The sequence below is a fragment of the Streptomyces globisporus C-1027 genome (assembly GCF_000261345.2).
Taxonomy (GTDB): domain Bacteria; phylum Actinomycetota; class Actinomycetes; order Streptomycetales; family Streptomycetaceae; genus Streptomyces; species Streptomyces pakalii.
Window position 1 is genome coordinate 4,054,299 of record NZ_CP013738.1, and the last position, 55,762, is coordinate 4,110,060.

54 protein-coding genes, 3 tRNA genes and 2 pseudogenes (2 of these 59 only partly in view) are annotated in these 55,762 nt (G+C 69.9%); 40 read left to right on the forward strand and 19 right to left on the reverse strand.

Annotated features, from left to right (window positions below):
* Together WQO_RS17595 and WQO_RS17600 are read right to left on the reverse strand one after the other, a co-directional pair.
* Nucleotides 1-626: the 5' portion of a YcnI family copper-binding membrane protein gene (locus WQO_RS17595; protein WP_010060516.1), read on the reverse strand. Its footprint begins 124 nt before the window's first position; the window shows 626 of its 750 coding nt (coding positions 1-626); it begins with the start codon at nucleotides 624-626; its stop codon lies off the left edge, out of view.
* Between the two features lie 150 nt (nucleotides 627-776).
* On the reverse strand, nucleotides 777-1,646 hold the full coding sequence (locus WQO_RS17600) for a hypothetical protein (protein ID WP_010060517.1): 870 nt from the start codon (nucleotides 1,644-1,646) through the stop codon (nucleotides 777-779).
* A 293-nt stretch (nucleotides 1,647-1,939) separates the two neighbouring features.
* Between WQO_RS17600 and WQO_RS17605 the strand changes: the two genes are divergently transcribed.
* Complete coding sequence (locus WQO_RS17605) at nucleotides 1,940-2,434, forward strand: ATP-binding protein (protein WP_029182274.1); 495 nt, start codon at nucleotides 1,940-1,942, stop codon at nucleotides 2,432-2,434.
* A gap of 37 nt (nucleotides 2,435-2,471) precedes the next feature.
* Here the strand turns inward: WQO_RS17605 and WQO_RS17610 are convergent, their stop codons facing one another.
* Nucleotides 2,472-3,953 (reverse strand): aminopeptidase P family protein, encoded by a 1,482-nt coding sequence (locus WQO_RS17610; RefSeq protein ID WP_010060520.1) that lies wholly within the window; start codon nucleotides 3,951-3,953, stop codon nucleotides 2,472-2,474.
* Between the two features lie 128 nt (nucleotides 3,954-4,081).
* On the reverse strand, nucleotides 4,082-5,569 hold the full coding sequence (locus WQO_RS17615; protein WP_193407206.1) for a PP2C family protein-serine/threonine phosphatase: 1,488 nt from the start codon (nucleotides 5,567-5,569) through the stop codon (nucleotides 4,082-4,084).
* A 619-nt stretch (nucleotides 5,570-6,188) separates the two neighbouring features.
* Here WQO_RS17615 and WQO_RS17620 point away from each other — a divergent pair.
* Together WQO_RS17620 and WQO_RS37280 are read left to right on the forward strand one after the other, a co-directional pair.
* Nucleotides 6,189-6,932 carry a bifunctional DNA primase/polymerase gene (locus WQO_RS17620; RefSeq protein WP_058954019.1) on the forward strand — a complete coding sequence of 248 codons (744 nt, stop codon included), beginning with the start codon at nucleotides 6,189-6,191 and terminating at the stop codon, nucleotides 6,930-6,932.
* 552 nt (nucleotides 6,933-7,484) lie between these two features.
* Nucleotides 7,485-7,772: a hypothetical protein gene (locus WQO_RS37280; RefSeq protein ID WP_107115887.1), complete on the forward strand. Its 288-nt coding sequence runs from the start codon at nucleotides 7,485-7,487 to the stop codon at nucleotides 7,770-7,772.
* A gap of 241 nt (nucleotides 7,773-8,013) precedes the next feature.
* Here the strand turns inward: WQO_RS37280 and WQO_RS17630 are convergent, their stop codons facing one another.
* The 3 genes from WQO_RS17630 to WQO_RS17640 all read right to left on the reverse strand — a co-directional run bounded on the left by WQO_RS17630 (nucleotide 8,014) and on the right by WQO_RS17640 (nucleotide 10,779).
* Nucleotides 8,014-8,979 carry a DUF5926 family protein gene (locus WQO_RS17630; RefSeq protein WP_010060526.1) on the reverse strand — a complete coding sequence of 322 codons (966 nt, stop codon included), beginning with the start codon at nucleotides 8,977-8,979 and terminating at the stop codon, nucleotides 8,014-8,016.
* Nucleotides 8,980-9,134: 155 nt separating this feature from the next.
* Nucleotides 9,135-9,647, reverse strand: coding sequence for an ATP-binding protein (locus WQO_RS17635; RefSeq protein WP_010060527.1), 513 nt, complete (start codon nucleotides 9,645-9,647; stop codon nucleotides 9,135-9,137).
* 295 nt (nucleotides 9,648-9,942) lie between these two features.
* The gene (locus WQO_RS17640; RefSeq protein WP_107115888.1) at nucleotides 9,943-10,779 is read right to left on the reverse strand and encodes a glycerophosphodiester phosphodiesterase; all 837 of its coding nucleotides are present in this window, start codon (nucleotides 10,777-10,779) and stop codon (nucleotides 9,943-9,945) included.
* 201 nt (nucleotides 10,780-10,980) lie between these two features.
* On the opposite strand from WQO_RS17640, the gene WQO_RS17645 reads away from it, so the two are divergent.
* Complete coding sequence (locus WQO_RS17645; protein ID WP_010060529.1) at nucleotides 10,981-12,792, forward strand: S1C family serine protease; 1,812 nt, start codon at nucleotides 10,981-10,983, stop codon at nucleotides 12,790-12,792.
* Between the two features lie 86 nt (nucleotides 12,793-12,878).
* Nucleotides 12,879-12,965, forward strand: a tRNA-Ser gene (locus tag WQO_RS17650).
* Nucleotides 12,966-13,128: 163 nt separating this feature from the next.
* Here the strand turns inward: WQO_RS17650 and WQO_RS35125 are convergent.
* Nucleotides 13,129-13,883 (reverse strand): annotated as a pseudogene (locus tag WQO_RS35125) (GntR family transcriptional regulator).
* 78 nt (nucleotides 13,884-13,961) lie between these two features.
* On the opposite strand from WQO_RS35125, the gene WQO_RS17655 reads away from it, so the two are divergent.
* From WQO_RS17655 to WQO_RS17685, 8 genes are all read left to right on the forward strand, one after another.
* Entirely contained in the window at nucleotides 13,962-14,240 is a 279-nt protein-coding gene (locus WQO_RS17655; RefSeq protein WP_010060533.1) for a hypothetical protein, read from the forward strand.
* Nucleotides 14,241-14,766: 526 nt separating this feature from the next.
* Entirely contained in the window at nucleotides 14,767-14,991 is a 225-nt protein-coding gene (locus WQO_RS35770; RefSeq protein WP_107115828.1) for a hypothetical protein, read from the forward strand.
* Complete coding sequence (locus WQO_RS17665; RefSeq protein ID WP_010060537.1) at nucleotides 14,988-15,731, forward strand: GntR family transcriptional regulator; 744 nt, start codon at nucleotides 14,988-14,990, stop codon at nucleotides 15,729-15,731. Before WQO_RS35770 ends, WQO_RS17665 begins: the two co-directional genes overlap by 4 nt.
* A complete protein-coding gene (locus WQO_RS17670) occupies nucleotides 15,728-16,036 on the forward strand; it encodes a hypothetical protein (RefSeq protein WP_010060538.1) in 309 nt (102 codons plus the stop codon). The genes WQO_RS17665 and WQO_RS17670 overlap by 4 nt, the downstream gene beginning before the upstream one ends.
* A 432-nt stretch (nucleotides 16,037-16,468) precedes the next feature.
* Complete coding sequence (locus tag WQO_RS17675; RefSeq protein ID WP_010060539.1) at nucleotides 16,469-16,744, forward strand: hypothetical protein; 276 nt, start codon at nucleotides 16,469-16,471, stop codon at nucleotides 16,742-16,744.
* Between the two features lie 476 nt (nucleotides 16,745-17,220).
* Nucleotides 17,221-17,718: a hypothetical protein gene (locus tag WQO_RS36000; protein WP_148660120.1), complete on the forward strand. Its 498-nt coding sequence runs from the start codon at nucleotides 17,221-17,223 to the stop codon at nucleotides 17,716-17,718.
* A 432-nt stretch (nucleotides 17,719-18,150) separates the two neighbouring features.
* On the forward strand, nucleotides 18,151-18,846 hold the full coding sequence (locus WQO_RS36005) for a hypothetical protein (RefSeq protein WP_148660121.1): 696 nt from the start codon (nucleotides 18,151-18,153) through the stop codon (nucleotides 18,844-18,846).
* Between the two features lie 223 nt (nucleotides 18,847-19,069).
* Entirely contained in the window at nucleotides 19,070-19,336 is a 267-nt protein-coding gene (locus WQO_RS17685; RefSeq protein ID WP_148660122.1) for a hypothetical protein, read from the forward strand.
* Nucleotides 19,337-19,790: 454 nt separating this feature from the next.
* Here WQO_RS17685 and WQO_RS17690 read toward each other — a convergent pair whose 3' ends face one another.
* Complete coding sequence (locus WQO_RS17690; RefSeq protein WP_029182280.1) at nucleotides 19,791-20,255, reverse strand: NUDIX hydrolase; 465 nt, start codon at nucleotides 20,253-20,255, stop codon at nucleotides 19,791-19,793.
* A gap of 18 nt (nucleotides 20,256-20,273) precedes the next feature.
* On the opposite strand from WQO_RS17690, the gene WQO_RS17695 reads away from it, so the two are divergent.
* The 14 genes from WQO_RS17695 to WQO_RS17755 all read left to right on the forward strand — a co-directional run bounded on the left by WQO_RS17695 (nucleotide 20,274) and on the right by WQO_RS17755 (nucleotide 29,331).
* Nucleotides 20,274-21,053 carry a GntR family transcriptional regulator gene (locus WQO_RS17695; RefSeq protein ID WP_029182281.1) on the forward strand — a complete coding sequence of 260 codons (780 nt, stop codon included), beginning with the start codon at nucleotides 20,274-20,276 and terminating at the stop codon, nucleotides 21,051-21,053.
* 139 nt (nucleotides 21,054-21,192) lie between these two features.
* Nucleotides 21,193-21,552 carry an SCO3933 family regulatory protein gene (locus tag WQO_RS17700; protein ID WP_010060547.1) on the forward strand — a complete coding sequence of 120 codons (360 nt, stop codon included), beginning with the start codon at nucleotides 21,193-21,195 and terminating at the stop codon, nucleotides 21,550-21,552.
* A 2-nt stretch (nucleotides 21,553-21,554) separates the two neighbouring features.
* On the forward strand, nucleotides 21,555-22,907 hold the full coding sequence (locus WQO_RS17705) for an FtsK/SpoIIIE domain-containing protein (RefSeq protein ID WP_010060548.1): 1,353 nt from the start codon (nucleotides 21,555-21,557) through the stop codon (nucleotides 22,905-22,907).
* An 81-nt stretch (nucleotides 22,908-22,988) separates the two neighbouring features.
* Nucleotides 22,989-23,174, forward strand: a complete 186-nt coding sequence (locus WQO_RS17710) for a hypothetical protein (RefSeq protein ID WP_010060549.1) — start codon at nucleotides 22,989-22,991, stop codon at nucleotides 23,172-23,174.
* Nucleotides 23,174-23,839 carry a DUF2637 domain-containing protein gene (locus WQO_RS17715; protein WP_010060550.1) on the forward strand — a complete coding sequence of 222 codons (666 nt, stop codon included), beginning with the start codon at nucleotides 23,174-23,176 and terminating at the stop codon, nucleotides 23,837-23,839. Before WQO_RS17710 ends, WQO_RS17715 begins: the two co-directional genes overlap by 1 nt.
* A gap of 18 nt (nucleotides 23,840-23,857) precedes the next feature.
* Complete coding sequence (locus WQO_RS17720) at nucleotides 23,858-24,040, forward strand: hypothetical protein (protein ID WP_010060551.1); 183 nt, start codon at nucleotides 23,858-23,860, stop codon at nucleotides 24,038-24,040.
* A 5-nt stretch (nucleotides 24,041-24,045) separates the two neighbouring features.
* Complete coding sequence (locus tag WQO_RS17725; RefSeq protein ID WP_010060552.1) at nucleotides 24,046-24,237, forward strand: mobile element transfer protein; 192 nt, start codon at nucleotides 24,046-24,048, stop codon at nucleotides 24,235-24,237.
* Between the two features lie 12 nt (nucleotides 24,238-24,249).
* On the forward strand, nucleotides 24,250-24,405 hold the full coding sequence (locus WQO_RS36410; RefSeq protein WP_010060553.1) for a hypothetical protein: 156 nt from the start codon (nucleotides 24,250-24,252) through the stop codon (nucleotides 24,403-24,405).
* Between the two features lie 27 nt (nucleotides 24,406-24,432).
* Nucleotides 24,433-24,747, forward strand: a complete 315-nt coding sequence (locus WQO_RS17730; RefSeq protein ID WP_010060554.1) for a hypothetical protein — start codon at nucleotides 24,433-24,435, stop codon at nucleotides 24,745-24,747.
* A gap of 91 nt (nucleotides 24,748-24,838) precedes the next feature.
* Nucleotides 24,839-26,254: a replication initiator protein RepSA gene (repSA, locus tag WQO_RS17735; RefSeq protein ID WP_010060556.1), complete on the forward strand. Its 1,416-nt coding sequence runs from the start codon at nucleotides 24,839-24,841 to the stop codon at nucleotides 26,252-26,254.
* Nucleotides 26,255-26,256: 2 nt separating this feature from the next.
* Nucleotides 26,257-26,478 (forward strand): helix-turn-helix domain-containing protein, encoded by a 222-nt coding sequence (locus WQO_RS17740; protein WP_014155129.1) that lies wholly within the window; start codon nucleotides 26,257-26,259, stop codon nucleotides 26,476-26,478.
* Nucleotides 26,478-27,605, forward strand: coding sequence for a tyrosine-type recombinase/integrase (locus WQO_RS17745; protein ID WP_010060559.1), 1,128 nt, complete (start codon nucleotides 26,478-26,480; stop codon nucleotides 27,603-27,605). The genes WQO_RS17740 and WQO_RS17745 overlap by 1 nt, the downstream gene beginning before the upstream one ends.
* A 419-nt stretch (nucleotides 27,606-28,024) precedes the next feature.
* Nucleotides 28,025-28,975, forward strand: a complete 951-nt coding sequence (locus tag WQO_RS17750; protein ID WP_148660123.1) for a hypothetical protein — start codon at nucleotides 28,025-28,027, stop codon at nucleotides 28,973-28,975.
* Nucleotides 28,976-29,067: 92 nt separating this feature from the next.
* Nucleotides 29,068-29,331, forward strand: coding sequence for a hypothetical protein (locus WQO_RS17755; RefSeq protein ID WP_010060561.1), 264 nt, complete (start codon nucleotides 29,068-29,070; stop codon nucleotides 29,329-29,331).
* Nucleotides 29,332-29,664: 333 nt separating this feature from the next.
* Here the strand turns inward: WQO_RS17755 and WQO_RS37470 are convergent.
* Nucleotides 29,665-30,731 (reverse strand): IS630 family transposase gene (locus WQO_RS37470; RefSeq protein ID WP_470433552.1). Its coding sequence is split into 2 segments (ribosomal slippage): nucleotides 29,665-30,285 and nucleotides 30,288-30,731, totalling 1,065 coding nucleotides; the frame shifts between segments, so codons are not numbered across the junction.
* A gap of 657 nt (nucleotides 30,732-31,388) precedes the next feature.
* Between WQO_RS37470 and WQO_RS17770 the strand changes: the two genes are divergently transcribed.
* A complete protein-coding gene (locus WQO_RS17770; RefSeq protein WP_010064860.1) occupies nucleotides 31,389-31,619 on the forward strand; it encodes a hypothetical protein in 231 nt (76 codons plus the stop codon).
* Nucleotides 31,616-32,059, forward strand: a complete 444-nt coding sequence (locus tag WQO_RS17775) for a hypothetical protein (protein ID WP_010064861.1) — start codon at nucleotides 31,616-31,618, stop codon at nucleotides 32,057-32,059. The genes WQO_RS17770 and WQO_RS17775 overlap by 4 nt, the downstream gene beginning before the upstream one ends.
* A 613-nt stretch (nucleotides 32,060-32,672) precedes the next feature.
* Here WQO_RS17775 and WQO_RS36820 read toward each other — a convergent pair.
* From WQO_RS36820 to WQO_RS36830, 3 genes and pseudogenes are all read right to left on the reverse strand, one after another.
* The gene (locus tag WQO_RS36820) at nucleotides 32,673-33,377 is read right to left on the reverse strand and encodes a tetratricopeptide repeat protein (protein WP_237274138.1); all 705 of its coding nucleotides are present in this window, start codon (nucleotides 33,375-33,377) and stop codon (nucleotides 32,673-32,675) included.
* Nucleotides 33,341-34,363: an NB-ARC domain-containing protein gene (locus tag WQO_RS36825; protein WP_237274139.1), complete on the reverse strand. Its 1,023-nt coding sequence runs from the start codon at nucleotides 34,361-34,363 to the stop codon at nucleotides 33,341-33,343. The genes WQO_RS36820 and WQO_RS36825 overlap by 37 nt, the downstream gene beginning before the upstream one ends.
* Before the next feature lie 205 nt (nucleotides 34,364-34,568).
* Nucleotides 34,569-34,928, reverse strand: a pseudogene (locus tag WQO_RS36830) (toll/interleukin-1 receptor domain-containing protein); the annotation flags it as partial.
* A gap of 243 nt (nucleotides 34,929-35,171) precedes the next feature.
* Here WQO_RS36830 and WQO_RS17785 point away from each other — a divergent pair.
* A complete protein-coding gene (locus tag WQO_RS17785; protein ID WP_010064862.1) occupies nucleotides 35,172-35,519 on the forward strand; it encodes a PRC-barrel domain-containing protein in 348 nt (115 codons plus the stop codon).
* Nucleotides 35,520-35,610: 91 nt separating this feature from the next.
* Here WQO_RS17785 and WQO_RS17790 read toward each other — a convergent pair whose 3' ends face one another.
* Nucleotides 35,611-38,583, reverse strand: coding sequence for a 3-keto-alpha-glucoside-1,2-lyase-like domain-containing protein (locus WQO_RS17790; RefSeq protein WP_010064863.1), 2,973 nt, complete (start codon nucleotides 38,581-38,583; stop codon nucleotides 35,611-35,613).
* A gap of 241 nt (nucleotides 38,584-38,824) precedes the next feature.
* Nucleotides 38,825-39,727 carry a bifunctional DNA primase/polymerase gene (locus WQO_RS17795; RefSeq protein ID WP_010064865.1) on the reverse strand — a complete coding sequence of 301 codons (903 nt, stop codon included), beginning with the start codon at nucleotides 39,725-39,727 and terminating at the stop codon, nucleotides 38,825-38,827.
* Nucleotides 39,728-40,073: 346 nt separating this feature from the next.
* Between WQO_RS17795 and WQO_RS17800 the strand changes: the two genes are divergently transcribed.
* The 8 genes from WQO_RS17800 (at nucleotide 40,074) to WQO_RS17835 (ending at nucleotide 48,180) form a co-directional block, all read left to right on the forward strand.
* Nucleotides 40,074-40,388 (forward strand): hypothetical protein, encoded by a 315-nt coding sequence (locus tag WQO_RS17800; protein WP_010064866.1) that lies wholly within the window; start codon nucleotides 40,074-40,076, stop codon nucleotides 40,386-40,388.
* Nucleotides 40,389-40,630: 242 nt separating this feature from the next.
* Entirely contained in the window at nucleotides 40,631-41,794 is a 1,164-nt protein-coding gene (locus tag WQO_RS17805; RefSeq protein ID WP_029182793.1) for an acyl-CoA dehydrogenase family protein, read from the forward strand.
* On the forward strand, nucleotides 41,791-42,954 hold the full coding sequence (locus WQO_RS17810; RefSeq protein ID WP_237274140.1) for a bifunctional MaoC family dehydratase N-terminal/OB-fold nucleic acid binding domain-containing protein: 1,164 nt from the start codon (nucleotides 41,791-41,793) through the stop codon (nucleotides 42,952-42,954). The genes WQO_RS17805 and WQO_RS17810 overlap by 4 nt, the downstream gene beginning before the upstream one ends.
* 1 nt (nucleotide 42,955) lies before the next feature.
* Nucleotides 42,956-44,023 (forward strand): acyl-CoA dehydrogenase family protein, encoded by a 1,068-nt coding sequence (locus WQO_RS17815; protein ID WP_010064869.1) that lies wholly within the window; start codon nucleotides 42,956-42,958, stop codon nucleotides 44,021-44,023.
* Nucleotides 44,020-44,448 carry a MaoC family dehydratase gene (locus WQO_RS17820; protein WP_010064870.1) on the forward strand — a complete coding sequence of 143 codons (429 nt, stop codon included), beginning with the start codon at nucleotides 44,020-44,022 and terminating at the stop codon, nucleotides 44,446-44,448. The genes WQO_RS17815 and WQO_RS17820 overlap by 4 nt, the downstream gene beginning before the upstream one ends.
* On the forward strand, nucleotides 44,445-45,611 hold the full coding sequence (locus WQO_RS17825) for a lipid-transfer protein (RefSeq protein ID WP_058954022.1): 1,167 nt from the start codon (nucleotides 44,445-44,447) through the stop codon (nucleotides 45,609-45,611). The genes WQO_RS17820 and WQO_RS17825 overlap by 4 nt, the downstream gene beginning before the upstream one ends.
* A gap of 179 nt (nucleotides 45,612-45,790) precedes the next feature.
* Nucleotides 45,791-46,354: a SigE family RNA polymerase sigma factor gene (locus tag WQO_RS17830; protein ID WP_010064872.1), complete on the forward strand. Its 564-nt coding sequence runs from the start codon at nucleotides 45,791-45,793 to the stop codon at nucleotides 46,352-46,354.
* 173 nt (nucleotides 46,355-46,527) lie between these two features.
* Nucleotides 46,528-48,180 (forward strand): long-chain fatty acid--CoA ligase, encoded by a 1,653-nt coding sequence (locus WQO_RS17835; RefSeq protein WP_010064873.1) that lies wholly within the window; start codon nucleotides 46,528-46,530, stop codon nucleotides 48,178-48,180.
* A gap of 81 nt (nucleotides 48,181-48,261) precedes the next feature.
* Here WQO_RS17835 and WQO_RS17840 read toward each other — a convergent pair whose 3' ends face one another.
* A complete protein-coding gene (locus tag WQO_RS17840; protein ID WP_058954023.1) occupies nucleotides 48,262-52,419 on the reverse strand; it encodes a response regulator in 4,158 nt (1,385 codons plus the stop codon).
* Between the two features lie 337 nt (nucleotides 52,420-52,756).
* Nucleotides 52,757-53,332: an SSI family serine proteinase inhibitor gene (locus WQO_RS17845; RefSeq protein ID WP_010064878.1), complete on the reverse strand. Its 576-nt coding sequence runs from the start codon at nucleotides 53,330-53,332 to the stop codon at nucleotides 52,757-52,759.
* 289 nt (nucleotides 53,333-53,621) lie between these two features.
* Between WQO_RS17845 and WQO_RS17850 the strand changes: the two genes are divergently transcribed.
* Nucleotides 53,622-53,712: transfer RNA gene (locus WQO_RS17850), tRNA-Ser, on the forward strand.
* Between the two features lie 204 nt (nucleotides 53,713-53,916).
* Nucleotides 53,917-53,989: transfer RNA gene (locus WQO_RS17855), tRNA-Arg, on the forward strand.
* A 445-nt stretch (nucleotides 53,990-54,434) separates the two neighbouring features.
* Here WQO_RS17855 and WQO_RS17860 read toward each other — a convergent pair.
* Both WQO_RS17860 and sigJ read right to left on the reverse strand, forming a co-directional pair.
* Nucleotides 54,435-55,634 (reverse strand): NAD(P)/FAD-dependent oxidoreductase, encoded by a 1,200-nt coding sequence (locus tag WQO_RS17860; protein ID WP_032749483.1) that lies wholly within the window; start codon nucleotides 55,632-55,634, stop codon nucleotides 54,435-54,437.
* Nucleotides 55,635-55,727: 93 nt separating this feature from the next.
* On the reverse strand, nucleotides 55,728-55,762 hold the 3' portion of the coding sequence (gene sigJ / locus WQO_RS17865) for an RNA polymerase sigma factor SigJ (protein WP_010064880.1). 919 nt of this gene lie beyond the right edge of the window; only the last 35 of its 954 coding nucleotides appear in the window; its start codon lies off the right edge, out of view; it ends in the stop codon at nucleotides 55,728-55,730.

Below are 55,762 nucleotides of genomic sequence, written 5' to 3' on the forward strand. Positions count from 1 at the left end.
TTCTCCTTGGCCGACGCGGCGGTGTCGGCGGCCTTGTGGTCGTCGCCCTCCTTGGCGTCGTCGGCCGCGCCGCCACCGTGGTGGTCGTCGGCGGCGGCGGACAGCTTCAGGACCGGGGCGGGGCTGTCGGGCTCCTCGCCGCCCTCGGTGGGCTCCTCGATCCAGCGGACGACTTCCTTGTTGTCGTACGTCTGGATCGCCTTGAAGACGAGCTGGTCGGCGTCCTCGGGGAGCGCGCCTACGGAGACCGGGAACTGCTGGAAGTAGCCGGGGGCGATCTCGCTGTCGTCCGCGGTCCAGGTCACCTTGGAGACGGCCTCGGTGATCTTCTTGCCGTGCACTTCGAGGGGCTTGTCGAGCTTGCTCTTGTCGATCTTGATGTCCCAGCCCGGGACGGCCTGCGGGGTGACGGAGGAGAGCGGGTGGTCGGCCGGGAAGTTCACTTCGAGCTTCACCGTCGAGGCCTGGTCGCGCTCGTTGGGGACCTTGAAGTTGAGCGTGGCGTATCCGCCCTTGGCGGCCTCGCCCACCGGCTGGACGCTGACATGCGCGGCGGCCGGGCCGGCGATCAGCAGGACGGTGGACGCGGCGACGCCGCCGGCGAGGACGATACGGGAAAGCTTCATGGCAGGAATCTCCACAGGGAAACGGAACACGGTGGTCCGGCGCGCGGATGCGCGGCGGCATCACGACACCTCGGGGTGCGGTTCCATGCGGACGGTCGTGCGCACAGGGACGTGCGCGAGCGGCCCGCGGGGCCCGGTGGAGGCGTCGCGTCAGGCTGCGAGGGCGTACGGGGCCGGCGGCCCGCGCCTGATCACCAGGTGCTGCAGAGGATCCCCGGCGGTCGGCAGGGGGACGTCGTCGCCATGGCGCGGAGCGCGCGGTCCGGCCACGAGCTGCTCCCGCTCGCCGGCCCGCAGCGCGCGGACGAGGGCGAGCGCGGCGCGCAGGGAACGGAGCCGGGCCCCGGCCGCCAGCGCCTGGGCGCTGTGGGCGGAGAGCCGGGCCAGCGCGAAGAGGGCGATCTCGCCGCGGCGCAGCAGCCAGCCGGTGGCGAGCGCGACGAGGACGTGCGCCAGGAACATCGGCAGGCTCGGCAGCATCGCGGTGACCGCGGCGCAGACCTGCGCGATGCCCGAGGCCCCGTCCCCTCCCGCCGACGCGGCGGCCTGGGCCGCTCCGGACGCCCCGCCGGCCCCGGGATGGCCGTGGCCCCCCGGGAGCGTCGACGGGTCGATGCCCGCGGAGGAGACGATGCGGTGGGCCTCGGCCGCGTTCAGCCGGGCCGGTCCCTCGCCGCACACGAGCCCGGAGGCGAACCGGATGAGCGGGTTGTCGCCGCCCGCGGTCCCGGAGGCGACGCTCGGGGAGCTGCCATGGCTGCCGTACGCGAAGAGCACGTGCAGCAGGATCTGCCCGCCGGCCAGCGCACCCACGATGCCCGGAAGGGAACGTTCCCGTCCGGCGAGGAGGGCGGCGACGGCGAGGACGCCGAGGAATCCGGCGAGCAGGGTCCACGCGGGGACCGCCGTACCGGCGGCGAGCATGTGTCCGGCCGCGGACAGCACGACGCAGACCGCGGTGAACACCGCGGCCCTCATGAGCCGCAGACCGGCTCCGGCGCGTGCGAGAGGCGTGGACATGGCCGGGACATCATCGCACTGCACCCCCGTGCCCCGTACGGCAGGTCCGGAAGATCAGCCTCCGTCCCCAACCGTGCTTGTTGCGCCTGTTCGCGGGGGATGTACGAACCGGTGGGCGCACTTCGGGTACCGCGAATGCGCCCCCGGTGACCTGCGAACGGGCCGGCCCATACACCGGGCGGCCGAATATCCACATCCGCCGAACGAGGGCTCTCCCACCCGATCCGTGCTTACGAAGTGCCGAGGGCGGCAATACGTATCGATACGTCGAGCCGCAGCCAGGAGGCTGGAAGATGAGCATCTGGTGGTCTCTCCATTTGCGGCGCGAAGCTGCGAGCGTTCCGCTCGCCCGTCGTTTTCTGCTCGGCACCATGGAAACCGCAGGAGTGGATCCGGACATCTCCTTCGACCTGTCGGTCGCGCTCAGCGAAGCCTGTGCTAACGCCGTCGAGCACGGCGGCGACCGGACGGTGCTCGGGGAGCCCGGGGATTCCGGGACCGGTCGCCCTTCCGCGGACTCCGGGCAGTACCGGGTCACGGCCTATCTGGACGGCGAGAAATGCCGTATCGAGGTCAGTGACTCGGGGCCGGGATTTCCGGCCCGCCGCGCGCTTCGCCCAGCCGCGCATCCCCCTCAGGCCGATACCGGTGCCGAGAGCGGCCGGGGCCTCGATCTGATCCAGCAGCTCTCCGACCACGTCCAGTTCGGCAACCGGCCGGGCCGCGGCGCGGTGGTGAGCTTCGACAAGGTCCTGAAATGGCGCGAGGGCGCGCTGCTCACGGTGTAGTGAGCGGCGCGCCCCGGCGCGTTTCTTACAGGAGGGGTCAGCCCTTCAGCTGCGCCATCCAGGCCTCGACCTCGTCCGCCCGGCGCGGCAGCGAGTCGGAGAGGTTCCGGTTGCCGTCCTCGGTGACGAGGATGTCGTCCTCGATCCGGACGCCGATGCCCCGGTACTCCTCGGGTACGGTCAGGTCGTCGGCCTGGAAGTACAGACCGGGCTCGACCGTCAGGCAGACGCCCGGCTCCAGCGTGCCGTTGACGTACGTCTCGGTGCGCGCGGCGGCGCAGTCGTGGACGTCCATGCCGAGCATGTGGCCGGTGCCGTGCAGGGTCCAGCGGCGCTGGAGGCCCAGCTCCAGGACCTTGTCCACGGACAGGTCGCCGAGCAGACCCCACTCGACGAGCTTCTCGGCGAGCACGCGCTGCGCGGCGTCGTGGAAGTCGCGGTAGTCGGCGCCGGGCTTCACGGCGGCGATGCCCGCCTCCTGGGCCTCGTACACCGCGTCGTAGATCTTGCGCTGGAGCGGCGAGAACGTGCCGTTGATCGGCAGGGTGCGCGTCACGTCGGCGGTGTAGAGGTCGTTGGTCTCGACGCCGGCGTCCAGGAGCAGCAGCTCGCCCGCGCGGACCGCGCCGTCGTTGCGGACCCAGTGCAGGGTGGTGGCGTGCGGTCCGGCGGCGCAGATCGAGCCGTAGCCGATGTCGTTGCCCTCGATGCGGGCGCGGAGGAAGAACGTGCCCTCGATGAAGCGCTCGCTGGTCGCCTCGGCCTTGTCGAGGCTCTTCACGACGTCCTCGAAGCCGCGCGCGGTGGCGTCGCACGCCTTCTGCAGCTCGGCGATCTCGAAGGCGTCCTTCACCAGGCGGGCCTCGGAGAGGTGGACGCGCAGCTCCTCGTCGCGCTCCGCGGTGACCTTGTCGGTGAGGGCGGCCTCGATGGCGGCGTCGTGGCCGCGGACGTTGCGGACGGGGCCGGTGGCCTCGGCCAGCGCGGCGGGCAGCTCGCGGACGTCCTTCGCGGGGATGCCCAGCAGCTGCTCGGCCTCGGTGAGGGAGTTGCGGCGGCCGACCCACAGCTCGCCCTGGCCGTCGAGCCAGAACTCGCCGTTCTCGCGGTTGGAGCGCGGCAGCAGGTAGAGGGTGGCCTCGTGGCCGGTGTCGCCCGTCGGCTCCAGGACGAGGACGCCGTCCTGGGTCTGGTCACCGGTGAGGTACGCGTACTCGGTGGAGGCGCGGAAGGCGTACTCGGTGTCGTTGGAGCGGGTCTTCAGATTGCCCGCGGGGATGACCAGGCGCTCGCCGGGGAAGCGGGCCGAGAGCGCGGCGCGGCGGTTCGCGGTGTGCTCGGCCTGCGGGATCGGCTGGAGGTCGTGGAGCTCGGTGTCGGCCCAGCCCGACTTCATGTTCTCGGCGAGCTCGTCGGAGACGGCCGGGTAGAGGCCGTTCTTCCGCTGCTTGATCGCCTCCGCTGCTTCGTTCTCTTCGGTCTCCTGCTCCGGGGTCTCCGGGATGAGCTCCTCAGACACGATTTGTCTCTCCTTGATACGACACTGGACCATCACCCATCGTACGGGCGTACGGAAGGGGGCCCAGGGCCGAAGGACCTGTTACCGGAGAGAGCGTCGGGGAGACCTTCGCGGGGGCGCCCCGGGCGTCAGTCGAAGTGGGCGGCGAGGATCACGACGTCCTCGGTGGAGTCGCTCCGGTCGAGGCCGTCCGGGAGCATCGTGCGCAGGACGCGGTCGGCCACGGCCGCCGGATCGTGCCGGTCCGCCTTCGGTACGGAAGCGGCGGCGGAGTGCAGCCTGGCGAAGGCGCGGTCCATCGCGTCCCCGGTGCGGCGCAGCAGCCCGTCCGTGTAGAGCAGCACCGTTTCGCCGGGGGCGGGGCTGAACTCCACGCTCGGCGCCTCCCAGCAGGCGAGCATCCCGAGCGGGGCGGAGAGCGACGTCTCGACGTACTCGCAGCGCCGGTCGCCGAGGATCAGGGGAGGGGTGTGCCCGGCCCCGGCCAGCACGACCTTGCGGGCGGCGGGCTCGCAGTAGGCGAACAGGGCGGTCGCGGTCCGCGCGGGTTCGGTGAGCCGCAGCAGCAGTTCCAGGTCGGAGAGTACGGCGACGGGGTCCTCGCCCTCCATCACCGCGTACGCCCGCAGGCTGGCACGGAGCCGGCCCATCGCGGCCATCGCGCTCGGCCCGGACCCGCCGACGGAGCCGACGGCCAGGCCGAGGGTGCGGTCGGGCAGCGGCAGCGCGTCGTACCAGTCGCCGCCGCCGCGGGGGCCCGTGCGCTGCCGGGCGGCGAGCTGGACGCCGGGGATCCGGGGGAGCCGTCTTGGCAGCAGTTCCTCGGCGACGGCGGCGACGTCCGCCCGGGCGCGCTCCAGCTCGATCAGGCGGGCCAGGTGCTCGGTGGCGTAGCGCGCGTAGAGGCCGGCGAGATGGCGCTGCTTCTGGGCGGGCTCGGCCGGTTCGTCGTAGAGCCAGAGCGCCGCGCCGAGGCGGCCGGCCGCCTCGGAGGCCAGGGGGAGGGCGTAGCTCGCGGCGTAGGCGAGCCGGGTGGCGACCTCGCGGTGCCGGGGGTCGAGGTCCTGCATGCCGAGCAGGTCGGGGGCCGCGATGCCGTCGGCCGTGTCCGGCAGTCCGTCGAGGACGCGGCCGAGGTCCGTGGCCGCGCGCGGCACGGTCTCGATGTGCCCGAGCTCGGCGTGGCTGAGCCCGAGACCGCGGGTGGCACGGGGACCTTCGCCGTTCGCCGGTTCCAGAACGAGAAGTCCGCGGCGGGCTCCGACCAGGGCGGCTCCGGCCTGCAACAGCTCGTCGAGGGCGGTGTCGAGGGTGCTCGTCCCGGCCAGCCGCTCGGTGAGTTCGTGCAGGGTGGTGAGGTCCGACACCCAGCCCGCCAGCCGGTCCTGGATGAAGGCTCCGGGCGGTCCCGGGACCTCTGTCAGGGGTGCGGGAGTGCGCGTTGAAACCGGAACCTCTGGATCGATTCCAGCCACTTTCGGCAGGTGTGGGGCGCTCATGGCAGCCAGCTTTCCGACCGGTGCGATTCGTCGAATAGCATCGCAAACCCCCATGTGATTCTGCGCCACTATCAGTGCATCCACATGTACACGCACAAGTAACCCGATGTCCAGCATTGTCCCTTCGGGGACCGGGCGATTCGCGCTCTCCCAGTGTCGGTTAACTTGGCCAAAAAATGCACCCTATGGACGCTATTTACGATCGACTGGGGCCGTTCGACAGGGGTACCTCCGGCGTCAGGTCGCCGGAGGAGCGTCATCCCGGGCATGCTGGGTACGTAAACGGTGATGCGCGGGCGCAGTTGTGATCGCCCAGGAACCCGGCAGCGGGTTCGGGCGTCCTAACCCGTGAACGTGACGCCCCCGCCCCGGACGGCGGGGTTCGCACCAGGGACGGCAGGCGAGGAGCAGGCCGCCCGCGACCGCCGGCCCGGCTCGACCCGCTCGGTTCGACCCGCACGACTCCGCCGGAGCAGCACGACTCCGCTCGGTGGGTGAGACCTTGTCCGGTTCGACTCCGCTCGACTCTGCTCAGTTCGGCTCGGCTCTGTTCCACCTCGGATCGGTTCTTTTTCGGATCGATTCCACTCGGCTCGGCTCACGCTCGGTATCGACAGCACGCCCCGTACCGCGGAACTGACGAGCACGTACGCACAGCGAAGAGATACGCACGTGGTGTCACGCAAACGCGTGGTGTCACGTGGACTCGGCGTTCAACGGAAAGGAACGAGCGCTCATGCGCGAGATCCTCGGAAGGCGACGCAGGCTCCGGCTCCGGCGCAAGGAGGCGACCGCCCGGCTCGACGCGGCCCTGACCTGCGCCACCGTATGGCAGTGGCCCGTGCTCCCCGGAGTGGGGACGGCGCAGCCCGCCGACCCGTACGGCGAGAGCGCCGGCCTCGGCTGCGCCTGCCCCGAACCGGACTGCGCCGTACCGGGCGCACACCCCTTCGACCCCGGCCTGCTGGCGGCCACCACGGACGAGCGCATGGTGCGCTGGTGGTGGACCAACCGCCCCGCCGCCCCCGTGCTGCTGGCGACCGGCGGCCGCGCTCCCTGCGCGGTGAGCCTGCCCGCCGTGGCCGGCGCCCGGGCGCTGAGCGCCCTCGACGCGCTGGGCATGCGGCTCGGCCCCGTCGTGGCGACGCCGACCAGGTGGTCGCTGCTGGTCGCCCCGTACACCCTGGAGCGGCTCGGCGAACTGCTGTACGCGAAGGACTGGGTGCCCAGCTCGCTCCGGTTCCACGGCGAGGGCGGCTATCTCGTCCTGCCGCCGTCCCGCACGGGCGCGGGCCAGGTCCGCTGGGAGCAGTCCCCGGCGTCAACCGGAACGTCCGGTTCCTTGGTGTCGCGCGGGCGGGCGGAGGGCGGCACTCCGGTGGCCGCGTCTCCCTGGCTGCCGGATGTCGAAGCGGTCCTCGACGCCTTGGTCGAGGCGAGCACCGGCGCGCCGGGCGGGGGCAGCCGGCTCGCCTACTGACGTCCTGAGGCTTCGGGATCGCCCGGCGGTGGCTCTTCGTCAGGGGGGCAGCCCGGCGACCGGCTCACTCGAACGGGTGTGAGCCGGTCAGGATCCGAGGTATTCGGGTGCCGGGCGCCCCGGCGGCACCTATTCCGTCGATATCGTCGGCCCGTCGTCAGGAATTCCGCGCAGTCGCCAGGTGGGGCCACCATGAATCTCCGCATGATCGGTCTCACGGCAGCCATGGTGTGCGGAAGTCTCGTTCCGCTGGTTGCTTCCGCGGATCCCGTCGTTGCTCCGGATGCCGTATCGGTTGATCCGGTCGCCGGGAAATCGTCTGGCGGATCGACAGAAAGTCGTAGGCCAAAGGTTTCTGATCAGCTATCCGGAGATGATCCCGCCGCCCCTTCTTCGGCATTGCCGAAATCGCCATCGGGAATGAGCACGGAAGCCGGTTCCCTGTCCGAGTTTGATCGCTCGGGTGCGGCGGCGTGGGAACGGTCGGGTGCGGCGGCCCGGTGCGGGCCCGAGGTGGTCGCACCGGAGGGCGTCGAGGCGCAGACCTGTGTCATGACCCGGGAAGACACGGTGTGGGCGCGCGTCTACTACCGGAATGCGACCGGTGAGGAACTCCGTTCCCTACTCACCCTGATGGGGCCGGGCGGGCGGACCGTGGAGCTGCACTGCGCACCGGCCGCGCACGACGAGCCGGACACCTGCGAGACGCCGCGCGTCCCCTCCTCGGGCCTGCCCGGATCCGCCACGGCGGTCGCGGAGTTCGTGGGCGCGGGGCCGGTGGCGGAGGCGCCGCTGCTGCTGCGCGCCGGATCGGAACGGGCGCCGGACGCCAGGGGCTGAGGAACGGGCAGGGCCGCCCGGGGCTGAGGGCCGCACCCGGGGGTGTCACAGGGCGGGCCGCAGCCGGAAACGAGGACGCCCGGTCGCTGGCGACGGGGGATGCACCAGCGACCGGGCTTCTAGAACCGTAACAAGAGATCTGCTGTTCGCAAATTCGATCTCGCCTGTAGGGACGCGTATTTACTTACGAGTACGGCGAGTTGTGACGTGGGTCACCGTCTGCGGCGTCCCGGTGTCACTGTCAGCTGAGGGTCACCTGACGGTTGGTGAGACCACCCCGGGCGCGCCGTTCCTCGGCGGTGAGCGGGGCGTCGGACGCGAGCGCCGTGGCCAGTCGCTCGGCGAACTCGACGGCGGGCTTCTCGCACGCCTCGGCCCCCATCGAGCTCGGCAGGTCCCAGACGGGGACCACGAGACCGTGCGCCCGGAACGACCCGACCAGCCGGGTGTCGTCGCCGAGCGAGGAGGTGCCCGCGGCGTGCAGCCGGGCGAGCGCGTCGAGGAGCTGCTCCTCGGGGTGCGGCATCACCCAGCGCAGGTGGTTCTTCTCCGGGGTCTCGCACCAGTACGCGGCGTCGACGCCGGACAGCAGCGTCGTCGGGATCGCGGCGGCGTTCGCACGCTCCAGCGACGCGGACACCTCGGCGGAGGCGTTCTCCGCGTCCGGCACCCAGAACTCGAACCCGGAGTGCACCTCCGGCTCGAAGGCGGCGTCCGGGGCGAGGAGGTCCTGGAGGCGCGGGCCGTCGGCCGGTACGCGGCGGGCGGCGACCGGGGTACCGGGCTCGGCCTCCAGGGCGCGCTGGAGGGTGTCCGCGAGGTCGCGGCTGAGGTCGCCGGAGGAGGTGTCGTTCTGCAGGGCGAGCAGGACGGAACCGTCGTCGCGGCGCAGCGCCGGCCAGGCCATCGGCAGGACGGTCGCGAGCTTCACTGACGGAACCCCTTCGGGCAGACCGTCCTTGAGGGTCAGCTCGACCGTGGCGGCGGGCACCAGTTCGCGCAGCGCGACCCAGTCGCACTCGCCCGCCAGTCCCTCGAAGGGGCGATGCACGAGCTCGGTCACGGCCTGGGCGGCGGCGCGACCGTGACACGCCTTGTAACGGCGGCCCGATCCGCACGGGCAGGGCTCACGGGCCCCGACGACCGGGATCTCACCGTCCTTGAGCTGCTGCTTCCCGGCCTTGGACTGAGGGCGCTTCTTGGCCATGGTGGGCATTCTCCCGATTGCGACAGTGCGGACTCGGCGCGAGCCTAGCCGCCCCGGGGGCCGCGCCCCGCCCACGTACGCGATCGGGCCTCGCCGTCCGCCCCGCCGACAGAGGCTCGCGGGCCCGTCCGCGCCAAGCCCCTTCGCTCCGGCTCTCAGCCCACGTCGTCGAGAACGTCGGAGAAGTCCAGACCCTCGAACCCGGTGAGCCCGCCGACGCCGTTCGCGGCGACACGGTTCGTACCGCGGCCGTTCCTGCTGGAGCCGTTCGTCGCGGAGCCGCTCGCGTCGGAGCCGCTGCCTCCGATGCCGGGCGGCTTCTTGGACGAGACCAGGGCCCAGACGGTGACCTCGCCGGGTGCGTCGTCCCGTACGCCCCACTCCTGGGCCAGGGCGCTGATGATGTTGAGGCCCCGGCCGCCGCGTGCCGTCACCGAAGGGGTGGCCGGAACCGGGCGGGTCGGGCCGCCGCCGTCCGTGACCTCCACGGTGAGTCCGCCGCCGGTGTCCACCCGCCAGGCGGCACGGATGTCCCCGTCGCCGACGTCGGTGTGCCGTCCGAGCGGCCTGCCGTGCCGGCAGGCGTTGCTGAGAAGTTCGGAAAGGATCAGAACAGCGTCGTCGACGACCGCGTCCGACACCCCGTTGCCGCGCAACTGCTCACGCATACGGTGTCGTGCCTGCCCCACGCCGGCAGGGCCATGAGGAATGGCCATGCTCGACGACGCGGGCACCTCTTGTGCCACCACCAACGCCACCCCCGAGACCTCCTTTGCCCCCACGCCACGGGTTGGATGCCCCACCGGGCTGGACCGGAAACCGGCCAATGGGCTGCGGGTGACGCACTCGTGACGATCGAACGCGCAGCGAATGCGCCGGAGCACACCCTGTAACGGTCGAGGTCGGGGGGTGCGGCGCGCCCCTTTCCGTACCGATTCCCGACTCAATGCACCGTAGATGGTGCTAAACGCGACCCAGTTGGGACAGAACCTGCTTCGGGCGGTTGGTGATGATCGCCTCGACACCGAGTTCGGCGCACAGCTCGACGTCGGCCGGTTCGTTCACGGTCCACACGTGCACCCGGTGCCCCGCGCGGTGCAGTCGCTCGATGTACCCGGGGTGGCTGCGCACGATACGCATGCCGGGCCCCGCGATCCGGGCCCCGGCGGGCAGCCTCCCGTCGCGCATGCGAGGGGAGACGAACTGCATCAGGTAGACCGTGGGCAGGGTGGGGGCGGCCGCCTGGACACGGTGGAGGGAGCGGGCGGAGAAGCTCATGACGCGGATGGGCGAGGGCCCCTCGGCGGGCGGATCGGCCAGCCCGAAGCGCTTCAGCAGCTGAAGGAGCCGTTCCTCGACCTGCCCGGCCCAGCGGGTGGGGTGCTTCGTCTCGATGGCCAGCTGCAGATCCCGCCCGGTGGCCCGCACCTCGGTGAAGAGCTCCAGGAGCCGTTCCAGGGTGAGTACGGAGGTGAGCTCGCCCGGCACCGGATCCCAGTCGGGCGACTCCTCGTGATCCTTCCAGGAGCCGAAGTCGAGGGCGGCGAGGTCGGCGAGCTCCAGGGCGGACACGGCGCCGCGCCCGTTGGACGTACGGTTCACCCGCCGGTCGTGGACACAGACGAGGTGGCCGTCGGCGGTGAGCCGGACATCGCATTCCAGGGCGTCGGCACCGTCCTCGATCGCCTTGCGGTAGGCGGCGAGGGTGTGCTCGGGGGCGTCGTCGGAGGCCCCGCGGTGGGCGATGACCTGGATGGAGGTGTGCGCGCTGCGCTGCCGTGCGTGGGTCACCCGGGCCATGGTGTCACCGCCGCGGGGGTGGCTGAGCACATGTCACCCTGGAGGTCTGTTTTGTCGGATGTAAAGATTGGTGTGCGGATGCACAGGTCCTGCTTACAGTGGCCCGACGTGTTGTGGGAAAAGCTGACCGCAGACACGTGCACAGCGGATTTCTTGCCGAATGCCGACTGGATGCCGAGTGGAACCGAGGAGTAAAGAGCTGTGAGCACCGAGAACGAGGGCAACGAGGACCGCGCGGTACCGGCCGTGCCGGCCGTTCCGTCCGCACCTCCCGTGCCGGCCGACACTCCTGAACCGGCCGCCGACGAAACCACGTCCCTGCCGCGGACGCCCGCGGCCCAGGACGCGCCCGCGCACGACTCCGCGCAGGGCGTGCCTGCGCACGACTCCGCACAGGACACGGCGCGTCTGCCGGTGCATGACACGGGTGCGGCTCCGGGCGGCTCGGCCGCTCCGGGCGCTGACGGCGTACCCGGCGCGTCCGGCGCGTCCGGCGCGGGGGCCCCGGCCGGCGCTCCGGCGCACGCGGAGGCGCCGCGCCACAACCCGACGCACCAGGGCGCTCCGGCGCCTCAGGGTTCCCCGGGCGCGCCCGCGTACGACCAGGGCACCGCCCACCCGACCCCGAACCACCCGCCTCAGCCGCCGCAGCACTCCCCGTACGGAACGAACCCCGCATACGGAGCGGAGCCCGACCTCCCTGCGGGCGCCGCTTCCTGGCCGCCGCCCCCGCCCGCCGTCCCGTCGTACTCCGGCGGAGACGCCGGTCACGCGTCCGGCCACGCCGCCGGTCACGCATCCGGCGGTATCGGCAACGGCGGCGGCAACGGCCCGGTCTGGGGCGCTCCGGTCCCGCCCGGCACGGATCCCGCGGGCGGCGGCAGGAGCGGCAAGAGCAAGGCGGGCGGTCTGGTGGCCGCCGTGGCCGTCGCGGCGCTCGTCGCGGGCGGCATCGGCGGAGCCCTCGGTTTCTGGGCGGCCGACCGCAACGACAACGGCTCGTCCGGCAGCTCGACCACGGTGTCGGCGTCGGACACCCCGAAGGACCTGAAGCGCCCGGCGGGCACGGTGGCCGGGGTCGCGGCGAAGGCGCTCCCCAGCGTGGTCACGATCGACGCGCAGGGCGGCGAGGGCGAGGGCGGCACGGGCACCGGCTTCGTGTACGACAAGGAGGGCCACCTCCTCACCAACAACCACGTGGTGGCCTCCGCCGCGGAGTCCGGCGAACTGTCGGCGACCTTCTCCGACGGCAAGAAGTACGCCGCCGAGGTGGTCGGCCGGGCGCAGGGCTACGACGTGGCCGTGCTGAAGCTGAAGAACCCGCCTGCGGGTCTGACGCCCCTCCCCCTCGGCAACTCGGAGGGCGTCGCGGTGGGCGACTCGACGATCGCGATCGGCGCGCCCTTCGGCCTGTCGAACACGGTCACCACGGGCATCATCAGCGCGAAGAACCGCCCGGTGGCGTCCGGGGACGGCCAGAGCAACAAGAACTCGTACATGAGCGCCCTGCAGACCGACGCATCGATCAACCCGGGCAACTCCGGCGGCCCGCTGCTGGACGCGACGGGCGCGGTCATCGGCATCAACTCGGCGATCCAGTCGACCGGCGGCGGCCTCGGCCAGTCCCAGGCGGGCTCGATCGGCCTCGGCTTCGCGATCCCGATCAACCAGGCCAAGAACGTCGCCGAGCAGCTGATCAAGACCGGCAAGCCGGTCTACCCGGTGATCGGCGCGACGGTGACCATGGAGGAGAAGACGGGCGGCGCGGCGATCTCCGCCGAGGGCGCGGGCGGCACCCCCGCCGTGACCCCGAACGGCCCGGCGGCCAAGGCCGGCCTGAAGGCGGGCGACGTGATCACGAAGTTCAACGACACCGTGATCGACAGCGGCCCGACCCTGATCGGCGAGATCTGGACCCGCAAGCCGGGCGAGAAGGTGACCCTGACGTACGAGCGCGACGGCAAGGAGGCCACGGCCGAAGTCACCCTGGGCCAGCGCGAGGGCGACAGCTGACCGGCTAGGCTGTCCCACGCGTCGAACCGGCCCCTCGCGGGCCTGACGGCCCATCGGCTTGCACAGCGACCGGGCGGCCGACGCGGGGTGGGTTGCCCGAGCGGCCTAAGGGAACGGTCTTGAAAACCGTCGTGGCAGCGATGCCACCGTGGGTTCAAATCCCACACCCACCGCAGGCGAGAGGCCCCTGACCAGTACATATGGTCGGGGGCCTCTGCCATGCCCGCTCCCTGCCGGGCACCGCTGTTCCCCCTGGTTTCCCGCTCTGTCGGGCACGGAAGGGGCACGCGGGGGGCACGGCTGGGGCATGGCTTTGGAGCTGCCGGGGTCGGATCGTCAGCGGTTGATCGGGATCTCGTAGACGATCTCGCAGTGCGCTGCGGGCACCACGATGTCCGCTGTCTCCACGGGCGGCCGTCGTCGCTGTAGTACGTCCGCCGGATGTGCGTCACGAGTGCGGCTTTCTGGATGCCGAGTAGCGATGCTTCTTCGGCGGTCGCGTGCCTGGGTTCGGGTTGCTCCACTGCGTGGCTGATGGTGACTCCGATCTCGGCCATGCGGTTCACGACCCCGGCCCCCGCGTGGGGCCCTCCCTCGGGGAGAACGACGAGGGTTCCGCCAGTGACGGCGTACGGCTCCCAACTCGTCGACAGCTGAACCGGCTTCCCGTCGGCAAGGAACTCGTACGTCGTCCGCACGCACGGCTCGCCTTCAGCGATCCCGAGCCGCGTCGCGATCTCCGCCGGGGCCGGCACCTTCGCGTCGGTCCGGCTCTCCCAGTCGCTCTGTAGGCGAAGGGCCTTCATGTCCTGGCGGAAGGGAGATCCACTGGGCTGCTCGCGTGCCGACGACCGGACGACTCTCACGCGCTCCCGGGGCTCGGCGACGTAGGTGCCCGATCCGGCCCGGCCTTCCAACACGCCTTGGGAGATCAGCAACTCCTGTGCCCTGCGCACCACGTTCTCACCCACGCCGCACTCCTGACCGATCTGGGCGCGAGATGGGAGGCGGTCGCCCGGTTCCCAGACGTGCTCCGCGATGCGATGCCGGAGTTCGTCGGCGATGCGGAGGTACGGCGGTTGCTCAGACATATGGAAAATCTAGTCCACTAGCTCTAATCTAGTTAACTAGCTTCACTGAAAGTGATCGCCGGCAACGGAGGGTGCGCTGTGTCCGCTTCGGAAGTGACCGCGGCGGCTATCGCCGCCCGCTTGTCTGCCGCCGGCCTCCGCCCGCGCGTGGAGGAGGACACCCGGTTCACGACGGTCGAGGCAGAGGTGCCGGACACGCTCTCTCCCGATTCATGGCAGGAGGTCCTGGACGCGGTGGCCGATGCCGATCGATTCGGGTTCGTGGCCACCAGCTTGAACGGCCGCACCTTATGGGCGGTCGTACGTAAAACGGTCCCCACGACAGGCGACGTCGGGGGACCGAGCTATCAGCGATAGGAGCTGAACAGCATGCTCAACCGTATCCGCCGAGCCATCTCGCGCACCAGAGCGCGGTGCTTCCCTAACGGTCGGCACCGCCGCCCCTTAACGCCCTCCCGGCCGCTGGCCCCTCTCACCTGCCCCCCGCCCGCTGACGCATCGACCGTCGCCCTGAGGCGGACTCCCGTCGGCCCGCTCCACCGATACCCGCTGAGGGGAGAGGACGTCGCGCTTGTCCGTCCGTACCTGCTGGCCTGGGAAGAGCAGCGTGCACGGACGCGCTCAGTGTTCGTCGCCCCGCACCTGCCGGCCGATGCCTGGTCGGCCCTCGCGGGGGCACGCTGATGCCTCATCGCCGAGAACCGCACCCGACGGGCACGGCTTCCGTCCCCTACCGCTCTATCGCCTGCTGGATCGGGACGCACCACTCCTGCATCGAGCCTTCCGCGCCTGCGACGACGAACGACGTACCGGTGATCTACGAGGAGTGCATCTGCCCGTGCCACTCGACACCCGACCCGTCCGTGCCCGTGAAGGTGACGGCATGAGGGCCCAAGCCCCCGGCGGTGCACTGGTTTACCCCGTCGAAGTCACTGCGGCCACCGTGCAACGGGGCGACATCATCCAACTCGGCGGTCAGGCCTGCCGAGTGAGCGACCTCTTCCAGCTCCCCCAGGGGGCCAAGCAACTGGTCTTCGAGTCGGGCGAACTGCTGGCCATACACGCCCGCACCCGGCTCACCGCCCTGCGACTGCTGAGAAGGCGGTGACCCGCTCCGTGCACCGACGCCATCACGACATCGCCGACGACCTACGCCACCAGATCACAACGGGCAGCATCAAGCCTGGCGAACGCCTCCCGTCCGAAGCCGGCCTGGCCGCCCGGTACAGGGTCAGTACGGTGACCCTTCGGCGCGCTCTCGCCGTGCTCCAGGGCGAAGGACTCGTCGAGAAGATCCACGGCAAGGGGAACTACGTCCGTCACCCGCGCCGCAAGATCATGTACGTCGGCGGCTGGGGCACGCTGGACCCCTGGACCGCGGCTGAGCCAACGCTGCGCATCACGGTTCGCAGCACCACGGTTCCGGCCTCCGTGCACCTCACGACGCTGCTGAAGGTGCCAACGGGCAGCCCCCTCGCGGAGTACACCTGCCTCAGCCTCGAACACGGGTCACCGCACGGCTTGGCCCGCATCTATATCCCGCGCGACCTGGCTCCGGCCGGAGTCCTGGACGACGACTCCGTGTGCCGGGAGGCAGCCACGAGATTCGCCGTCCTCGGCCCGTCGCCGGCCACCATCCGAGAGACGGTCTCCGCCCGCTCTCCCACCCCAGACGAAGCGTCGGCCCTCCGCATCGGAAACAACATGGCCGTTCTCGCGATCACCCGCATCGCCACCGACGCCAACGGCCGCGTCGTAGAAGCCGCGCTCCTGGCTTTCCCGGGAGACCGAGTCGACGCCGTCTTCACCGCCCACCACGTGCTCAACGAGAGGCCAACCCAAGGATGACAACACCGAACGAACTTCGGCTCCTCCCGTGGTCGGGCCCGGGGGACAAGCCCTGCTACCTGAGCACCGACGACCCGGACGGCTACATGTCCCGGCTCGCCGACAACATCGAAGCGGTCCAACTCGGCACGGCAAAAGCACTGTTGGACGAGGCCTCTGAAACTGTCGACAACCAGGACACGTCCCTCGACGAGATGCGGTGCCTGGTCACAGAGCTGACTGGGGCTCTGAGGGACGTCTGCCGGGTCGCGACGAGTCGCGGTCGCCTCCGGGCAACGAGTTATCCGAGTGAGTCCACCTACTGACCTACGGTCCCGCCGACCAACACGGCAAGGAAGCCCATGGCTCTGACCAGATTAGATGCCATGGGCTTCTGGCTGTGCCAAGTGACTTCCGTTGACCTTGGACAACTTGAGGACTGCTTCGTCCCGAAGCAACTTGAGGTGGGCTCTCTTCTGGGGCCGCTCTGCTGTTCACCTGCGCCGACGGTTCGCTGGCGTCCATGCTTGTCCGCTGCCGGCCGTGGTCGTTGTCACGCAACTAGACACTCATCCTGTGCTTCTGGGCGCTTCATCAAACGGAGAGTGAGCGGACCGCGACGGGCGAGCGATGACGTTTGTTGCCCGGATCCTGCGGAAACCCTCACGTCGCAGGTGTCGTGCGTCACACTGGGCTCCTGGTGACACCGAGGGGGGAATCATGAGCAGCGCGCACATCAACACGCCATCCAGGCGCGCATGTACTCGAACGCCTTACACAAGGTCGTCTGGGTTGTTGTGGTCGTGGCGTCGGCCGGCCTTCTCGCCCCGCCCCTGTTCTTCATCGCAGCCAAGAAGCGTGTCGTCAGCATGGCAGTGCTAGCGGTATACGCGGTGGCTATCGACGGTTCTGCTGTCCTCGGATCCGTTCTCGGCAACTCAGGGAACCGGGTGGGAGGCGTCCTCGCCATCACGATGATCATCGCTGCCGTGCACGCCGCGATCCGTGATGCGGACTGGAAGCCGGGCCGATAGCAGGTGACGCAGCAGTGAGCGTTTACAGCCGACGAGATCTGAGATATTCTCCTGACGAACCAAAAGATTCCGGCAACGGAATTTCTTGGTCAGCGTCGATTGGTGTAATGGTGTGCAGTTTTTCGTTCTCGAATCTGCGCGATAACACGCTCGCATCTGCGAGAGATCCTCGGTTCGATTCCGAGGTCGGCAGAGTTTATCGTATTGGTAGATTCTGCCGACTTCGGCAATTGGATGCAGGAGGGGACTTGGAGCGCCAAAAACGTCATCGCGCCCACTGGCGAAACCTGGAAGCCCTCGAAACGTCCTTCGAGGTGACCAGCAGGTCGTGTAAAGCGGCCATTCGGCGCCAAAATCGACACGAGGTGACGTCCCTCACTAGGGCCTGCGCACTAATTCTTGGTGCGACTCTCGAAGATCGTTTGATGTGGATTATTAGCTCCGATGATTTCCCAGTCGACGCCGAGCAGCGAGTGATGAACGAAAGCACCATGCTCGCCAGGTGGGGCAGGTTGCTCACTGAGGCGTTTTCTGCGCGCTACAGCATCCCTCTTTCCAAGGTTCCTGCTGGTCTACCCTATACAAGTTCGGCCCACTTTAGCGGCATGCAGTCCGTGATCGACAAGCAAATAGCCCCGCTTGTGTCGATCAGGAACTCACTCGCGCACGGCCAATGGGTTGTCGCCTTTAATGAGAAGCGTACCGACGTTAACGCAGATAGAACTAAATCGCTAAATTCGTTGACGCTCTGGAATCTGCGCCTGCAGAAAAACATGCTGAGCCACCTTGAGCGGCTGATTTTTGACCTCATGGTGACGCAGAAGGCTTTCGAGCGCGACTTTGATAGACACTGGGCGAACTTGCAGGCCGCCCAAATCAGACTTTCGATGGATCAGTCAAATGAATGGGAAGACTTTCTTCGTAAGCGCCACTTGCGCGGAAAGGTGCACAAGGCCAAAAATTACCGCAGCTGATCAGTCTGGATGGGGCTGCTAAATTGCACGACTTTGAGGGAATTGGGTTAGTGATTTAATTCCGTCTGATGTGAGTGCTCGTCAACTGGATATCATCCCTTTCCCGTAATGGTGGCGAAGATCCAGATGGGGGAGCTCATTGACCTGTGGCGATAGTCGTATGAGACCGCTACTGTCTGCTGCCCTCCGTCGGCGTTGATGTCAGCCATTGATGTCAGGTCCAGCTGCACGTGACGCCTGAGTGTGCTTCGACGGCCCCACGGGGACCTCGGTTCCAGCTTGTACATGAAACCGCTCGCGGTGGCGGCACGTCAGCGACATAGTCCTCGTATGCAACAACCTCGTAGGGAAGAGCAGTGGGTGCGCGCGTGCTTGCAGCAGGCACTGCCGGATGTTGAGGTACGGCATCACGACGATGGTAGCCGTCCGGGCATGCACGACTTCGATCTTGTGCGCGAAGGTCACAGGTTCGCGGCCCTGGAAGTAACGGCAGCTGCGGATGCAGCGTCGCTAGAGCTGTGGAAGCTCGTCAACAGCGGTCCCAGGTGGATCCGAGAAGAGCTTGCCGGCGGATGGATGGTGTCCCTCGCACCGACTGCACGGGCGAAGCGGATACGCTCCGAACTCCCTCGGCTGCTCGCCAGCCTTGAGGCGATGGGCGTTTCTAAAATAAGTGAGGATTATGGCCCCACCGAGGATCTAGTCGAGAGGGCCGATCGCCTGGGAATCGTTTCCGCGTATCAGTATGCGACTGATTTCCCCGGCAGTGTCTATTTCACGATAAGCCTGCCCCTCGAACGATCTGGCGGCTGGGTTCCTGACACCGGTGACACCTTCTGCCATTGGGTGAGTGACTGGATCGGCGAGCCTAGCCAGTCTGACAACCTTGGCAAGCTGCTTCGTTCGGGAGCAACTGAGCGGCACTTGTTTCTACTGCTCCCGGGTTTTACTACGGCACCGTTTGAAGCCCTTGACCCGCTGATGAGGCCTGATGGCCCTCTACCGACGCTTGACCCACAGCTACCAAGAGAAGTGACTCACCTATGGGCTATGAGTTCACTGAATACAGGTGATATCTTCCACTGGTCGCCGAGCCTGGGCTGGATGCGCTTCCAGAAGACCTTTTAGCAAGAGGGCTCTTCGGCAGGCCTAGGACCGAGGTAGGGAACAGAGCGTGCAGACTTCATCATGGATAGCGCCCGTGCTGGCTCTTTCTGGCGTACTAGTGGGCGCTCTCTTCGCGCCGCTAGCCGCTACGCGCTTCGGGTGGCAAACATCGCGGCGTGAGGCTTTCGATCGCGCCATTTCCGCTGTGCGTGTCGCCCAGCTCGCCGCCAGATATCCCAGGACCGTGAACTTGTCAGAAATCGGCGATACTGAGGAGGCTCGCGCCTATCTTCGCGAACTGCCCGTGAAGGGGTTCGAATACTATCGCCAGGCCGTGCAGGAAATGCGGAGCGCTTTGGCCGCCCTCGAACCCTATTTCATCCCTGAGTGGCAAGATGATCTATGGCAAACGGTAGATGCGGAATACGCGACCCTTCTGACGCAACTCAAGAACTCCCGCAAAAAGACGCTCTTTTTCTACTGGGGAAGCGATAGGCGGCTTATGCGCTAAAGTCAGGCGTTGCACGACCCATCAACCCACCAATCACCCCGGCTCCCGTCCCGTCCGCCTTCGACCCACACGTCGTGGAGCGGTCGTGGTTCAGGGCGTCAAGGTGGAGCGCGCCACTGTACGAACGACCTTGACGCCCTGGGCCGCGACTGCTCGGCTCTGCCTGGGTCGAAGGTGGTCGGGATGGGAGCCCCACGGGGCTCGCCCCGCTCCGGCCGGCAGTCGCGAACGGTGCCCCGTCCCATCCCGGAGTCTGAGCGCCCCCGCCGGAGGCATCGTCTGGAAGCCGCGGGCTTGGTTCTCGTCTCATGCCCCTCGGGCCTACACAGCGGGCGCGCGTCGGCGGCGGCAGCGCCGAGCGGGCCGAAGGCAGGAGCGCGGGCGCAGCCAGAGCCGGGAAGCGCGCCCGGCGGAGCGGAGCGCAGCCGGGTGCCTTGATGAAGTAGAGAAAGTCTTATCCCGCTGTGATGAGCTGCTTGCCGTCGTGGCTCCGCACGTGAGGGCCGTTGCCGTCTAGGGCGTCCAGGAGACGGACCGCGTAGACCTCGGCCATGCGCTCGCTGACCTCGTCGGGCGTGAGCCAGGAGACGGCTGTCGACTCGCTTGATGTGCGCTCGGTGCCGCCGGAGGGCTTGCAGCGGAAGACCAGGGCGACGATGCCTCGGGTCGTGTTCTTGTAGACGCCGGTGAGCTGGTCCACCTCGACGTGGATGCCTGTCTCCTCCCAGACCTCCCGGGCAACGCCGGCCTCGGGTGTCTCGTTGAGTTCCAGGATGCCGCCGGGGAGCTCCCAGGTGCCGTTGTCGGCTCGGCGGATCGCCAGGAGGCGGCCGTCCTCGCGCACCACTACTCCGGCGACGGACACGGAGTGCAGGGGAGTGGCTGCCGCTTCCTGTGGTTGACTCATGTAGAGGAGCATAGGAGGCAGGGAAGGACTATGGGAACTGCGGCGGGAGGGGCCGGTTCCGGTCCTCGGTATGTGCAGATCGCTGATGACCTCGTGCAGCAGATCCGGGCGGGGGTTCTCAAGGCCGGCGACATGGTGCCGAGCGAATCCGAGCTGGTGGACCGCTACAGAGTCTCCGGCGGGACGATCCGTAAGGCCATGGTCGAGGTACGGGCGAGTGGCCTCGTCGAGACCAGGCACGGCAAGGGCTCGATCGTGAAGAACCGGCCCCCCGTACGGCACCGCTCCTCCGATCGCTTCCGGCGCTCGCTCCGGCAAGGTGGCCAGGCCGCCTACCTCGCGGAGTCCACGCAGTCCGGCGCCACCGCGAAAGTCAGCGTCCTCTACATCGGCCCCATGGACGCGCCCGAGGATGCGGCCGAGCGCCTGGGCGTGCCCGCCGGTACGCAGGTGTTGGCCCGCCGGCGCCTCTACTTCCGTAACGGCACCCCGGTGGAGACCGCCTCGTCGTACCTGCCCTGGGACGTGGTGAAGGAGATCCCCGAGCTGTTCGCCGAGAACCCCGGGGGCGGAGGCATCTACGCCCGACTCGAAGACCACGGGCATGAGTTCGCGGAGTTCGTCGAGACGCTGCAAGCGCGCCCGGCCTCGAAGTCAGAGGCGTCGGAACTGGCGCTCAGCCCTGGAGCGCCCGTGGTTCACCTGATCCGAGAGGCCCGCACGACTGCGGGTCGGGTGGTCGAGGTGTGCGACACGCTCATGGCCGCTGACCAGTTCGTTTTCGAGTATCGGATCCCTGCCGACGACTGACGTCCGCTCAACTTCCCGCAACCCGTCGTGAGTTCTTCTTCGCGGCGGGTTGACTCATGTATAGGAGTCAGGCACTCTTCTTCACATCACTCATGTACATGAGTGATGGAGTCCAGCATCTATAGAGGAGCGATCTGCTGTGCGTCAGATTCCCGTCGACACCTCCAGCGCTGTCGTGATGGTCGCCAAGATTCCGCAGGTCAAGGTCCGTGACCGCCGCACCGGGGAGATCGCCACCGACATGGAGACCGGTGCTCAGCTCATGACCGTGGACGTGATGTTCGCGGCGAACGAGGAGGTGGAGATCCTGTCCGTCACCGTTCCGGAGCCCGGGATCACCGGTGAGCTGGCCATGGGTACGCCGGTCGCGCTCACCGGCCTGGTCGCCCGTCCGTGGGAGAACGACTTCAACGGCCAGCGGCGGCACGGCATCGCGTTCCGCGCGGTTGCGGTCACCTCGCTCGCCGATGTCGCCACCACAGGGTCGAAGGCGGCCTGATCATGACCGCCTTCACGGTCGCTCTGGTGCTGGTCGTCGCCGCTGCGGGTCTCCTGCGGTGGCGGCGGCCCGCCTGGTACTGGCTGGCCTTCGGGGTCACTCTGGCCGCGCTGCGGGTCTTGGTCCGGTATCGCTCGGTCATGGACGCGTGCGGGTTGACCGTTCCGCCGGCGCGGTGGCGGTTATCTCTGGCTCGGGCCACCAACCGGCCGATACCTGAGCCCCGCCCGCCGCGTATCCGACGACTGCGGCCGACTCGCACCGGCCTGGTCCTCCGACTCAAGCTCCGTCCCGGACAGGACGTCTTCGACATCGCCGCGGCCTCGGACCGGCTCCGGCACTCGTTCTCGATGTTCGGCGTGACCTCGCGTGAAGTGCGGTCCGGGGTCGTCGAGGTGCGGATGACCGGATACGACGTGCTTAAGCGGGTGCAGATGCCTGCTGAGACGGAGACCCGGGCGATGCGGGTACCGGTCGCCCTTCGGGAGGACGGGTCGGTGCACTACCGCGACTACCGCGCGATACCTCACGCCCTCACCCTCGGCGCCACGGAGTCCGGCAAGTCGGTCTACCAACGCAACCTGGTCGCCGGCCTTGCTCCTCTGGACGTTGCCCTCGTCGGCATCGACTGCAAGCAAGGGGTCGAACTCTTCCCGCTGGCGCGCCGTTTCTCAGCGCTGGCAGACAGCCCGGACACCGCTGCCGAACTCCTCGATGCACTCGTGGCGCGGATGGCGGACGTCTACCGCCTCATCCGTACCCAGCAGCGCATCACCGTCGATGTGCCGGACGCGGAGATCGCCGCCGACATCTGGGACCTGCCTGATGAGCTCCGCCCGACCCCGGTCGTCATCCTGGTCGACGAGGTGGCCGAACTCGCTCTGTACGCAACGAAGGAGGAGGAGAAGCGGCGGGACCGCATCATCACCGCCCTGGTCCGTCTCGCGCAGCTCGGCCGCGCCGCCGGTATCTACCTCGAAATCTGCGGACAGCGCTTCGGCTCCGAACTCGGCAAGGGCATCACCATGCTCCGCGCCCAACTCACCGGCCGCACCGCCCACCGTCTCAACGACGAGACCTCCGCCAACATGGCCTTCGGCGACATCGCCCCGGACGCGGTCCTCGCCGCCATCCAGATTCCCGCCGAACTGCGAGGCCTCGCCATCGCGGGAGACGCGTCCGGCGGTTGGCACCGCATCCGCGCTCCGCACACCTCGCTCCGCCAGGCCGTGAACCTCTGCAACCGGTACGCCGGTAGGACCCCGGACCTGCCTGAGCTGGCCCCTTTCCGGCCCACCACCGGCACCGCCACCGAGCTTGTGCCATCGGCGAAGGCCTCTCCGGCCACCGCCTGATCTCTCCCCCCTACCCGGTAGGCGTGACCGCCTTCGCGCCGAGTCCCTACCACTGCCATGCCCAGAGAAGGGAGAACCGCCATGTGCCCCGACTGCGAGGACTTCGCCCGGACCGTGCTTCTGCTCGGCCAACTTGCCCTGTACGCCGACATGGCCGGCGCCGACCTCGACTTCGTGGACGTCGTCAGTCCGTCCCTCGCCGTGTCGCTGCCGGAGCCGCCGCCGGGCACGTTCCCGGATGACTACGACCCCGCTGAGGACTTCTGATGGGCGCCCGGCACGGTCTCCGGATCGACGCGGTGTTGATCCAGGCGGTCATCGCCGGAGCTCTGTCCTTCGCCCACCTGCACGACCTCGCCGCCGCGGCCGGACAGGACGGCTGGAAGGCATGGGCCTACCCGGTCAGCGTCGACCTGCTCCTTGTCGCCGCCTGGCGTCGGCTGCGCAGCGAGGGTCCGTCCCGGTTGGCCTGGTGCTGGTTCCTGATCGCCCTGTTCGCGTCGCTCGGCGCCAACGTCGCCACCGCCGGGTTCCTCGACCTGGCCGACCCGCCGGCCCCGCTTCGGCTCGGCATCGCCGGATGGCCTGCACTCGCCTTCCTCGGCGGCACTCTCCTCGCCCACTCGTCGGGGAAGCCGGAGCCAGCTCCGCCAGCCGCCGTCACGGAGACGAAAGACGTCGGGCCGACGCGTGTGCCTGACACCGCCCCGATCGCATCCCCGGCCGATGAACTCCCTGCGACAACCTCCCTGTCCTCGCCCCCGGCTCCGTCTCCAGATCCGCCCGTTCCCGCCGTGCTGATCGACCACGCCCGCAAGGTCGCCGACGAGTACCGCACCCGCACCGGATCCCCGATCGACACCGACACCCTCCGCTCCCGCCTCGGCGTTCCGCCCCACCTCGCCGACGCCATCGCCGCCCGCCTCAGCTGACCGCAAAGGAGAACTGAGATGACCCACGATCCCGCCGACCTGACCGTGGACGACTACCTCGACGGAGCGCAGGAGATGGCCGCAGCCGGACGACCCTTCCTCGCCCACCTGCTCGCCGAGGAAGCCGCAGGGCGCATCGACGACCCGGCCACCGCCCGCATCCGCGCCCAGTACACCGACCCGACGACCGACAGGGGCTGACCGGTATGCCCGCCCGCGACAGCTTCCACTCCGTGATGCGAATCGGCCCCGTGCAGATCGGCACCCACCGCGACCGCGCCGGACGCACCGCCCACGCCGCCGTCTGCACGGCCGACCGCTGCGGCTGGTCCGCCGACTACTCCAGCCGGACCGCCGCCCAACTCGCCGCCCGTACCCACCGCTGCACCGTCCGTTAGGAGACAGCGTCCATGGACGTCCCCCTCTGGATCGCCCTGCTGGTCGTCGGCTACCTCGGCATCAAGCTCTTCCGCCCGCCGGTGTGGCTGATCTGCGTGCTCCTCCTCGGCGGCTACCTCCTCGCCGACAGCCTCTTCGCGTCCGTCATCGACACCGCCGTCAAGTAACCCGCGCCCGGGAAAGGAGAACCACCCATGTTCCAGCCCAAGATCCCGACCATGCCGCAGCCCTCGGGCCTGGTCACCCCGCCCGCCGTCGTCCAGCCGACCACCATCACGCCGGGCACGCCTGCCCCGGCACCCGCCGCCGCGCCTGAGCCGTCCCGTCCGGTCGTACAGCTCACCCCCGGCACCGCGGTCGCGCTCGTCGGTGCCGGTACCGCCGTCGTCCTGGTCGTCGGCACCGTCCTGGTCTCGCTGCTCCTGGCGGTCGCCGTCACCAGCGCCTCGGTCGCCGTCTGCGCGGTCGTCCTGCGCTCCCTGATCGCGTCCGACGCCAAACGCCGCTGATCGGCCCCCGGGCGGCCTCGATACCGCCAAGCATCCGCCGCCCGGGAGCCGTGCCCACCGATCGATCTCGCAACCGGAAGGAACCCTCAGCATGGCCCACCGGCCCTCACCCTCGAAGCAGAAGCGGTCCATGCCCGCCCCACAGCTCGACCCGACTGTCCTCGGGGACGTTCTCCGGGTGGCTTCGGCCTCCGACTACACCCGCTGGGAGGACCAGATCCGCCGCACCGGCGGCTGTGCCGATCCCGTCCATCTGAGCGGTTGGGTAACTCACAAGGACAAGACCACCGGCGAGACCCTGCACCGCTACTCGACCGCGTACGAGCCTGGCGGACGCCTCCGCATCGCCTGCGGCAACCGCCGCGCCTCCCGCTGCCCTTCCTGCGCGTGGACCTACGCGGGGGACACCTACCACCTGATCCGCGCCGGCCTCGCCGGAGACGACCGCCGCGACATCACCGCCGCCGTCCGCGACCATCCGCGCGTATTCGCCACCCTCACCGCACCCTCGTTCGGCCCTGTCCACAACCGCCCCGACCGGGGCAACTGCCGGTGCGGCACGGCGCACGCCTCGGACTTCGGGGACCTGGGCTCCGCCCTTGACCCGGAGACCTACGACTACGCGGGCGCTGTGCTCTTCAACAACCACGCCGGGGAGCTCTGGCAGCGCTTCACCACCCGGCTCCGCCGCGAACTCGCCATTCAAGCGGGCATCCCACGCCGTGAGCTGGGCGACCACCTCCGCGTCTCCTTCGGCAAGGTCGCCGAATTCCAGAAGCGCGGAGCCCTCCACTTCCATGCCGTTGTACGTCTCGACGGCCCGGAGGGACCTTGTACTCCGCCGCCCTCTTGGGCCACGGTCGATCTCCTCACCGACGCGATCCGCGCCGCAGCTGCGCACTCGTACACGTCGGTCTCCGTCCCGGCTGCCGGTGAACAGTCGTCTCGGACCTTTCGATGGGGCCGACAGCTCGACGTCCGTCCGGTCAAGGCCTTCGGCGACGGCTCGGATGTCACAGAGCAGGCAGTTGCCTCGTACGTAGCCAAGTACGCGACCAAGGCAGCCGAGAACACCGGCACCCTGGACCGCCGCATCGGGGAACTCGCCGAACTCGACCGCCACCGTGTTCCCGATCACACCCGTCGGCTCATCACCGCATGCCGTGAGCTCGACAGCCTCTATCCGGACCGGCGCCTCTGGGCCTGGGCCCACATGCTCGGCTTTCGCGGCCACTTCTCGTCCAAGTCCCGCACCTACTCCACCACCCTCGGCGCCCTCCGTCAGGAACGCGCCGACTACCGCGCAGCCCAGGAAGCGCCTGCTCTCGGCCTCGCCGACCGCGAACCGGACACCGTCCTCGTCCTGACCGACTGGCAGTACGTCGGCCACGGGCACACCCCCGGCGAAGGCGCCCTCGCCGCCACCATCGCCCGTGACCTCCAGACCAACCGCGAGACCGCCCGCGACGCACTGAAGGAGCGCACTGCCGACGAGGGGGAGTGGTGACCGTGGCGGACCGACTGCTCACCGTGAATCAGGTCGCCGAACGCCTCGGCACCGGTCTCCGCTTCCCCCGCCGGCTCATCGAGGAACGCCGCATCACGTTCGTCAAGGTCGGTCGGCACGTCCGCATCCCCGAGAGCGCCGTGGAGGAGTACGTCAGTGCCCACACGGTGGCGCCGATCGTCCTGCGGCCCGCCTCGGCGTACTCGTACCGGAGGGCTGCCTGATGCCCGCCAAGCGCAAGTCCCGACGTGCCTTCGGTCGGATCCGGAAGCTGCCGTCCGGCCGATTCCAGGCTCGGTATCCGGGGCCTGACGGCGTGCTGCGTGCCGCTGATCAGACGTTCGCGACAACGACGGACGCCGATCGCTGGCTGGCACGGAAGCGCATCGAGATGGAGGAGGGCCGCTGGCTCGACCCCGCCGAGGGACGGACCACCGTCCGCGATTGGTCGGCACGATGGCTCACCGCGGTCTCCCCGCAGCTCAAGCACAAGACACAGGCGTCGTACCGGTCCCTGATCAACTCACTGATAGTTCCGGCGCTCGGTGATCGTGAGCTGTCCAGCCTTCGGCCGATCACCATCGTGGAGTGGGTCGGCGCGATGAAGACCCGTGGTCTCAGCGCATCGCGGATCAGGCAGGCCTACCGGGTTCTCTCGCAGATCATGCGGGCGGCCGTCGACAACGAAATGATCGGGCAGACCCCGTGCAGGGGCGTGAAGCTGCCTCGCATGCCGCAGACCGAGCCGCACATCCTCACCCCGCTGGAAGCCTCACGGATCGTGCGGAGCGCGACGAAACCGCATGACTTGCTGATCTCCTTGCTCGCCTACGCGGGTCTGCGGGTCGGGGAGGCGTTCGCGCTGCGGCGAGCGGACATCGATGTGTCGGGCGGCCTGGTCCTCGTCGATGAGAACCTGGCCGAAGCGAACGGCACCCTCGTCTTCGACACTCCCAAGTCCCATCAGAAGCGGGTCTTGCGGATCGGGCCGTCACTCGCGGCGCGGATCGGCTGGCACCTGGAGACGCTGCCCGGCGGGGAGGACGCTCTCCTCTTCGTCACGCCCGGCGGCAAGCCCCTGCGCTACAACCAGTGGCGCAAGGCGTACTTCGATCCCGCCGTGGCGGCTGCCGGGCTCACCGATGTCACGCCGCATGATCTCCGCGCCTCGCACGGGACGTGGGTCGCCGACAGGTACGGCGTGATGACCGCCGCGCACCGGCTCGGGCACTCGAACGCGAGCGTGACCACTCGGCACTACGCCCGGCCGGTCGCTGGTCGGGATGACCAGGTGGCGGAAGCTTCTGATACATGGTTCAGAGAGGAAGGCGGCGCTTCCGGGGCGCACTAGCCAATTAGGCAACCGCGAACTTGCAGACGTCCCTGGCCCCAAACGTGGGTAGGGGCGTCTTGCAGTGCGGCAACCGATCTCCGGTTGTTGCGCTCATCTGCTCGGTGATCACCAATCAGACACAGGCAGCCACTGCCAACGTCCTTTCGAGCAGGGTTGGTTCGGCGAGGTGGAAGTTCTGGTTCATCTTCTGCAGGTCCCGGCGCATCCCCCAACTGCGTGATGTCAATCACCAAGACCTTCCATCCCATTGAAGGGATGCGCTGGACTGGCACGATAGGTGGCATGGCCCGTGTGCACGCCATCCAGCGAACAGTGTGAACCTCAGCACTGGCTCAATTATTTGACCTTCTCGTGAAGATCGTTAGTGTTCTCTCTGTTCCGCGAACGCGGAACTCTGTTGAACGGGGATTTTCCAAGTGAAGACGAAGAATGCGGTTCATGCAGCGCTGCTGACCACTGCGCTCATAGCCGGCACGGCCATCCCGGCGTTTGCCGCCGGAGGTGCCAGCGACGGTACGGCTGCCGACCAAGCCGTGGCCGCTGTCCAGAAAGCCACCGGTACCACCGACATAGCGGGTGCTGGTACTCAAAGCCCGGTGATGACAACCGAGCGCGGTTCCGTGACCGTTTCCACCCCGACCAGCGCCGAGAAGCCGGTCAGTGTTGCGGCTTCCGACGGCTCCGCTGTCACGATGGCCCTGCCCGCAGAGGTCGACGCCGCAGGTGTCACGTCGGCTGCCGGCACCACCGTTTACCCGGATGCGGCAGCACACATCGACCTCGCCGTCCAGGCCACGGTTGACGGTGGCGCCCGTGCGCTGGTCACCCTCAAGAACGCTGCCGCCCCCACTACGCAGCGCTTCGACCTCGGGCTTCCCGATGGCGCCAGCCTCGTGGCCGATGGAGACGGCGGCTACGACATCGTGACGTCGGCCGGCGGGGCGGGTCTCGCCCCCCGTGGCCACATCGACGCCCCCTGGGCGAAGGATGCAAACGGCGACGCCGTGCCCACGAGCTACAGGCTCGACGGCAACACGCTCGTTCAGACGGTCGAGACCGGCCCTGACACCGCCTATCCCGTAGTGGCTGACCCCCACTACACGTGGGGCATCATCACCGGCACGGTGTACTTCAACAAGAAGGAAACCAAGCTCCTCGCTGTCGGGGGAACCGTGGTGTCGTGGCTGCCGAACCCCGCCGCGAAGGTGGGTGGCCGAAGCCTTGCGACCATCGCGGGTGGTGCAGCAGCGGTCGGCAAGTGCATCAAGTTCAAGGTCAACCCCTCACTGGCACTCCTTTCGCCTGCGGCAGCCATCAATGGAAGTGGCCTGTACAGCGGCAAGGCTGGCGACGGATACTGCAAGTAAGAACCGGCAGCCAGCGGGCCCGAAATGGGTAACGCTGCTGACTCTGGTGGCCGAAGAGGGAACTCGGCCTTCCGAATTTGAAAGGTTGCAGGATGGATATCCTTACCGTTCTGGCGGCGGCAGCTTTCGGCTCCACGGTGTATCTCATCGCCTTCTCGGCGGTCAAATGGCTCGACCGAAAGGATTCCAAGATCAAGGTCTTGGGCCTGATCCTCATCGGCCTTGCGCTGTGTGCCGTTGTCGGGATTGTCGCGGCTGGGAGCACGGGCTTCATAGTCGGGTTCGTAGTAGGTGGGGTTCTGACTCCACCTGTGCACCGAGCGCTGCACGGACGCATGCGGGTCGCTCGAAGCTGACCCGTAGGCCCTTACGCTGCCTCCTGTAGACCAAGGTGGGCATTTGGCGACAGCGCCTAGTCCGATTTGCGGAGCCCCCGCACACCATCGAGTGTGTGGGGGCTCCTTCGCCATGCCATGCACCGCAGTTGACGCCGTAAGCCGCGTCGAACGTGAGTGATCCTCTTTCACCCTCCCACAGAGGGTGAAAGAGGATCGAAACGTCAGCACAGATGACAGACGATCATGGGTACCGGAACTGCGCCTTGCTGTACGCGGTCGACGGTCGCTGCACGGATCGTCCGGCTGTGACAGTTGGTTACTGAGGTTGAACTCGTGATGTCGCTGGGTTGCTCAGGTGGGTCTGATGGTCAGGCCGGTCTCGGCGAGGCAGCCGTCTATGAGGTGGCTGCGGTATTGGATGTGGCGTAGGCCGTGTCGGATGCGCTGGACGAGGTGTTCGGGGGTGGAGAAGGCGACGTTGGAGAGCCAGCCGCGTCGTAAGAGGGACCAGATCCCTTCGACGGGGTTGAGGTCGGGTGCGTAGGGCGGCAGGTAGTAGATCGTCAGCCAGTCCCGGGAGGCGGCGAACTCCCGCAGCCCGGCGGCTTTGTGGACGTTCAGGTTGTCCCAGATGAGCACGATCGGCCCGCCGAGCTGCTGGTGGGCGGCGATCAGCAGGTCCCGGTAGTCGCGCCAGGAGAAGCTCTTGCGACTGTCGCGTCGGTCGTCGTCCCGGCGTGGCCGGTAGATCAGCCGGGACCGGTGGCCGGGCTTGTAGCAGGTCAGCGCGGCGATGGAGATGCGTCTGCGGGAACGGCCGCGGACACGCACCACCGGGGTCCGGCCGCGCTGGGCCCAGGTCCTGGCCTGCGGCGGCGTCATGGAGAAACCGGCTTCGTCCTCGAAGACGAGCCAGGCTCCACGGGCCGCCGCGAGTCTTCCGCGCACGGCCACACCTCCTTGACCCACCCGGCCACCGCCTCGTCGTCCCGCTCGATGGCGCGTCGGGCCGGGACCTGACAGGACCAGCCGTTGCGCACCAGGAGCTTGCGCACGCCCTGGATCGTGTAGGTCAGGTGGAAGCGTCGGCCGATCACCGTCTTCACACGGCTCAGGGTCCAGCGCTGGTCTTCCCAGCCATGCGCGGCCGGTCCCTTGGCCAGCTCCGCCTCCAACTGGGCGAACTGCTTCTCGCTCAGCCTCGGCAGCGATGCCGGGCCCTGTGACCGCAGAGCCCGCGGCCCGCCCTCGTCCCACATCCGCCGCCACCGCTGCACCGAGCGGACGCTGACCCGCAGGTCCCTGGCGATCACCGAGCTCGCCTCGCCCTGGGCGAACCTCTCGGCAGCCTTCAGTCGTAACTCCTCGCGGAACTGCTGCCGCTCGGCGGTCAGCCCGCCCCCTTGTGGATACCGCATGCCCCGGTGATACCGCACCGGCGAGGAGCCGTCAGCCCCTACGACACCACAAGTTCAACCTCAGTAGCAGACGTGCTCACGCTCTTGGGGCACGTGGGGGGCACGGCCTGCACTGCTCTGACGGCGGCGACTCGGCTTCGCTGGTCTGACCTGCGATGAAAGTTGGCAGGTCATCAGCCCGGCAGAGGTCTTGAAAACCGTCGTGGCAGCGATGTCACCGTGGGTTCAAATCCCACACCCACCGCAGGCGAAAGGCCCCTGACCAGTACGTATGGTCGGGGGCCTCTGCCATGCCCGGTCCCTGTCGTGTTCGACAGCAGCCCGAGCACCAACCGGCGGGCCCGCAGGCGGGGTTCGACCCGTGCGCATCGGTCGGCGATCCGGCCCACTGGCCACGTAGACACACGTGTACCTGCTGACGTCTGGTTCCGCAGGTCCCGGCGCAGCCCCCAACCGCATGACGTTACTCGCCAAGTCCTTCCTTCAGATCGGAGGACAGCGCTGAAGAATCTCGATAGATGACATAACCCGTGTACATGCCACCCTGCGGGCCGTGTGAGCCTCGGCATGTGCTCATCTTTTTGACCTTTTCGTGAAGATCGTTAGTGTTCTCTTTGTTCCGCGAACGCGGAAATCTGTTGAACGGGGATTACCCAAGTGAACACCAAGAATGCGGTTCATGCAGCGCTGCTGGCCACTGCGCTCATAGCCGGTACGGCCATCCCGGCGTTTGCCGCCGGAGGCACCAGCGACGGTTCGGCCGCCGACCAGGCTGTGGCCGCTGTCCAGAAAGTCACCGGTATCACCGACATCGCCGGTGGCAGCACTCAGGGCGCGGTGATGGAAACCGAGCGCGGTTCCGTGACCGTTTCCACTACGACATCGTGACCTCGGCCGGCGGTGCGGGTCTCGTCCCTCGTGGCCACATCGACGCCCCCTGGGCGAAGGACGCGAACGGCGACGCCGTCCCCACGAGCTACAGCCTCGACGGCAACACCCTCGTTGAGATGGTCGAGACCGGCCCCGACACCGCCTATCCCGTGGTGGCCGACCCTCACTACACGTGGGGCATCATCACCGGCACGGTGTACTTCAACAAGAAGGAGACCAAACTCCTAGCTGTCGGGGGCACCGTGGTGTCGTGGCTGCCGAATCCCGCCACGAAGGTGGGCGGCCGGAGCCTCGCGACCATCGCGGGTGGTGCAGCAGCGGTTGGCAAGTGCATCAAGTTCAAGGTCAACCCCTCACTGGCATTCCTTTCGCCTGCGGCGGCCATCAATGGAAGTGGCCTTTGCAGCGGCAAGGCCGGCGACGGATACTGCAAGTAAGAACCGGCAGCTGGCGGGCCCGAAATGGGAACGCGGCTGACTCTGGTGGCCGAAGAGGAAACTCGGCTTCCCGAATTTGAAAGGTTGCAGAATGGATATTCTTACCGTTCTGGCGGCAGCTGCTTTCGGCTCCACGGTGTATCTCATCGCCTTCTCGACGGCTAAATGGCTGGACCGAAAGGATCCCAAGATCAAGGTCCTGGGCCTGATCCTTATCGGCCTTGCCCTGTGTGCCGTTGTCGGGATGGTCGCGTCGGGGAGTACGGGCGTCATAGTCGGTTTCGTCGTAGGTGGGGTTCTGACTCCACCTGTGCACCGAGCGCTGCACGGACGCATGCGAGTCGCTCGAACCTACCCGTAGGCCTTTGCGCTGCCTCCTGTAGACCATGGTGGGCATTTGGCGACAAGGCATCGTCCCAGTCTCGGAGCCCCCGCACACACCTAGTGTGCGGGGGCTCCTTCGCCTTGCCATGCACTGCGGTTGACGCCGCAAACCCCCCACCACAGGTGAGAGAAGCAGCGGGTCAGGGGGCGGGTCTCCCGAACGGGGCCCGCCCTCCGCGTTCACGCTGTCTTACCGCGTTCCGCCTGTCTCCCGGCATCGACCAGCGCATCAGCGGCGCTTTCGGCGCTGCCCCTTCTTGCCACCGGTTACGCGCAACCGGTGGGCTTCGAACGGCCTTCCCAGGGCGGTGAGAACCTGAGCGAGATTCTCGGTGAGGCGCTGAGTGTCGGGGTGGTTCTCGCCCAGGACGCGGCGGCTACGGGCACGAGCGTCCCCGAGGATCTGTTCTGCTGCTCTGAACTCTCGCAGGTTGGCCAGGGTGGTGGCGAGGTTGTTGGCGGAGGTGAGGGTTTCGGGGTGGTCCGGGCCCAGGATGCGGCGGCGGTGCTTGATGGTGTCCTCGTGGAGGCGGCGCGCCTGTTCGTACTCCCCGAGGCTGTCCAGGGTGGTGGCGAGGTTGTTGGCGGAGGTGAGGGTGTCGGGGTGGTCCGGGCCCAGGACGCGGCGGCGGCGTTCGAGGGTGTCCTCGATGATGTGGCGCGCCGCTGCGTCTGTACCGAGATCGGTGGTGGCGTGGCCGAGGTACTGGGCGATGCCGAGGGTGTCGGGGTGGTCTTCGCCCAGGGCGGTGATCCAGAGGCGGTGAAGTGCGGCGGTCAGGTCGCGGGTTGCACGTGACTGCCCGCTCACACAGAGGTAGCGGGCGGCGCGGATGAGTATCGCGTGCAATGGGGGGTGCTGGGCGGCGGTGTGCAGGCCGGCGGTGAGGTGCGAGGTCAGGGCTGCCCAGGTCGGCCAGCCGACCGGGTCCACCGCGTCGCTCGGCGCGATGGCGGCCAGGAGGGTGGTGACGTCGTCCTCCGCCGCGGTGGCGTCGGCTTCGCCGGCGTGGTCGCGGACGATGGCCTGGGTGAGCCGGTGGACCTGGAAGGTCTCGTGGTCGACGCGGGCCAGGCCGGAGCGGGGCAGGTGCTGGAGCGCGCTCTGGGCCACATGAAGTCGTTGGGGTCGACGGTGAGGGTGGCCGGTCGGCCGACGGTGGTCTCCAGCCAGGCGGTGGGGATCGGGTCGGGACCCAGGAAGGCGGCCAGGCGCAGCAGTTCGGTGGCCTGGGGGTGGGCGTTGCTCAGCCGTGCGGTGGCGATGTCCACGGTCGCCGCGAGGTGGGCGGGGTAGCCGGGCGGGGCGCCGTTGGCCATGAGCCGCGTGGTCTTGTCGTTCAGCAGCTGGCGGTAGCGGTCCGGGGTCATGCCGGTGGTGATGACGCCGGCGGCCTGGGCAAGGGCGAGGGGAAGATCGCCGAGGCCGTCGTCGAGTGAGTCGGCCTGCTGCGTGGCGATGTCGGGGATCCGGGTGGTCAGGTAGGCCACGGGGTCGCCGCGGGGAAACACGTCGAGGCCGTGGCTGGGGACGAGGTCCTTCCAGCCGGGGTTGCGGGAGGTGATCAGGACGTGGCCGGGTCCGGTGGGCAGCAGGGTCTCGAAGGCGCCCGGTTCATCGGCGTTGTCCAGGACGATCAGCCAGCGCTCACGGGTGCGCAGGTGCTCGATCAGGGTGCGCGTGGTGTGGCCCGTCCCGGCCCCGGGGGCGGCGATGCCCAGGCGTGCGGCCAGCTCGGTGTAGTGGACGGGTATCTGGTCGGCCTGTTCGGCGTCGATCCACCACACGGTGTCGTACTGGCTGGCGAAGCGATGGGCGTACTCCAGGGCGAGCTGCGTCTTGCCGATCCCGCCCAGGCCGTGCAGGGCCTGAACCACCGCCTGCCGGCCGGCCAGCAGCGCCTCCCGAACCTGTGTCATCGTCACCTCGCGGCCGATGAGGTGAGGATTGCGGCGCGGTACGTTCCACACCTCCGGCAGGCCGGCACCGCCGGGCAGCCGGGGGACGGACGCCGCCGGCATCCACGCTCGGCGCCGCCGCTCCTGTCGTGCCGGGGAAGAGCGGGGCCGTGAGCGGGCCGGTGGGGCCCGCGACGGCCTCCCGCAGCGCGGTGATCGCGGCCTGTTCGTCCAGTCCGTGCAGATCCTTGCGGATCACCGCGGCCAGGATGTCGGGGACCTCGCCGCCGTCCAGGGGCTCGATCGTCAACGGCACGAGCCGGCGCCGCCGCGCCACGGCGGAGGTCCACTCCTCACGCGTCCAGCGCGCACGGTCGAAGTAGCTGCTCGAGAACAGCGCCACCACCGCGGTGGCGCGCCCCAGGGCACGGTCCATCCGCTCGACGAAGTTGTCGCCGGTACGCCAGTCCCACACGTCCAGCTCGACGCGGTGACCTGCCTCGCGCAGGTGCCAGGCCACCCACTCCGCCCACGCGCGGTCCGCTCCGACATAACTGACGAACACCGACTCCGCGGCCCCCGGCATCGCCCGCCCCCTACTGCTACTGCGTACTCAAGCCCCGCGCCCGCCGCGGATACCCCACCCATGATCCGGGCTGTTCGGTGGCCCAGGGCGTCAATCCGGAAACCCGGCCACAAGGTGCGGGCACCGAAGAGCGTCGACGTGCTTGGCGGCCCCGTACCGGGGCATCAGCCCGGTGACGCGATCGGTAAGGCGTCGTGAGGTGCCCGGTGTGCGTCGCCGGGTGGGAGTGAGGAGACGGTGGCTGTGGGCGATGTGTGGGCGTTCGGGCGGGACAGTGGCTTCGTCGTGGGGCAGGAGCTCGTGGGCTTCGACGTGGAGTCCACCGACGGGGTCATCGGGCATGTGGAGCGCCTGGAGGACGAGCCCGGCAAGCAGCACCTGGTGGTCGACACCGGGGTGTGGAAGTTCGGCAGGAGCGTGCTGATTCCGGCCGGGGCGGTGTCCGTCGTGGACGGTGGGGAGCGGAAGGTGAAGGTCGCGGCTTCCCGCGAGGAGATCAAGTCGGCTCCCCGGTTCACCACCGACAGTGAGACGACCGATCACGCGTATCTGGCCGAGGTCGGGGGGTACTACGTCTCCCTGCGGGGCTGAGCCGGCAAGGAGAACTCAGCGGTGCGGCCCCCTCCTCCGGCATCGGAGGAGGGGGCCGCACCGCTTCGCGGTCCCGTCGTGAACCCGCGTATCAGAGTCGTTCGATCCAGATGTTGCGGAACCTCGGGTTCTCACCGGGGTCCCCGTGGTCCTGCAGTTTGATGTGACCCGGTGCCGGGCCCTCCGGCCGACCCGCCCCCGTCGGTCCCGCGATGGCGACGTCCCTGTGGACCAGCTTCCCGTTCCACCGGAGCGTCACCCGCGCGTCCTCCACCTTCTTGCCGTCGCTGTCGAAGCGTGCCGCGCGGAACTCGATGTCGTAGCTCTGCCAGGTGCCGGACGGCTTCGCCGCGTTGACGTCGGGGGCCTTGCGCAGGTAGATCGAGCCGGCGTCGTTCGTGGCGGGTACGTCCACCCCGAAGGACTCCAGGATCTGGAGCTCGTACCGCTCCTGGATGTAGACCCCGCTGTTGCCCCGGGCCTGTCCGGTGACGTCCGGCGGGTAGTGGGGCTGGTACCACTCGGCGTGCATCCGGAAGTCGCCGTACTTCTCCTTCGTACGGATGTCACCGCCGAGGGATTCCATGGAGCCGTCCTCCGCCACCGGCCACGTCGCCGGACCGCCGTCGTTCGCCTCCCAGGAGTCCAGGTCCGTGCCGTCGAAGAGCGTGGTGCGCTTCGTCGGGGTGACGGTGAGGTTGTCGAGGTTCACATGGCCGTCGTCCTCGGGCTCGTAGGCGTACGTGATCGTGTTCGCGCCCTTCCGCAGGGGCACCGATTCGGTGTGGGTCGCCCATGTGTTCCAGGCGACGGTGGAGTCCAGCCAGATCTGCTTCCACCGCTCGCCGTTGACGTACAGGGTCATCGACCGGGGGGTGGGCTGCGGGTCGGCGTTCTGGCCGTTCGCGTACCGCAGGGCCAGGTCGTGCTTCCCTTTCTTGTCGGCGTGTACGGCGAACGTGGTGCGGGAGCCCGGCTCCCAGTTGTTGTCGATGAAGCCGGTGCCGGAGTAGCCGGAGTGGTTGTCGTTGAACTTGGTGCCGCCGGACAGGGACGCGGACTCCGCCTCGTACACCGGCGGCGCCTTCGAGCCGTCGGGCAGCGTGTTGAGGCTGTACCAGGCCTCGGTGCTCCACAGCTCCGCCCCGGACTCCGCGGCGAAGGGGCGCGGGGACTGGACGTGCACCACGTGGCCGGGGCGCAGACCGTCCATCTTCAGCGTCACGGTCTTACGGTCCTTGGAGAGCGTCGCCGAGGTGACGTCGAGGGTCTCCTCGTCGACCTTCGGACCGCCGTAGCGTGGAGTGGCCACGTAACGCCACTGCTGGGCTTCGTACTTGGACGCCAGGTCCTCGGCGGTCTCGGTGGAGAGCGGCTGCGTGTACTCGATCCGGAAGCCGCCGTCGACCGCCCGCATGGCGCGCATGTCGAAGGCCTCGTCGCCGGTGAGCGTGAGCTTCTGCAGGCCGAACTTGAGCTTGCCCTCCTGGCCCCAGTTGCCCGCGTCGCCGATGCCGCCGGCGTAGATCGCCCCGTCCGGGCCGAGGCTGATCCGGTTGACCCCGGCCTCCAGGCCCTGTGTCATCCGGAACACCGCGCCCTGGTACTCGCCGCCGACCTTCTCCAGGTAGGCCCGCTGGAGGCCGCCGTAGGTCACGTCGCCGAAGACCATCTGCCCGGCGAAGGGGCCCTTGGGCAGGAGGAGGGGGTTGCTCGGCGAGTTGGAGATCTCGCCGTGCGGCAGCCAGAGCACGGGTTCGGTCACCGGCTGGTCGTCGTACACGCCGTCCGGGTTCGTGTGGTGGTTGTAGAAGGCGCCCTGCTTGATCCGGACCAGCTTCGACGTCGGCACGTACGCGCCCTGGTTGTCGGTGGCGAAGATCTCGCCCTTCGGGCCCCAGCCGAGGCCGTTCGGCGTGCGCAGCCCCCCGGCCACGTACGACACCTTGCCGGTCTTCTTGTTGATCTTGAGGGTGGAGCCGCGGTTCGGCACGTTCTGCGGGTCCTGGGTCGCGCCCCCGGGGACCATGGCGATGCCCGTGCTGACGTAGAAGTGCCCCTTCTCGTACAGCAGCCCGAACGCGAACTCGTGGTAGTTGCCGCCGAACGGCCAGGTCGCGATCTGGCGGTACTCGTCGGTGACCTCGTCACCGTCCTTGTCCACCAGGGCGGTCAGGCCGTCCTTCTCGGAGACGTAGATCGTGCCGTCGACGTACTTGAGGCCCATCGGCTCCAGCAGGTCCTCGGCGACCAGCTTCTTGGTCACCTTCGACGGGTCGGTGTTCCCGGTGACGTTGTCGAGCAGGTAGACCTGCCCGAGCTCGCTCTCCCTGCTGCCGCCCCAGGTGCTGACGGCCAGCCGGCCGTCCGGCAGCCAGTCCATGCCGGTGACCTGCGGTTCGAAACCGTCGGGGCGCAGATCGGTCAGCGTGTAGTCGGGGTGCACCCCGGCGAGCGGCAGGCCGTCGCCCGGTGACTCGTCGATGCCCTCGCACACCTTGCGGCCCGGGGAGGTGACCCGGGTGACGTCGGCGTCGGTGCTCAGCACCGAGGTGGGGACGACGGTGTACGCGTCCGACCCGGGCGGCCGCCACTCCAGCAGGAGGCGCTGGTCGTACTCGCCGTCCCAGTGGTCGATGCGCAGCGCGTGATGCCCCTCGGTCAGCTCGGCCGAGCCCTCCTTGGGCTGGGCGCCGTGCTTGCCTCCGTTGTCGATGATCTGCGTGCCGTCGATGATCAGCCGGGAGCCGTCGTCGCTGGTGATGCGGAAGTCGTACGTCCCGGCCGACTCGACGTTCAGGTACGCGGTGACCTCGGTGACGAACTTGCCGCTCAGCCCGAAGTCGTCGGCGGTGGTCCAGTCGATCGTCTGCTTCAACTCGTCGACGTTGGGCGTCTGTCCGGGCTTGAGCGTGCAGAAGTCCTCCAGGGCCATCTGTACGTCGAAGACCCGCATGGTCACGCCCGGTTGCTGCGGCGGTATGTCGGGAGGCTGGGCGGCGGCCTGACCCTGGACGAGGGTGGAGAGGAACACGGCTGAGACGAGTACGGCCAAGCGCCGCATGGGCCTGCCTCCTTGGGGGCCGAGGCAGCCGGCGGTCGGTGGCTGACGGGCTGCCGCACAACAGTGAAGGGCAGCCCTCGCGGGAAAGGCAACAGGTCGGCAAGCGCTTTCTATTTTATCGTTGTACAGCCGACGGGGATGAGATCGTCGGCGCTTGTTTCCCTCCCTTGCTTTGACCTGCAGAAGTGCGAGATGCGGCGTCGTCGGATGGAGATAGAAAGCGCTGTCAGATTTTTGCCCTTCACGCCGCGCCGTTCGTCTCCTCGCCGCGCCTCGACGTCAGCCGGGCCGCCGAGGCGATCGCGGCGCGCGCCTCGTGTTCCGGCAGGCCCGTGCGGACGGCGGCCGCGGCGAGCGCGTCGGCCAGGGCGTCGCCGAAGCCGTGTTCGTACGCGCGGCAGGCCGCCCAGAACAGGCGGGTGTTGCGCTGGCCCTCGTGCGCGGCCAGGACGAACTGGATCAGGCCCTCGCCCCGGCGGTCCGGGGTGGGGGCCGCGCCCCTGGTGGTCGTGGGCGGCCGGCGGGGCCGGGTGAGGAGGCGGAGCAGGGCGCGGGGGCACGGGGCCGGGGTGAGGTGGGCGGTGCCGGGGGCCAGGCGGTAGCGGCCGTGGGCGGTGACCGAGCCGGGGCCGACCAGGTAGCCGCCGCTGCCGCGGATGTCGATGCCCGGGGCGAGGCGGCCGGCGGAGTTGGGGACCGTCGCGTCGGCGGGGCCGGTCAGCCAGAGGTGGCGGCCGCCGCTCGGGGTGAGCACCGTGACCGTCGGCGGGATCGTGAACAGGTGCTGGAGGGCCAGCTGCCGCAGTGCGCCCGCCGCGTCGCTGCCGTACGCCGGGTCGACGTCCAGGTCGATGCCGATGAGGCGGTGCGGCGCGCGTCCGCAGGCGATGCCGTAGCCGGTGGCCCGGGGCGCGGCGGCGAAGAGGGCGCGGACGGCCGCGGGGTCGGTCGTGGCGTCGTGCACGCCGTGTCCCGGCAGCCCGCACTCGCCCCGGCAGTGCGTCGGCGGCTGCTCGCCGTGGTGGGGGGAGCGCAGGGCGGGGAGCTTGGTGGCGGAGAGGGGGAAGACGGGGAGGCCCCGCCCGGCGGCGGCGAGGGCGTGGGCGAGGGCCAGGGTGGGGGTCTGCCGGTCGATGGTGGCCATGGAACAAGTTTCGTACATGTGTTCGAAGAAGGGAAGGGGGGTCGCGGGGAGGCGGGTGCTGGGCGAGTCGGGAGCGGGCGGTGCGGGTGCGTGGCGGAACGCTTCTTCTCCGGCGCGCCAGCGGGTCGGCGCGGTCGCCTCGCTGGCCTGGACTTTTCTGCGGCTTAGGAGGTTTATCCGGTCTTCGTCATACGTGAGGGGGAATCGGGGGGTGGTGAGGGATTCGCCGGGGATGTGCTGGGCAACTCTGGTCTCGCGACGTTGTGCACAGCACCGGGGTGGTCGGCCAACTCCCCCGGAAACAGCCGAAGATGAAGCCGCAATTCCGTTTTCTGGAGGAAATGACATGGCAAGTATCCGTACCGCTCGCGTCCTCGCCGCCGTCGCCGCTCTGCCCCTGACTGTCGCGCTCTGCGGCGGGGTCGCCGTGGCGGACAACGGCTCCTTCGCGAACGACGGATCGAACGCGGCCGTGGCGACGATCGGCGGCAGCGGTGTCGGCGGCAACAACTCCGGCAACTCGTCCACGACCCAGCAGCAGGCCGTCGGCGCCGGTGCGTCGAACCAGAACACGTCCGCCCAGGTGAGCAACTCGGCCTTCGTGCCGATCGACCAGTCGGACCACAGCGTCGCGGTGAACTTCACGCCCTTCTTCTGGTGATCGTTCCCCGGTGAACCGGTCGTCGGGACCTCCCGGGGGGTGGGTCCCGGCGTACTGAACGGCAGCCCGTACGGCGGCACTTCGGTGCCCTCGTGCGGGCTGCTCGTGTCTTGACAGGCGTTCAATATCTGACGGACAGTCAGATGTGTGGAGCGTGGGCCGCCGGTCGTCGGAGCGTCGCCGTGATGTCGGACTGCTGCGTTCCGGCCGTTGACCTGTCCGCAGCTCTGAAAGGCCCCTCCGTGCATCTCGCTCCTACGGAACGCCAGCAGCGACTTCGTATCGAACTCCGTTCGTATTTCCGTACGTTGATGGGCGACGAGGCCGCGCCGGGGAACGAGTCGCAGCAGCGTCGGCTGCTCCGGCGGATCGGTGCCGACGGGCTGCTCGGGCTCGGCTGGCCCGAGGCGTACGGCGGGCAGGGCCGCGGCCCCGACGAGCAGTTCGTCTTCTTCGACGAGGCGTACCGGGCCGGCGCCCCCGTCTCCATGGTCACGCTCAACACCGTCGGCCCGACCCTGATGGCGTACGGCACCGAGGAACAGAAGGCGTACTTCCTGCCCCGCATCCTCGGCGGCGACCTCGTCTTCGCGATCGGCTACAGCGAGCCCGAGGCCGGTACGGACCTGGCGGCCCTGCGGACCCGTGCGGTGCGGGACGGCGATGACTGGGTCATCGACGGCCAGAAGATCTTCACCAGCAACGCCCAGCAGGCGGACTGGATCTGGCTCGCCTGCCGTACGGACCCCGAGGCCCCCAAGCACCGCGGCATCTCGATCATCCTGGTGCCCACGGACTCCCCCGGCTTCTCCTGGACGCCGATCCCCACCGTGGGCGGGGTCACCACCACCGCCACCTACTACGACGGCGTACGCGTCCCGGCCACGAACCTCGTCGGCGATGAGCACGGCGGCTGGAAGCTCATCACCAGCCAGCTCAACCACGAACGCGTCGCCCTGGCCGCGATCGGCATGCAGGCCGAGGACTTCTACGAGGAGGCCCTCGCCCACGCCCGCGCCCCCGACCCCGCGACCGGGCGCCGCCGGATCGACGAACCGTGGGTGCGCGCCCGGCTCGCGGAGGCGTACGCCCGGCTCGCGGCGACGCGTCTGCTGAACTGGCGTCTGGTCGACGCCGTCGGCGCCGGCGCACCCGCCCCCGGCGAGGCGAGCGGGGTGAAGTTCGCGGGCACGGAGAGCGCGGTCGAGGTCTACCGGATGTGCCAGGAGGCCGTCGGCGAGACCGCCCTGCTCCGGGGCGGGTCGCCCGGCTGTTTCGGGCCGGACGGAGAGCTGGAGCGGATGAACCGGGCGGCCCAGATCAACACCTTCGGGGGCGGTGTCGGCGAGGTGCAGCGCGAGATCGTCGCGACGGCCGGGCTCGGGATGATCCGGGGCAGGCGATGAGCGGGGCGGGTGCCGAAGGCCGCCGGGCAGGAGCCGAAGGCCGCCGGGCGGGTGCTGAAGCCTCACGGCCGGGCGTCGCGGGCCCCCGGGCGGAGGCTGGAGCCCCTCGGTCGGGCGCGGCGGGGTCCGGGCCGCATGCCGGAGCCTTCCGGCCGGGAGCTGAAGTCCCGCAGCCGGGGCCCGAAGCCTCACGGCCGGAGTCCGCACCCCCGCGGCCGGACGCCGACAACGCCGAGCGCGATGAGCTGTACGCCCGGCTCCGCGCCTACGAAGGCCGTGCCGCCGCCACCGCCGGGCGGGGCAAGGACCTTGTCAACGAGCCGATGATCCGGCACTGGTGCGAGGCGATGGGCGACACCTCGCCCGCCTACCGGGGCCCGGACGCCGTCGCCCCGCCGACCATGCTCCAGGCCTGGACGATGGGCGGGCTCTCCGGGCACACGGACGGCACGGGGCGCTCCGCCGCGTACGACGAGATGTTCGCGCTGCTCGACGGCGCCGGGTACACCTCCGTCGTGGCGACCGACTGCGAGCAGGAGTACCCGCGACCGCTCCGGCCCGGCGACCGGATCACCTTCGACACGGTCATCGAGTCCGTCTCCCCGCGCAAGACGACCAAGCTCGGCACCGGCTACTTCGTCACCACCCGCACGGACGTGCACGCCGACGGCGGACTCGCCGGGACACACCGCTTCCGCATCCTCAAGTACCGCCCCGCTCAGCGGAACAAGGACGCCGAGCCGGCCCGGCGTCCCCGGCCCGTGATCAATCGCGACAACGCCGGGTTCTGGGCCGGGGTCGCCGAACACCGCCTCCTCATCCAGCGCTGCACCGACTGCGCGACCCTCCGTCTGCCCTGGCTGCCCGGCTGCAACGCCTGCGGCGGCGCGGAGTGGGACACGGTCGAGGCGGGCGGGGAGGGCACGGTCTTCAGCCATGTCGTCATGCATCACCCGTCGTTCCCGGCCTTCGCCCCGGACGGCGATGGCGGACCGTACGCCGTCGCGCTGGTCGAACTGGCCGAGGGCGTCCGCATCGTCAGCAACGTCATCGGGGTGCCGTACGACAAGGTCCGCGTCGGCATGCCCGTACAGCTGGAGTTCCTCGTGACGGACCCTGACCTCGAACTGCCCGTCTTCCGGGCGAGCGAAGGCGGTTGAGATGGACTTCACCCCGAGCGAGGAGCAGTTGGCCGCGCGGGGACTGGCCGCGCGGATCTTCGGCGACCTGTCCACGCACGAGCGGCTGACGGCGGCCGGTACGGGCACGGACGCGGAGCTGTGGAAGGAGCTGTGCGCGGCGGGGCTGCCCGCCGCCGTCGAGGACATCGGACTCCTCGGCCTCGTCCTCCTCCTGGAGGAGCAGGGTCGGACCACCGCCCAGGTCCCGTTCGCGGCCACCTGCGTGTACGGGCTGCTCGCGGTCGCCGGGCACGGTACGCCGGAGCAGTGCGAGCGCCTGCTGCCGGGTCTGCGCGACGGTACGGCGGTGGCGACGGGCGCGTTCCCGGCGCGGGGCCGCGTACACCTCGCGGAGGACGGTGCGCTGTACGGGGCGGTGCCCTGGGTTCCGTGGCTGCGCGACGCCACCCACGTGCTGGTGGCGGACACGGACCTGGCCCTGTGGATCGTGGAGGCGAGCGCGCCCGGCGCTGAGGCGCGCGCGCCGGGCGTGACCGTCGAACCCGTCGAGACGACCGCGCCCTGGTCCGCGGGACGGCTGGTTCTCGACGGCGTATGCGGGGAGCGACTGGGGAACGGGCCGGAGGCGTACGCGGCCGTCCTCGCCACCGCCCGTACGGCCTTCGCCGGGCTTCAGGCCGGGGTGTGCGCGGGCTCGCTCGCCCGCGCGGTCCACCACACCGTCACCCGCGAGCAGTTCGGGCGGCCGCTCTCCACCAACCAGGGCGTCCTGCTCCGCGCCGCCGACGCCCACATGGACACCGAGGCGATCCGCGTCACCGCGTACGAGGCGGCCTGGCGCCACGACGAGCGACGAGCCTGCGCAGCACAGGCGTTGACGGCCGCCTGGTGGGCCTCGGAGGCGGGCAAGCGGGTCGTCCACGCGGGCCAGCATCTGCACGGCGGCACCGGGGCCGACCTCGACCATCCGGTCCACCGGCACTTCCTCTGGGGTCGCCAGCTCGACGCGTACCTCGGCTGCGGCGGCGAAGTCCTGGAGGAGCTCGGCCTGTTGCTGGCGGACAGCACTCAGGGGGATGCGTCATGAAGCGGACGTACCGCGTCGGCGACGAGCTGCCGCCCCTGGAGATCCCGGTGACCCGGACCCTGATCGTCGCCGGGGCCATCGCCTCGCGTGACTACCAGGACGTCCACCACGACGCGGAGCTGGCCCGGGAGAAGGGCTCCCCCGACATCTTCATGAACATCCTCACCACCAACGGGCTCGTCGGCCGCTACCTCACCGACCACTTCGGCCCCACCGCCGTCCTCCGCAAGGTCGCGATCCGGCTCGGTGCACCCAACTACCCGGGCGACGTGATGCGGTTGACCGGCCGGATCACCGAAGTGGTCGCAGGTGAGCCGGCCGAAGCCGTCGTCCAGGTCACCGGTGACAACGGCATCGGCCGTCACGTCACCGGCACGGTCACCATCGCCCTCCCCGGCCCGAGCCCGAAGAGGTCCGGAACATGAGCATCCGCAGAGCCGACTCGCTCGGCGGGAAGGCCGCGATCGTCGGCATCGGGGCCACCGAGTTCTCCAAGGACTCCGGCCGCAGCGAACTGAAGCTGGCCGTCGAGGCCGTCCGCGCCGCTCTCGACGACGCCGGCCTCACCCCCGCCGACGTGGACGGGCTCGTCACCTTCACCATGGACACCAGCCCCGAGATCACCGTCGCCCAGGCGGCCGGGATCGGCGAGCTGTCGTTCTTCTCCCGGATCCACTACGGCGGCGGCGCGGCCTGCGCCACCGTGCAGCAGGCCGCCCTGGCGGTGGCGAGCGGCATCGCGGACGTCGTCGTCTGCTACCGGGCCTTCAACGAACGCTCCGGCCGCCGCTTCGGCTCCGGCGTCCAGCGGCGCGAGCCCACCGCCGAGGGCACGGCGCTCGGCTGGAACCTGCCGTTCGGGCTGCTCACCCCCGCCTCCTGGGTGGCGATGGCGGCCCAGCGCTACCTGCACACGTACGGGCTGGATCCGGAGGTCTTCGGGCACGTGGCGGTGGTCGACCGGCGGCACGCGGCGCGGAACCCGGCGGCGTACTTCCACGGGAAGCCCATCACGCTCGCCGACCACGCCGCGTCCCGCTGGATCGTGGAGCCGCTGCGGCTGCTGGACTGCTGCCAGGAGACGGACGGCGGCCAGGCCCTCGTCGTCACCAGCGTGGAGCGGGCCCGTGATCTGCCCCGGCCGCCCGCCGTCGTCGTCGCGGCGGCGCAGGGGGCGGGCCGGTCGCAGGAGCAGATGACGAGCTTCTACCGGGACGGGCTCACCGGCCTGCCGGAGACCGCCGTCGTGGCCCGGCAGCTCTGGCGCAGCTCCGGACTGTCCCCGGCCGACATCGATGTGGGCATCCTCTATGACCATTTCACCCCGTTCGTCCTGATGCAGTTGGAGGAGTTCGGCTTCTGCGGGCCGGGGGAGGCGGGCGGTTTCGTCGCGGCGGACGCCCTGCCCCTGAACACCCATGGGGGTCAGCTGGGGGAGGCGTACCTCCATGGGATGAACGGCATCGCGGAGGCCGTCCGGCAGATCCGGGGCACCTCGGTGAACCAGGTGGCGGGCGCGGCGAGGTCCCTGGTCACGGCCGGTACGGGTGTTCCGACGTCGGGCCTGGTTCTCGGCGCGGACGGCTGAACGGCACCGCCAGGGCCCGGGCGGTGCCGGGGGCTTTCGGGGGTGGACCCTGACGGAGGTGGGAAGGCCCGTCCACCTTCAGGAGGTTCAGGGCGGACACCCCCTACAACCTGAGGCGGACAGCGCTTCGGGACCTGGGGCCGATCCCTTCGGCGGTGCCCGCTCCTAGCGTTGGGTACATGACCACGCCAGTCTGCACGGGCGCCTCCAGGGCGGCCTCCGCCACCGCCGGACACCACCCCCACACGCCCTACGCGTCGTTCTCCTCGTACGTACGGGCCCGGGGACCGGTCCTGCTGCGTACCGCGCGCTCGCTCACCGCGAACCCGTGCGATGCGGAGGATCTGCTGCAGACCGCGCTCGCCAAGACGTACGTGGCGTGGGAGCGGATCGAGGACCACCGGGCGCTGGACGGCTACGTCCGCCGGGCCCTGCTGAACACCCGCACCTCGCAGTGGCGCAAGCGCAAGGTCGACGAGTTCGCCTGCGAGGAGCTTCCCGAACGGGAGGCCGTCCCGGCGCCCGACCCCGCCGAGCAGCAGTCGCTGCACGACGCGATGTGGCGCGCGGTGCTCAAGCTCCCGGACCGCCAGCGCGCGATGGTCGTCCTGCGCTATTACGAGGACCTGAGCGAGGCCCAGACGGCGGAGGTCCTCGGAGTGTCGATCGGTACGGTCAAGAGCGCCGTCTCCCGCGCCCTCGGCAAGCTCCGCGAGGACCCGGAGCTGGCACCGGTCCGCTGACGCCGTCTCCACCACCGACCCGGCGACGCCGGTCCGCCGGTTTCACGATCACGGAAAAGTCTCCCGCAACGCCCCGGTCAGGAATTTTCTCCCGCGAGTAGTGACATACCGCGTGGTATGTGCGCAGAATCAGCGGAACCCTACTGCCGCGTAGCGCCCACCGGGAGGACGCCGTGCTGAGCACCATGCAGGACGTACCGCTGACTGTCACCCGCATCCTGCACCACGGGATGACGATTCACGGGAAGTCGCAGGTCACGACCTGGACCGGCGAACCCGAGCCGCACCGCCGTACCTTCGCCGAGATCGGCGCCCGCGCCACCCAGCTGGCCAACGCGCTCCGCGACGAGCTGGGTATCGACGGCGACCAGCGGGTCGCCACGCTCATGTGGAACAACGCGGAGCATGTCGAGGCCTACCTCGCCATCCCCTCCATGGGCGCCGTGCTCCACACCCTCAACCTCCGGCTGCCGCCCGAGCAGCTCGCCTGGATCGTCAACCACGCGGACGACAGGGCGGTGATCGTCAACGGTTCGCTGCTGCCGCTCCTCGTGCCGCTGCTGCCCCACCTGCCGAGCATCGAGCACGTCGTCGTGGCCGGACCCGGCGACCGGTCCGCCCTCGCCGGGATCACGCCCCGTGTGCACGAGTACGAGGAGCTGATCGCGGGCCGCTCCACCACGTACGACTGGCCCGAGCTGGACGAACGCCAGGCCGCCGCCATGTGTTACACCTCCGGCACCACGGGCGACCCCAAGGGCGTCGTCTACTCGCACCGGTCGATCTACCTGCACTCGATGCAGGTCAACATGACCGAGTCGATGGGGCTGACCGACAAGGACACCACCCTCGTCGTCGTGCCCCAGTTCCATGTGAACGCCTGGGGCCTGCCGCACGCCACGTTCATGAGCGGCGTCAACATGCTCATGCCGGACCGCTTCCTCCAGCCCGCGCCGCTCGCCGACATGATCGAGCGCGAGCGCCCCACGCACGCGGCCGCGGTTCCCACCATCTGGCAGGGCCTGCTCGCCGAGGTCACCGCCAACCCCCGCGACCTCACCTCCATGGCCAACGTGACCATCGGCGGCGCGGCCTGCCCGCCCTCGCTGATGGAGGCGTACGACAAGCTCGGCGTCCGGCTCTGCCACGCCTGGGGCATGACGGAGACCTCGCCGCTGGGCACCATGGCCCACCCGCCCGCCGGCCTGAGCGACGAGGAGCAGTGGCCCTACCGGGTCACCCAGGGCCGCTTCCCCGCCGGAGTCGAGGCACGGCTGGTGGGCCCCGGCGGCGAACACCTCCCGTGGGACGGCGAGTCGGCCGGTGAGCTGGAGGTCCGGGGCCCCTGGATCGCCGCCGCCTACTACGGCGGGTCCGACGGCGAGCACCTGCGCCCCGAGGACAAGTTCAGCGAGGACGGCTGGCTGAAGACCGGCGACGTCGGCGTGATCAGCACCGACGGCTTCCTCACCCTCACCGACCGGGCCAAGGACGTCATCAAGTCGGGCGGCGAATGGATCTCCAGCGTCGAGCTGGAGAACGCGCTGATGGCCCACCCTGACGTCGCGGAGGCGGCCGTCGTCGCCGTACCGGACGAGAAGTGGGGCGAGCGGCCGCTCGCGACCGTTGTCCTCAAGGAGGGCGCCGCCGACGTCGACTACGAGGCGCTGAAGGCGTTCCTCGCCGAGTCGGGCATCGCCAAGTGGCAGCTGCCGGAGCGCTGGTCGGTGATCCCCGCCGTGCCGAAGACGAGCGTGGGCAAGTTCGACAAGAAGGTGATCCGCAAGCAGTACGCGGAGGGCGAGCTGGACGTCACCCAGCTCTGAGCCTCTGGTTTCACGTGAAACAGGGCGGGGGCGGTACGGGATTCCGTACCGCCCCCGCCCTGTTCTGCTGTACGCGGGTGCTCAGTTGGTGCCGATCTTCGCCAGCAGGTCGACGATCCGCGACTGGACCTCGTCGCTGGTCGACCGTTCCGCCAGGAAGAGAACGGTTTCACCCGATCCGAGCCGCGGCAGCTCCGCCTGGTCCATCCCGGCCGAGGTGTAGACGACCAGCGGGGTGCGGTTCAGCTGTCCGTTGGCCCGCAGCCAGTCCACGATCCCGGCGCGCCGGCGGCGTACCTGCATCAGGTCCATCACCACGAGGTTCGGCCGCATCCGGCCCGCCAGGTCGACGGCCTCGCTGTCCGTCGCGGCGCGCGCCACCTGCATTCCGCGCCGCTCCAGGGTCTGCGTGAGCGCCACCGCGATCTCCTCGTGCTCCTCGATCAGGAGCACTCGCGAAGGATGCTGTTCGCTGTCGCGCGGGGCCAGCGCCTTGAGGAGGACGGCCGGGTCCGCCCCGTACGCCGCTTCCCGGGTCGCCTGCCCGAGACCGGCGGTGACCAGCACCGGGACCTCGGCCGCGACGGCCGCCTGGCGCAGCGACTGCAACGCGGTACGGGTGATGGGACCGGTCAGCGGGTCGACGAAGAGAGCGGCGGGGAACGCGGCGATCTGGGCGTCGACCTCCTCACGGGAGTTCACGATCACGGGACGGTAGCCCCGGTCGCTCAGCGCCTGCTGGGTCGGTACGTCGGGGGCGGGCCAGACCAGCAGCCGGCGCGGGTTGTCCAGCGGCTCGGGTGGCAGCTCGTCGTCGACCGGGTGTGGGTGCGGCCGGTTGGCGACCTCGACCGCGCCCCCGGGCCCGTCCAGCGGCTCGGGACCCTCGGCGCCCTCGTCGGGCGCCCCTATGGCGTACGCACGCCCCTCCGAGACCGGCGGCGCGAGCAGCTGCCCCTCGCCGTAGGCGGCACCGGGCCCGCCGACCGCGTGCCCGGGCTGTCCGAGCTGGCCCGGCTGGGCGTGCTCGGGCGCCGGACCGTGAGGCGGGGCCGGGGGCTGGCTCTGCTGCGCTCCGGGCGGGGGTGTGGCCGCGTTCGTCGTCGCGGGAGCGGGCGTAGGTGTCGCTCCCGCCGTCGGCTGTGCGCCCCGGCGGTCCTGCTGCGCCGCGGCCTGCTGGCCCGGGGTGCGGTCACCCTCCGGCGGGGCGGCGAGCTTGCGACGCCGGCCGGCCCCGCCGAGACTCTGGTGCGGCTGGTTCTGCTGATGCGCGAGGTGCTGGGCGAACGGCACGCCCTGGCCCAGCGTGCGCACGCTGAAGGCCCTCCCCTGCGTCGAGTCGGGGTTGGTGCCCTCCGGCATCGGCTCCTCGGCGGGCAGCGGCTGCCGCCGCGCGTCCGCGGCCGGAACGCCCGGGTCACCGTCGGCCGGGTGCGCCCCGGGCCCGGTGACGGCGGCGACGCCGGTGGTGTGCGCGGTGTGCCCGGTCTGCTCGTTGTGCCCGCTGTCGCCCCAGGAGCCGGTCTCCGGGCCCTGTCCCGCTGCCGGTGCCGGACCCTGCGGGAGGCCGTTCCCGGAGGTGTCCGTCCCGGAGACACCCCGCCCGGGGACGCCCTGCCCGGAGGTCGCGTCCGTCTGCGGGAGGTGGTGCGCCGGGCCGACCGGGTGCGCCTGCGGAGGGGTGTGGCCGGCCTCCGGTGCGGTACGCGCGTGGCGGGCGCTCGCGTCGTCGTCGGGGCCCGCCGGGGCGTCGGGGACCACCGGCGCCCGGTCCGCGTCGGCGGGCGGCAGGGCGAAGGCGGTACGCGGACCGGCGTCCGCGGCGGTGCGCTCCTGGGCGGCGGCCAGCGCGCGCCGGGCCCGTCGGCCACCCGGCTGCTGGGCCGGGTCCGGGTGTCCGCCGTTGCCGTTGCCGGACGGGAGAGCGGGAAGGGCGGCGGGCTCGCCCTCCCGACGGGCTCGCCGTCCGGTGGGCGGAACGGGCTGCTGCGGATCCACCGGGACGCCCTGGGGCGGCACGGTCTGCCCGAGCTGCGGACGGCCGCCGCCCTGGGCGTTCTCGGCCGCGGTGACGACCGCCCCCTCCGAGGGCGCGCCGGGGGCCGCGGACGGGGCGGAGGTCAGGGCCAGCGCCTGGCGCTGCGGCTGCTGCTCCCGCACGGCGTTCCCGGTGGTACCGGCGCCCGTCCCGGGAGCGGTGTCCAGGGCCGCCTCGGCGGGGCTGGGACGGCCGCGCCGCCGCCCGGAGCCCTCGCCCTGCTGGGCCGGGATCAGCTCGGGTGCGTGCTGCTCCTCGGGCGCGGCCGGTCCACGGCGCGCGCGCCGACGCCCGGTCGGCTCGGCGACGGGCCGGTCGTCGGCAACGGGAGCAGCGGCATCAGGAAGGGCCTCGGCCGTGCCGTCACCCGCGCTCTCCGGCGTACCGGCCGGGCTGTCCAGGAACGCGTCGGTGGAGGACCTGCGCGCCCGCCGCCGGCCGCCGCTGGTGACGCCCGGCGCGCCGACGCCCTCCGGCGACGACGAGGACATCGGGGCGGCGGGCTCCGGCGACAGGCCGTTCCCGTCCGGCTCCGGGGGCGCGATCGTGCCTGCCGCCGCGCCGATGGGCACGTCGAGGACGTACGCGCTGCCGCTCATGCCGGGCATCTCGTGGGTCTGGAGGACCCCGCCGTGGGCCTGGACGATGCCGCGGACGATCGGCTCGTGCACCGGGTCGCCCCCGGCGAACGGGCCGCGCACCTCGATGCGGACGACGTCACCGCGCTGGGCGGCGGCCACGACCACGGTGGAGTCGACGTAGCCGCCCCCGGGGACGGCCCGGGTCTTGCCGGTCGAGTCGACACCGCAGACGTCCGCGACGAGATGGGCGATGGCGGTCGCGAGCCGGCGCGCGTCGACCTCGGCCTCGATCGGCGGGGCGTGCACGGCGAACTGGGCGCGCCCGGGGCCGATCAGCTCGACCGCCCCGTCGATGCCGCCCTTCACGATCCCCTCGATCAGGGCGGGTGCCTTGTGCAGCCCCTCCACGCCCGCGTCGAGGCGCTGGTAGCCCAGGACGTTGTCGACGAGCGTGGTCATCCGGGCGTACCCGGCGGCGAGGTGGTGCAGGATCTGGTTGGCCTCGGGCCACAGCTGACCGGCCGGGTCGGAGGCGAGCGTGGACAGCTCGCCGCGCAGCTCCTCCAGGGGCCCGCGCAGCGAACCGCCGAGGACGGCGGTGAGCTGGGCGTGCTGGGCGCTCAGGGAGGCGAGCAGCTCGGCCTGACCCTCGATCTCGGCGGCGTACCGCTCGCTGCGGTCGGCGAGCTCGGCGGCGTGCGCCTCCTTCAGCGACTCCAGCTCCTTGGCGTGCGCCTCCTTGAGCGCGGTGACCTCGGCGGAGTGGCTCGTGGTCAGCTCGGCGACGACGTTCTTGTGCTGGGCGGACAGCTCCTCGTACGGCCGGCGGTCGGTGAACGTCATCACCGCGCCGACGAGCTGGTCCCCGTCGCGTACCGGCGCGGTCGTCAGGTCCACCGGCACCTGGTCGCCGCTCTTGGACCACAGCACCTGCCCGCGCACCCGGTGCTTGCGCCCGGACTTGAGGGTGTCGGCGAGCGGGGAGTCCTCGTACGGGAACGGATCGCCCTCCGCCCGCGAGTGCAGGATCAGCGGGTGCAGCTCCTGACCGCCGAGGTCGCTGGCCCGGAAGCCGAGGATCTGCGCGGCGGCGGGGTTGACGAGGACCACGCGCCCGTCGGTGTCCGTACCGACGACGCCTTCGGACGCGGCCCGCAGGATCATCTCGGTCTGCCGCTGCGAACGGGCCAGCTCGGCCTCGGTGTCGACGGTGCCGGAGAGATCCCGGACGACGATCATGAGGAGCTCATCGCCGGTGTAGCTGGAGTGGATGTCGCTGTACGCGGCCTGTCCGCTGTCGAGGCTCGCGCTGGTGACCTCGACCGGATACTCGTGGCCGTCGGTGCGCCGCGCGGTCATCCGCGTGGGCTTGGTCCTGCCCTGCTCGTCCGCAGCCTCGGGCCGTCGCATCGACCCCGGGATCAGCTTGGAGTCGAACTCCGGCAGCAGATCGAGCAGTCCGCGACCGACGAGCGCGGTGCCCGGAGTCTCGAACATTTCGAGGGCGATGGCGTTGGCGTTGACGACCGTGCCATTGCAATTGACGAGCAGAAGCCCGTCAGGAAGGGCATCGAGTATGGCTGCGAGGCGAGCAGTGCCTCGGGACGGCCTGCTGCTCACGACGACGCTTCCTCCCTGATTACCGCACCTTGCCGACAGCGGGCCCCATCTTGCCCCTCGGGCCGCAGACTGTCACTGGAGGAGTCTAAGGCCAGGGGAGGCCCCTGGGGCGGCGGATGAGGGGGAGCTCTCACCAAGGTTCTGTGCGCGCGGTGTACGTCAGGGGCCCATGCCGTGAGCGTCCGCACACCCTGTGACGTGCGCGGACGCGGGGCGCGGCGGTTCCTTCCGGGCCCCGGGAAGGCCCGCGCCTCTTCGCCGTTGCGAACGCCTTTACGCCGACGCCGACCGGTCGGCCGCCGAGAAGCCGCCCGCGGAGGGTCCGGCCGCCGACGGGCTACCGGACGTCCGGGAGCACCGGCACGAGGCTGTTCCAGCGCGCGATCTCGCATCCGTCGCGGCGGCTGGCGGTGGTGTCCACGGCCCGGCCCTCCCAGGTGCCGACGATGCGTGCGAAGGCGTCGCCGCCGTGGATCATCGTGCACATCGTGCCCTCGGGGGTCTCCCGGAACAGCTCCTGCCGCCCGGCCCGGGTGGCCCCGGCCTCCGCCAGCCGGTCACAGGCGGCCTGCCCCTCCGGGTGGGTGCCCCCGGTGGGCCCGCACTCCAGCTCGAACGTGCCGTCGGCCCCCGGGACCCCGGTGTTCTCCACGCTCACGGTGAGCCGCGTCCGCGCCTCGTCGGCCTCACCGGCCCCCGTCCCCTCCCCGTCGTCGAGGAACCCGGGCAGCGGGAGGGGCATGGGCAGCGGGCCGAGGGCGGGCCGGGCGGCGGCGAACGGTCCGGAGGTCGGCGCGACCGAGGGCACCGGCCCGGAGGACGCGGACCCGGAGGCGGTGGCGGTGGACGCCGGCACGGCGGCGGCGAGGACGGCGAGCGGGACGACGGCGGAGAGGGCGAGACGGCGCAGCATGCGAAAGCTCCAGGATCTCTGCAGCGGGGTCGGCCGCGGGCGGCGGCCACGGACGGATCACGGACCTGCCCCGGTGCCACGCTGACGGGCGACGACGACTGGACGACTGACGGAGACCCGAGGCCCCCACCCCTCTCTAACGCGCACCGCGCCCGGACGTTGCGCCACCACGCCGAACTGCTTTGCCCTGCCCCCCGGAGGCCTAGTAACGTTGGCGGCGATTGGTGGCACGACGCTCGACTGTGTCATCATCTGCACGCACCACTCGCGTCCGCGCGAGGAGTGTGGAGGAGGCGTCGCCTAGTCCGGTCTATGGCGCCGCACTGCTAATGCGGTTTGGGTCTTAAAGCCCATCGAGGGTTCAAATCCCTCCGCCTCCGCTCCATCCCGAAGCCCCGTGCCCCTGGCACGGGGCTTCGGTCGTTCCGGGGCGAGGGGGTGCGCGGAGGGGTGCCTGGGGTAGGGCGTCAGAGGTCGTTTGCGCAGCTCAGTGGTGGTGCGGCTAATGGATTTCGCGTCACGGCGCAGGTCATGTAATGTTGTTCTCGCAACGCCGACCGGGAAGAAAAAGCCCGGAACGCCAAGCACTCGTAGCTTAACGGATAGAGCATCTGACTACGGATCAGAAGGTTGCAGGTTCGAATCCTGCCGAGTGCACAGCAGGTCAGAGGCCCCGGAGAAATCCGGGGCCTCTGGCGTTTCAGGAGTGGGCATGGGCTGAGGGGTGTCCGGTCGCCTCAGCTACCGTGCGCCCGTGGGTGACTCCTTTACCGGCAGCGGACCGCTGTCAGATGCCGAAGTTGCGCAGCTTCTCGATCTGCTGCGTCGTTACCGCGCTCACAATCTCGATCAGTGGGAAGCCTTGCAGACCGGCACGCCGTACGGGCCTGTCTACGTCCAGATGGGCCGGTCGCTGCCACTCGGTGAAGAGTCGGACGAGATGTTCCGGCCGTTCTCTAGGCCACGGTCTGACCTGGCCGGTCAGGATGGAGTGACCGACCGGATCGGCGCGTGCCGTACAGCGGCGGAGGTATGGAGCCCCGGAGAAGGCGAACTCCAGGGCCTCGTGCGTCGGACCGGCCCCCGCCGGGACTGCCAGGCCTCAAACCGCCGGCACGTCCACCCGCGCCCCCTCCGCCGTCACCCGGCGGCGGCGGGTCGGCAGGCCCATCGTCGGGTTCGCCACGCCCCAGGCCGCGCCCTTGCAGACCAACTCCTTGTAGAGGGCGGCCAGGCGGCCGGTCAGGGCTGCGTTGACGGCTCGGTCGTAGGCGGTGACGTACTGGATCAGGCCCTCCTTGCGGCCCAGTGAGATGCACTGGTTGAAGTAGCGGGCCGAGATCGTCGGGAGCTTGCTGTCGGTCAGGCGGGCCGCGATGGCGTCGGCCGCCTGCCAGGCGGTGGGGACGCCCGAGGCGCACGACATGCGCAGCGGCTTGTCGCCGGGGCCGGTCACCAGGGCCGCGTCGCCGATGGCGTACACGTCCGGGTGGGAGACCGAGCGCATGGTGGCGTCGACCACGATCTGGCCCGTGTCGCCGGTCTCCAGGGTCGTGGCCCGGGCGATCGGGTGGACCGCGAAGCCCGTCGTCCAGATGGTGACCGCTGCCGGGATGTCGCCCTCGGTGGTGGTGACGCGGTCGGCGTGCACGGCGAGGACGGTGGTGTGTTCGTGGGTCGTGATCCGGAGGTTCCCGAAGACCTTTTGCAGGTGACGCGCGCCCTTGGGGGAGAGCCAGTCGCCCAGTCCGCCCCGGGCGATCAGGGAGACGTCGAGGTCCGGGCGGGTCTCGGCCAGTTCCGTCGCGGCCTCCACGCCGGTGAGGCCGCCGCCGACGACGGTCACGGGGCTGCCGGGGGCGAGCGCGGCCAGGCGGTCGCGCAGGCGCAGGGCTCCGTCGCGGCCGGCGATCTCGTGGGCGTGCTCCGTGGTGCCGGGGACGCCCTGCGTGTTCCAGGCGCTGCCGAGTGCGTAGACGAGGGTGTCGTACTCCAGGTCCGAAGGCCCGTCCGCGCCGGTGACGGTCACCGTCCTGCGGTCGATGTCGACGCCCGTCACGCGTCCGAGGCGCAGCTCGACGCCCGTACCGGCGAACATCTCGTCGAAGGGGCGCGGGCGGAGGGGCTGGCCCACCGCCAGCTGGTGCATCCGGACGCGCTCGACGAAGTCCGGTTCGGCGTTGACGAGGGTGATGGAGACGTCCTCGCCGCGCAGCCGCCTGGCGAGGCGTCCGGCGGCGGTCGCCCCGGTGTATCCGGCTCCGATGACGACGACGCGGTGCTGCTGGATGGTCTGCCGCATGTTCTGCATGTCCCTGCACTCCTGTCTCGCGCGGTTTCGCCTCTTGAACCGGGCAGACCGTCGATTCCTGACAGGTGGTGCGTGTGACGTGGGTCACCTGTACTGAGGGATGGTGAGGAGTGGGGTTC

Coding starts and splice junctions, on each gene's coding strand:
- WQO_RS17710 (WP_010060549.1), top strand. CDS start 22,989: ATGTGCCCCGACTGCGAGGACTTCGCCCGGACCGTGCTTCTGCTCGGC.
- WQO_RS17640 (WP_107115888.1), bottom strand. CDS start 10,779: ATGGCCCGGGTGACCCACGCACGGCAGCGCAGCGCGCACACCTCCATC.
- WQO_RS17820 (WP_010064870.1), top strand. CDS start 44,020: ATGAAGCGGACGTACCGCGTCGGCGACGAGCTGCCGCCCCTGGAGATC.
- WQO_RS36410 (WP_010060553.1), top strand. CDS start 24,250: ATGGACGTCCCCCTCTGGATCGCCCTGCTGGTCGTCGGCTACCTCGGC.
- WQO_RS17620 (WP_058954019.1), top strand. CDS start 6,189: ATGCGCGAGATCCTCGGAAGGCGACGCAGGCTCCGGCTCCGGCGCAAG.
- WQO_RS36005 (WP_148660121.1), top strand. CDS start 18,151: ATGCACGACTTCGATCTTGTGCGCGAAGGTCACAGGTTCGCGGCCCTG.
- WQO_RS17675 (WP_010060539.1), top strand. CDS start 16,469: ATGTACTCGAACGCCTTACACAAGGTCGTCTGGGTTGTTGTGGTCGTG.
- WQO_RS17635 (WP_010060527.1), bottom strand. CDS start 9,647: ATGCGTGAGCAGTTGCGCGGCAACGGGGTGTCGGACGCGGTCGTCGAC.
- WQO_RS17720 (WP_010060551.1), top strand. CDS start 23,858: ATGACCCACGATCCCGCCGACCTGACCGTGGACGACTACCTCGACGGA.
- WQO_RS17630 (WP_010060526.1), bottom strand. CDS start 8,979: ATGGCCAAGAAGCGCCCTCAGTCCAAGGCCGGGAAGCAGCAGCTCAAG.
- WQO_RS17715 (WP_010060550.1), top strand. CDS start 23,174: ATGGGCGCCCGGCACGGTCTCCGGATCGACGCGGTGTTGATCCAGGCG.
- WQO_RS17790 (WP_010064863.1), bottom strand. CDS start 38,583: ATGCGGCGCTTGGCCGTACTCGTCTCAGCCGTGTTCCTCTCCACCCTC.
- WQO_RS17810 (WP_237274140.1), top strand. CDS start 41,791: ATGAGCGGGGCGGGTGCCGAAGGCCGCCGGGCAGGAGCCGAAGGCCGC.
- WQO_RS37280 (WP_107115887.1), top strand. CDS start 7,485: ATGACCCGGGAAGACACGGTGTGGGCGCGCGTCTACTACCGGAATGCG.
- WQO_RS17605 (WP_029182274.1), top strand. CDS start 1,940: ATGAGCATCTGGTGGTCTCTCCATTTGCGGCGCGAAGCTGCGAGCGTT.
- WQO_RS17600 (WP_010060517.1), bottom strand. CDS start 1,646: ATGTCCACGCCTCTCGCACGCGCCGGAGCCGGTCTGCGGCTCATGAGG.
- WQO_RS17845 (WP_010064878.1), bottom strand. CDS start 53,332: ATGCTGCGCCGTCTCGCCCTCTCCGCCGTCGTCCCGCTCGCCGTCCTC.
- repSA (WP_010060556.1), top strand. CDS start 24,839: ATGGCCCACCGGCCCTCACCCTCGAAGCAGAAGCGGTCCATGCCCGCC.
- WQO_RS17725 (WP_010060552.1), top strand. CDS start 24,046: ATGCCCGCCCGCGACAGCTTCCACTCCGTGATGCGAATCGGCCCCGTG.
- WQO_RS17730 (WP_010060554.1), top strand. CDS start 24,433: ATGTTCCAGCCCAAGATCCCGACCATGCCGCAGCCCTCGGGCCTGGTC.
- WQO_RS17690 (WP_029182280.1), bottom strand. CDS start 20,255: ATGCTCCTCTACATGAGTCAACCACAGGAAGCGGCAGCCACTCCCCTG.
- WQO_RS17695 (WP_029182281.1), top strand. CDS start 20,274: ATGGGAACTGCGGCGGGAGGGGCCGGTTCCGGTCCTCGGTATGTGCAG.
- WQO_RS17705 (WP_010060548.1), top strand. CDS start 21,555: ATGACCGCCTTCACGGTCGCTCTGGTGCTGGTCGTCGCCGCTGCGGGT.
- WQO_RS17615 (WP_193407206.1), bottom strand. CDS start 5,569: ATGCTGGACATCGGGTTACTTGTGCGTGTACATGTGGATGCACTGATA.
- WQO_RS36000 (WP_148660120.1), top strand. CDS start 17,221: ATGAACGAAAGCACCATGCTCGCCAGGTGGGGCAGGTTGCTCACTGAG.
- WQO_RS17860 (WP_032749483.1), bottom strand. CDS start 55,634: ATGCGGCAGACCATCCAGCAGCACCGCGTCGTCGTCATCGGAGCCGGA.
- WQO_RS17670 (WP_010060538.1), top strand. CDS start 15,728: ATGACAACACCGAACGAACTTCGGCTCCTCCCGTGGTCGGGCCCGGGG.
- WQO_RS17795 (WP_010064865.1), bottom strand. CDS start 39,727: ATGGCCACCATCGACCGGCAGACCCCCACCCTGGCCCTCGCCCACGCC.
- WQO_RS17800 (WP_010064866.1), top strand. CDS start 40,074: ATGGCAAGTATCCGTACCGCTCGCGTCCTCGCCGCCGTCGCCGCTCTG.
- WQO_RS36825 (WP_237274139.1), bottom strand. CDS start 34,363: ATGACACAGGTTCGGGAGGCGCTGCTGGCCGGCCGGCAGGCGGTGGTT.
- WQO_RS17815 (WP_010064869.1), top strand. CDS start 42,956: ATGGACTTCACCCCGAGCGAGGAGCAGTTGGCCGCGCGGGGACTGGCC.
- WQO_RS17745 (WP_010060559.1), top strand. CDS start 26,478: ATGCCCGCCAAGCGCAAGTCCCGACGTGCCTTCGGTCGGATCCGGAAG.
- WQO_RS17755 (WP_010060561.1), top strand. CDS start 29,068: ATGGATATCCTTACCGTTCTGGCGGCGGCAGCTTTCGGCTCCACGGTG.
- WQO_RS35770 (WP_107115828.1), top strand. CDS start 14,767: ATGAGGGCCCAAGCCCCCGGCGGTGCACTGGTTTACCCCGTCGAAGTC.
- WQO_RS17825 (WP_058954022.1), top strand. CDS start 44,445: ATGAGCATCCGCAGAGCCGACTCGCTCGGCGGGAAGGCCGCGATCGTC.
- WQO_RS17830 (WP_010064872.1), top strand. CDS start 45,791: ATGACCACGCCAGTCTGCACGGGCGCCTCCAGGGCGGCCTCCGCCACC.